47 protein-coding genes and 1 tRNA gene (2 of these 48 cut by a window edge) are annotated in these 57,671 nt (G+C 60.5%); 9 read left to right on the forward strand and 39 right to left on the reverse strand.

Features of this window, described 5'->3' with window-relative positions:
- Window positions 1-2,501, forward strand: partial view of an efflux RND transporter permease subunit gene (locus JOD50_RS10010; protein ID WP_204881409.1) — the 3' portion only. It extends 808 nt beyond the left edge of the window; the window shows 2,501 of its 3,309 coding nt (coding positions 809-3,309); its start codon lies off the left edge, out of view; the stop codon is at window positions 2,499-2,501.
- Between the two features lie 77 nt (window positions 2,502-2,578).
- On the opposite strand, the gene JOD50_RS10015 is transcribed toward JOD50_RS10010, so the two are convergent.
- The 5 genes from JOD50_RS10015 to JOD50_RS10035 form a co-directional block, all read right to left on the reverse strand.
- A complete protein-coding gene (locus JOD50_RS10015; protein ID WP_204881410.1) occupies window positions 2,579-3,982 on the reverse strand; it encodes an MFS transporter in 1,404 nt (467 codons plus the stop codon).
- A 300-nt stretch (window positions 3,983-4,282) separates the two neighbouring features.
- Window positions 4,283-5,233: a beta-ketoacyl-ACP synthase 3 gene (locus JOD50_RS10020; RefSeq protein WP_338052108.1), complete on the reverse strand. Its 951-nt coding sequence runs from the start codon at window positions 5,231-5,233 to the stop codon at window positions 4,283-4,285.
- 21 nt (window positions 5,234-5,254) lie between these two features.
- Entirely contained in the window at window positions 5,255-6,526 is a 1,272-nt protein-coding gene (locus JOD50_RS10025; RefSeq protein ID WP_204881411.1) for an MFS transporter, read from the reverse strand.
- 44 nt (window positions 6,527-6,570) lie between these two features.
- Window positions 6,571-9,795, reverse strand: coding sequence for an AAA family ATPase (locus JOD50_RS10030; RefSeq protein ID WP_204881412.1), 3,225 nt, complete (start codon window positions 9,793-9,795; stop codon window positions 6,571-6,573).
- Window positions 9,792-10,994: an exonuclease SbcCD subunit D gene (locus JOD50_RS10035; protein ID WP_204881413.1), complete on the reverse strand. Its 1,203-nt coding sequence runs from the start codon at window positions 10,992-10,994 to the stop codon at window positions 9,792-9,794. The genes JOD50_RS10030 and JOD50_RS10035 overlap by 4 nt, the downstream gene beginning before the upstream one ends.
- Window positions 10,995-11,105: 111 nt before the next feature.
- Here JOD50_RS10035 and JOD50_RS10040 point away from each other — a divergent pair, with 111 nt between their 5' ends.
- Window positions 11,106-12,068 (forward strand): hypothetical protein, encoded by a 963-nt coding sequence (locus JOD50_RS10040; protein WP_204881414.1) that lies wholly within the window; start codon window positions 11,106-11,108, stop codon window positions 12,066-12,068.
- A 56-nt stretch (window positions 12,069-12,124) separates the two neighbouring features.
- Here JOD50_RS10040 and JOD50_RS10045 read toward each other — a convergent pair whose 3' ends face one another.
- Complete coding sequence (locus tag JOD50_RS10045) at window positions 12,125-13,126, reverse strand: exonuclease domain-containing protein (RefSeq protein ID WP_101629495.1); 1,002 nt, start codon at window positions 13,124-13,126, stop codon at window positions 12,125-12,127.
- A gap of 114 nt (window positions 13,127-13,240) precedes the next feature.
- On the opposite strand from JOD50_RS10045, the gene JOD50_RS10050 reads away from it, so the two are divergent.
- On the forward strand, window positions 13,241-13,915 hold the full coding sequence (locus tag JOD50_RS10050; RefSeq protein ID WP_204881650.1) for a VTT domain-containing protein: 675 nt from the start codon (window positions 13,241-13,243) through the stop codon (window positions 13,913-13,915).
- Window positions 13,916-14,036: 121 nt separating this feature from the next.
- Here the strand turns inward: JOD50_RS10050 and rdgB are convergent, their stop codons facing one another.
- The 6 genes from rdgB to clpS all read right to left on the reverse strand — a co-directional run bounded on the left by rdgB (window position 14,037) and on the right by clpS (window position 18,494).
- Entirely contained in the window at window positions 14,037-14,702 is a 666-nt protein-coding gene (gene rdgB, locus JOD50_RS10055; protein ID WP_204881415.1) for an RdgB/HAM1 family non-canonical purine NTP pyrophosphatase, read from the reverse strand.
- On the reverse strand, window positions 14,699-15,442 hold the full coding sequence (gene rph, locus JOD50_RS10060) for a ribonuclease PH (RefSeq protein ID WP_204881416.1): 744 nt from the start codon (window positions 15,440-15,442) through the stop codon (window positions 14,699-14,701). The genes rdgB and rph overlap by 4 nt, the downstream gene beginning before the upstream one ends.
- Before the next feature lie 85 nt (window positions 15,443-15,527).
- Window positions 15,528-16,487: an MBL fold metallo-hydrolase gene (locus JOD50_RS10065; protein ID WP_204881417.1), complete on the reverse strand. Its 960-nt coding sequence runs from the start codon at window positions 16,485-16,487 to the stop codon at window positions 15,528-15,530.
- On the reverse strand, window positions 16,484-17,437 hold the full coding sequence (gene murI, locus JOD50_RS10070; protein WP_204881418.1) for a glutamate racemase: 954 nt from the start codon (window positions 17,435-17,437) through the stop codon (window positions 16,484-16,486). Before murI ends, JOD50_RS10065 begins: the two co-directional genes overlap by 4 nt.
- Window positions 17,438-17,484: 47 nt before the next feature.
- On the reverse strand, window positions 17,485-18,195 hold the full coding sequence (locus JOD50_RS10075; RefSeq protein WP_204881419.1) for a DUF2017 family protein: 711 nt from the start codon (window positions 18,193-18,195) through the stop codon (window positions 17,485-17,487).
- Entirely contained in the window at window positions 18,195-18,494 is a 300-nt protein-coding gene (gene clpS, locus JOD50_RS10080) for an ATP-dependent Clp protease adapter ClpS (RefSeq protein ID WP_420825536.1), read from the reverse strand. Before clpS ends, JOD50_RS10075 begins: the two co-directional genes overlap by 1 nt.
- 93 nt (window positions 18,495-18,587) lie before the next feature.
- On the opposite strand from clpS, the gene JOD50_RS10085 reads away from it, so the two are divergent.
- Window positions 18,588-19,895, forward strand: a complete 1,308-nt coding sequence (locus JOD50_RS10085; RefSeq protein WP_204881420.1) for a nicotinate phosphoribosyltransferase — start codon at window positions 18,588-18,590, stop codon at window positions 19,893-19,895.
- 84 nt (window positions 19,896-19,979) lie between these two features.
- Here JOD50_RS10085 and JOD50_RS10090 read toward each other — a convergent pair whose 3' ends face one another.
- The 6 genes from JOD50_RS10090 to JOD50_RS10115 form a co-directional block, all read right to left on the reverse strand.
- Entirely contained in the window at window positions 19,980-21,746 is a 1,767-nt protein-coding gene (locus tag JOD50_RS10090; protein WP_204881421.1) for a DEAD/DEAH box helicase, read from the reverse strand.
- Between the two features lie 141 nt (window positions 21,747-21,887).
- On the reverse strand, window positions 21,888-22,187 hold the full coding sequence (locus tag JOD50_RS10095) for a DUF3039 domain-containing protein (RefSeq protein WP_375231747.1): 300 nt from the start codon (window positions 22,185-22,187) through the stop codon (window positions 21,888-21,890).
- 73 nt (window positions 22,188-22,260) lie between these two features.
- Entirely contained in the window at window positions 22,261-23,742 is a 1,482-nt protein-coding gene (locus tag JOD50_RS10100) for a hypothetical protein (RefSeq protein WP_204881422.1), read from the reverse strand.
- Window positions 23,743-23,825: 83 nt separating this feature from the next.
- A complete protein-coding gene (locus JOD50_RS10105) occupies window positions 23,826-24,599 on the reverse strand; it encodes an ABC transporter ATP-binding protein (RefSeq protein WP_204881423.1) in 774 nt (257 codons plus the stop codon).
- A gap of 216 nt (window positions 24,600-24,815) precedes the next feature.
- Window positions 24,816-25,820 (reverse strand): tetratricopeptide repeat protein, encoded by a 1,005-nt coding sequence (locus tag JOD50_RS10110; RefSeq protein ID WP_204881424.1) that lies wholly within the window; start codon window positions 25,818-25,820, stop codon window positions 24,816-24,818.
- 70 nt (window positions 25,821-25,890) lie between these two features.
- Window positions 25,891-28,191 carry a DUF8094 domain-containing protein gene (locus JOD50_RS10115; RefSeq protein ID WP_204881425.1) on the reverse strand — a complete coding sequence of 767 codons (2,301 nt, stop codon included), beginning with the start codon at window positions 28,189-28,191 and terminating at the stop codon, window positions 25,891-25,893.
- A gap of 151 nt (window positions 28,192-28,342) precedes the next feature.
- Between JOD50_RS10115 and JOD50_RS10120 the strand changes: the two genes are divergently transcribed.
- Both JOD50_RS10120 and nucS read left to right on the forward strand, forming a co-directional pair.
- Window positions 28,343-29,785: an AI-2E family transporter gene (locus JOD50_RS10120; RefSeq protein ID WP_204881426.1), complete on the forward strand. Its 1,443-nt coding sequence runs from the start codon at window positions 28,343-28,345 to the stop codon at window positions 29,783-29,785.
- Between the two features lie 532 nt (window positions 29,786-30,317).
- A complete protein-coding gene (gene nucS, locus JOD50_RS10125) occupies window positions 30,318-31,013 on the forward strand; it encodes an endonuclease NucS (RefSeq protein WP_204881427.1) in 696 nt (231 codons plus the stop codon).
- An 81-nt stretch (window positions 31,014-31,094) separates the two neighbouring features.
- On the opposite strand, the gene JOD50_RS10130 is transcribed toward nucS, so the two are convergent.
- The 21 genes from JOD50_RS10130 to argS all read right to left on the reverse strand — a co-directional run bounded on the left by JOD50_RS10130 (window position 31,095) and on the right by argS (window position 52,650).
- Entirely contained in the window at window positions 31,095-31,538 is a 444-nt protein-coding gene (locus JOD50_RS10130; protein WP_204881428.1) for a DUF2550 family protein, read from the reverse strand.
- A gap of 6 nt (window positions 31,539-31,544) precedes the next feature.
- Entirely contained in the window at window positions 31,545-31,820 is a 276-nt protein-coding gene (locus tag JOD50_RS10135) for a F0F1 ATP synthase subunit epsilon (RefSeq protein ID WP_109303383.1), read from the reverse strand.
- Window positions 31,821-31,822: 2 nt separating this feature from the next.
- Entirely contained in the window at window positions 31,823-33,280 is a 1,458-nt protein-coding gene (atpD, locus tag JOD50_RS10140) for a F0F1 ATP synthase subunit beta (protein WP_101629512.1), read from the reverse strand.
- Window positions 33,281-33,328: 48 nt separating this feature from the next.
- Window positions 33,329-34,219 carry a F0F1 ATP synthase subunit gamma gene (locus JOD50_RS10145; RefSeq protein ID WP_204881429.1) on the reverse strand — a complete coding sequence of 297 codons (891 nt, stop codon included), beginning with the start codon at window positions 34,217-34,219 and terminating at the stop codon, window positions 33,329-33,331.
- Between the two features lie 84 nt (window positions 34,220-34,303).
- Complete coding sequence (atpA, locus tag JOD50_RS10150; RefSeq protein WP_204881430.1) at window positions 34,304-35,941, reverse strand: F0F1 ATP synthase subunit alpha; 1,638 nt, start codon at window positions 35,939-35,941, stop codon at window positions 34,304-34,306.
- Between the two features lie 91 nt (window positions 35,942-36,032).
- On the reverse strand, window positions 36,033-36,845 hold the full coding sequence (locus tag JOD50_RS10155) for a F0F1 ATP synthase subunit delta (protein WP_101629515.1): 813 nt from the start codon (window positions 36,843-36,845) through the stop codon (window positions 36,033-36,035).
- Window positions 36,845-37,390 (reverse strand): F0F1 ATP synthase subunit B, encoded by a 546-nt coding sequence (locus JOD50_RS10160; protein WP_204881431.1) that lies wholly within the window; start codon window positions 37,388-37,390, stop codon window positions 36,845-36,847. Before JOD50_RS10160 ends, JOD50_RS10155 begins: the two co-directional genes overlap by 1 nt.
- A gap of 81 nt (window positions 37,391-37,471) precedes the next feature.
- Complete coding sequence (atpE, locus tag JOD50_RS10165) at window positions 37,472-37,684, reverse strand: ATP synthase F0 subunit C (protein WP_204881432.1); 213 nt, start codon at window positions 37,682-37,684, stop codon at window positions 37,472-37,474.
- 111 nt (window positions 37,685-37,795) lie between these two features.
- Entirely contained in the window at window positions 37,796-38,605 is an 810-nt protein-coding gene (atpB, locus tag JOD50_RS10170) for a F0F1 ATP synthase subunit A (protein WP_101629517.1), read from the reverse strand.
- A gap of 94 nt (window positions 38,606-38,699) precedes the next feature.
- Entirely contained in the window at window positions 38,700-38,954 is a 255-nt protein-coding gene (locus JOD50_RS10175) for a hypothetical protein (protein ID WP_204881433.1), read from the reverse strand.
- A 12-nt stretch (window positions 38,955-38,966) separates the two neighbouring features.
- A complete protein-coding gene (locus JOD50_RS10180) occupies window positions 38,967-39,401 on the reverse strand; it encodes a Cg1360 family ATP-synthase-associated protein (protein ID WP_204881434.1) in 435 nt (144 codons plus the stop codon).
- Window positions 39,402-40,550 (reverse strand): MraY family glycosyltransferase, encoded by a 1,149-nt coding sequence (locus JOD50_RS10185; RefSeq protein ID WP_204881435.1) that lies wholly within the window; start codon window positions 40,548-40,550, stop codon window positions 39,402-39,404.
- Window positions 40,547-41,326 carry an L-threonylcarbamoyladenylate synthase gene (locus JOD50_RS10190; protein WP_204881436.1) on the reverse strand — a complete coding sequence of 260 codons (780 nt, stop codon included), beginning with the start codon at window positions 41,324-41,326 and terminating at the stop codon, window positions 40,547-40,549. Before JOD50_RS10190 ends, JOD50_RS10185 begins: the two co-directional genes overlap by 4 nt.
- 34 nt (window positions 41,327-41,360) lie before the next feature.
- Window positions 41,361-42,293, reverse strand: coding sequence for a peptide chain release factor N(5)-glutamine methyltransferase (prmC, locus tag JOD50_RS10195; RefSeq protein ID WP_204881437.1), 933 nt, complete (start codon window positions 42,291-42,293; stop codon window positions 41,361-41,363).
- Between the two features lie 68 nt (window positions 42,294-42,361).
- The gene (gene prfA / locus JOD50_RS10200) at window positions 42,362-43,450 is read right to left on the reverse strand and encodes a peptide chain release factor 1 (protein ID WP_204881438.1); all 1,089 of its coding nucleotides are present in this window, start codon (window positions 43,448-43,450) and stop codon (window positions 42,362-42,364) included.
- Window positions 43,451-43,579: 129 nt separating this feature from the next.
- A complete protein-coding gene (gene rho, locus JOD50_RS10205; RefSeq protein WP_204881439.1) occupies window positions 43,580-45,538 on the reverse strand; it encodes a transcription termination factor Rho in 1,959 nt (652 codons plus the stop codon).
- A 271-nt stretch (window positions 45,539-45,809) separates the two neighbouring features.
- Window positions 45,810-46,904 (reverse strand): homoserine kinase, encoded by a 1,095-nt coding sequence (thrB, locus tag JOD50_RS10210; RefSeq protein ID WP_204881440.1) that lies wholly within the window; start codon window positions 46,902-46,904, stop codon window positions 45,810-45,812.
- Window positions 46,905-46,906: 2 nt separating this feature from the next.
- The gene (thrC, locus tag JOD50_RS10215; RefSeq protein ID WP_204881441.1) at window positions 46,907-48,034 is read right to left on the reverse strand and encodes a threonine synthase; all 1,128 of its coding nucleotides are present in this window, start codon (window positions 48,032-48,034) and stop codon (window positions 46,907-46,909) included.
- Window positions 48,035-49,345 carry a homoserine dehydrogenase gene (locus JOD50_RS10220; RefSeq protein WP_204881651.1) on the reverse strand — a complete coding sequence of 437 codons (1,311 nt, stop codon included), beginning with the start codon at window positions 49,343-49,345 and terminating at the stop codon, window positions 48,035-48,037.
- 118 nt (window positions 49,346-49,463) lie between these two features.
- The gene (lysA, locus tag JOD50_RS10225) at window positions 49,464-50,915 is read right to left on the reverse strand and encodes a diaminopimelate decarboxylase (RefSeq protein ID WP_204881442.1); all 1,452 of its coding nucleotides are present in this window, start codon (window positions 50,913-50,915) and stop codon (window positions 49,464-49,466) included.
- 94 nt (window positions 50,916-51,009) lie between these two features.
- Window positions 51,010-52,650 (reverse strand): arginine--tRNA ligase, encoded by a 1,641-nt coding sequence (argS, locus tag JOD50_RS10230; protein WP_204881443.1) that lies wholly within the window; start codon window positions 52,648-52,650, stop codon window positions 51,010-51,012.
- A 156-nt stretch (window positions 52,651-52,806) separates the two neighbouring features.
- Between argS and JOD50_RS10235 the strand changes: the two genes are divergently transcribed.
- From JOD50_RS10235 to JOD50_RS10245, 3 genes are all read left to right on the forward strand, one after another.
- Window positions 52,807-52,879, forward strand: a tRNA-Arg gene (locus JOD50_RS10235).
- A gap of 25 nt (window positions 52,880-52,904) precedes the next feature.
- Window positions 52,905-53,720 carry an NAD(P)-binding domain-containing protein gene (locus tag JOD50_RS10240; RefSeq protein ID WP_204881444.1) on the forward strand — a complete coding sequence of 272 codons (816 nt, stop codon included), beginning with the start codon at window positions 52,905-52,907 and terminating at the stop codon, window positions 53,718-53,720.
- 75 nt (window positions 53,721-53,795) lie between these two features.
- Window positions 53,796-57,671 carry the 5' portion of a DUF3418 domain-containing protein gene (locus JOD50_RS10245; RefSeq protein ID WP_204881445.1) on the forward strand. The gene runs 231 nt beyond the window's last position, so 3,876 of the gene's 4,107 nt are visible here — the first part of the coding sequence; it begins with the start codon at window positions 53,796-53,798; its stop codon lies beyond the right edge, outside the window.

Below are 57,671 nucleotides of genomic sequence, written 5' to 3' on the forward strand. Positions count from 1 at the left end.
AACAGGCACCTGGGCAGACGCAGAGGCAGGTGCAGAAACCGAAGATCTCACTGCTAGGTGATGTCGCGAAGGTTGAGCTTGCTGATGAGGAAAGCTCCTCGATCACGCGAACCAACGGTGAACTGTCTCTTGCGCTCTCGATCACGAAAACCCCGGATGCGGATACGGTTCGGGTCGTCGAAGCCATCGAGGAAGCGTTGCCGCAACTACTCAAGGACGCGGATGCCGAGGGTGTTCTGATCTTCGACCAATCCGAGTCGATTACGTCAGCGGTTTCTGACCTCACCAAGGAAGGGCTGCTGGGTCTTGTCTTCGCTGTCCTGGTGATCCTGATCTTCTTGCTGTCTTTCAGAGCAACACTCGTCACCGCGATCTCGATTCCGCTGTCGCTGCTGGCCACGTTCATCGGTCTGTTCGGCTTCGGCTATTCCCTGAACATGCTGACGCTCGGCGCGCTCACGATTTCGATTGGTCGCGTGGTTGATGACGCAATCGTTGTGATCGAAAACATTCGCCGCCACCTCGCCAACGACACCGTCGGTGCCACTACTGGCGCCGACGGCGATGGAGTTGAGGGCGACGGAACGGTCGTATCCCGCCGCAACAGCATCGTCCACGCGGTAAAGGAAGTCGCCGGAGCAATTACCGCATCGACGTTGACGACCGTCGCTGTGTTCGCGCCGATCGCGTTCGTCTCGGGGCTTGCGGGTGAGTTGTTCCGTCCGTTCGCGCTCACGGTGACCATCGCGTTGCTAGCCTCGCTCGTGGTATCGCTGACGATCGTTCCGGTTCTCGCATACTGGTTCATCTCGGGTGAGAAGGGCGCCAAGAAGAGCACTAAGAAGAAGCGTGCTCGACGCAGCGCTGAGACGACAGAACAATTGCCGGCGCTTCAGCGCGCGTACCGCCCGGTTCTGCGATCCACGCAGAAGCACCCGGTGATCACGCTCGTGGCGTCCGTGGCATTGCTCGCCGGATCTATCGCACTAACTCCGTTCATCAAGACGAACATGTTCGGCGATATGGGCGAGACCTCCTTCGATGCCGAGCTTGCTTTGCCGACTGGTTCCTCGTTGGCCACAACTGAAAAGCAAGCACGCATGGTCTCGGATGAGATCGAAAAGGTCGACGGAGTCCGCGACGTACAGTACACCGTTGGCTCCGGCACGGATCAGTTGTCCGTGATGATGGGTGGGCAGGGATCTGATACCGCTCAGTTCATTGTGGTGGTCGATGACTCGTCCAAGGTCAATGAGGCGCGCGATGCGGTTGAAAAGCAGGTGGGCGCGCTCAAGGGCCTGGATGAGAAGGCCGAGTTTGAGGTGTCCGCGCCCGGAACTGGCGGTGGTTTCAACCAGGACATCACAATCGAGGTCCAAGGCACGAGCCTTGAGGTGCTCGCTAAAGCCACGAAGAAGGTCACTGACACGATGCGGGATATCCCTGAGGTGACCGCTATCAAGAACGACCTGACGACGACCCAACCGACAGTGCTCGTTGACGTCGACCGCAAGAAGGCCGCCGAGAAGCGGCTGAGCGCACAGCAGGTGGGAGCGTTGCTCAACGGCACCGTCGAGCCTCTCGAGGCCGGCCGCACAACGTTCGGTTTCCAGACCTACTCGATCAAGATCGGCGAAGGTAAAACGATCTCCTCGATCGAAGACCTTGAGAAGCTGACCATCCCTGCAGCTACTGGCGAGGTCAAGGTTTCGGACGTCGCTAAAGTGACTCAGCAGGATAAGGAAACCGTTGTGGTTTCGCGGAATACCGACCGCATCGCGCAGGTCACGATCTCCCCTACGGCCGCGGGTTTGGGTTCCGTGGCGGACGAGGTAGGTAAGCGGCTGGATCAGCTTGAACTGCCCGATGGCGCGCATGCCACAATCGGTGGCGCGGCGACTCAGCAGGCGGATGCTTTCATGCAGCTCGGTATCGCTGTGTTGCTCGCGATAGCGATCGTCTACATCATCATGGTCGCGACGTTCCGGTCGCTGATCCAGCCGTTCATTCTGCTGATCTCGATTCCGTTCGCGTTCATCGGCTCGCTCCTGGCGTTGCTCATCACGCAGATCCCCCTAGGCCTGCCGTCGCTGATCGGTATGTTGATGCTGGTCGGCATCGTTGTGACGAACGCGATCGTTCTGATCGACCTCATCAACCAGTACCGCGACGCAGCGGATCACCGTGACGCGGGCGAACGGGATGCGATGCCGCTGGATCAGGCGATCGAGCTGGGTGCGTTGCGTAGGCTGCGCCCGATCTTGATGACGGCCCTCGCCACGATCGGCGCGATGGTTCCGACCGCGTTCGGGTTGACCGGCGGCACGGGTGGGTTCATATCGCAACCGCTCGCGGTCGTCGTGATCGGCGGTTTGATTTCCTCGACCCTGCTGACGCTCATCCTCGTTCCGGTCCTCTACCGTCTCGTAGAGGGCCGCCGCGAACGCAAGCGTCTCAAGCGTGCCGATCAACACACGGAAGAAGATACCGTTCCCGCATAAGGAATCACCCTAAACGCAGTGGCGCCCCGGCTGTTCGTCAGCCAGGGCGCCACAGGTTTATTGAGTTACTGAGTTACTCAGTCACGGAAGCTGCGCGCCGTCGTGCGGCGGGTCTCTTCACGCATCGCCAGAGCATCCTGTACGTGGAGGTCACGGTCCGGACGGTCCTTGACCATCGTGACAGCGATGAAGGAGATGACCGAAACGATGATCATGTAGACACCGATCATGTTCGGTTCGCCCGTACGGTTGAGGATCATCTGCGAGATCATCGGTGCGAAAGCACCACCCAGGACGGTACCGAGTGCGTAACCGATCGAAACGCCGGAGTAGCGAACCGAGGACGGGAACATCTCTGCGTACAGAGCCGCCTGAGGGCCGTAGGACAAGCCGAGGCCGACCGTCATGATCAGAACCGCAACAACGTACATCCACAGATCATCAACGGTCTTGACCTGCTTGATCATCATCCACATCGGGATAGCCCACACAGCGAGCAGAGCATAGCCGAGCTGGAAGGTGCGGACACGGCCGATCTTGTCACCGAGCCAGCCGCCGAGGAAGGTGAACGTCAACCAGCCGAACGAGCCGATCACGGTTGCGCCGAGGACCGGGCCGAGTGGCAGTGGATCAACTTCGCGCTTAGCGAGGAAGCCGATGAAGAACGCGATGAGCAGGTAACCGATTGCGTTGTTAGCAATGAAGATGAACGCGGAGAGGAAGACCTCGCGCTTGTTGTGCTTCATGAGCTTGCCCAACGGAGCGGAGGACTCAGCGCGGCGCTCCTGGAGCTCTTCGAAGACTGGCGACTCGGAGACCGCCATGCGGATCAGGTAACCGACGATCACGAGAACGATCGAGATCAGGAAGGTGATGCGCCAGCCCCATGCGAGGAAGGCCTCCATGCCGAGGATCTGCTGGAGCATGAAGATCACACCGGTTGCAAGGATCATGCCGATCGGCACGCCGATCTGAGGGTATGCGCCGAAGAGCGAGCGGCGGCCCTTTGGTGCGTGCTCAACAGCCATGAGGGCTGCGCCACCCCACTCACCACCGGCGGAGAAACCCTGGAGGACGCGGAGAAGCATCAGCAAGAGTGGCGCTGCGACACCGATGGTTTCGTAGGTTGGCACCAGGCCGATCGCTGCGGTCGCGAAGCCCATCATCATGAGCGTCAGCACGAGCATCTTCTTACGGCCGAGCTTGTCACCGAGGTGACCGGCTACGATCGCGCCGAGTGGGCGGAAGAGGAAGGAAATACCGATCGTCGCGAGCGAGATGACCTGCGCGAGGCCCGGCGCATCCTTGGCGAGCGGGTTGAAGTAGAGGTTCGCGAAGACGAGCGATGCCGCCTGCGCGTAGATGAAGAAGTCGTACCACTCGATCGAGGTGCCGACGAGGGTACCGGCAAGGACGCGACGCTCTTCCTTGCGCTTTGTTTTGGCATCGAGATGTGCCGTAGGTGCGGTTGATGTGGTCATGATGCCCTTCTTTGGCCACAGCAGGCTCCGTGATGAAAGAGGGCCTGACTTTGTTGTTGCTAACCGAACGGTCATTCGGTTGTGACGGTCACCACATCATACACAAATTTAATGCGTTGTACGTCACATCGCCACGGTGATGTGCGAAACTTTCGCGTCATAAAGCTTTTGGGTTGTATCCATTCCGGATTAAAAACTGGGGCGCTCCCCTTTTGAGGAGGGAACGCCCCAGTTTGATGACCTAACTCTGCACTCAGGTGCGAGCGCGACTGCGGCCTCTATGTAGCCTCTGAGCAGCCTCTAGGCTGGCAACTTGATGACCTGACCGGCGAAGGTGAAGCCGCCGCCGAAACCGAAGAGCAGAGTGCGGCCGCCGCGTGGAAGTTCGCCCGCGTGCCATGCCTTGGAGAGGCCAAGCGGCACGGATGCCGCGGACGTGTTTCCGGACTCCACGACGTCCTTGATCACGATCTGATCGGTTGCGCCGAGCCCCTTTGCTAGCGGTTCGATGATGCGCAGGTTGGCCTGGTGGAAGGCAAGCACGTCGATGTCTTCGATCGTGAGTCCTGCTGTTTCGAGGACGCGTTGAGCTTCCTTGACGGCACCCGTGAGTGCCCAACGCATGACGTTGCGACCGTTCTGGCTGAAGTATTCCGGCTCGCCGCCGATCACAACAGCGTCGCCGAGCTCCGGAATTGACCCCCATGCAACTGGGCTGATTTCGGGTTCTTCGGTGCGTTCGACCACGAAGGCGCCCGCGCCGTCAGCGGTTAGGACGCATGTGGTGCGGTCGGTGTAGTCGGTGAAGTTGGTGAGCGCTTCGGAACCGATCACGAGGGCGCGTTCGGATACGCCGGAGGAGACGAACTGGTCGGCTACTGCGACGGCATATTCGAAGCCCGAGCACGCCGTGTTGATGTCGAGGACGCCTGGGCGTTCCATCCCGAGGGCTTCCGCGACCCAGGACGCGACGTTCGGGGTGCGGTTCTGGGAGGTCGTGGACGCAACAACGATGAGGTCTACCGATGAAACGTCGGCATCTTTGAGAGCCATGCGGGCGGCTTGGACGGCCATGGTCACGACGGTGTCGTTCTCCCCGACCATGCGGCGCTCTTTGATGCCGGTGCGGGCCTGGATCCATTCGTCGTTGGTGTCGACGAGTTTTTCGAGGTCGTGATTGGAGAGGACTTTCTCTGGCTGAAAGTGGCCGAGACCGATCACGCGGGATCCCAGATAGGTGCGGTTCATCATACGTGTCACTGTATCAATTCTTTATGGCTGCTTTTGCTTGTTGAGGAACGTGTAGAGGGTTGCGCATATCAAGACAACGGTGGAGGCGCTGAGGGTTGCGGCTAGCGCAAGGTGGTGTCCGCCCGCGTCTGTGAGGCGGCCTGCGATGGAGTTGCCCGCTGAGGTTCCGAGTGTGATCGCCGCGGAGAGCAGGGTCATCACGAATCCCATGCGGTGGGATGGCGTGATGCCTGACGCGAGGCTGAAGTTCGTGACGAGGATTGGCCCGATCGGAATACCGAGGAGCAGGATGGCGAGGCTCATCGATAGCGGGGTTTCCGGCAACCAGAGCACGACCACGATGGGTACGAGAGTTGCGGCTGCGGTCAATAGCCGTGCGGTGTGGGTGAAAGTTATAGGCCAGCGTGCCACGGAAAGGGCCGCGAGGCCTGAGGTGATGCCCATGACGGCATAAATCAGGCCACCGGTGCCCGGGTTGCCTGTGTAGTCGGCGAAGTAGGTGAGGATTGTGGCTAGGGACCCGAAGATAGTTCCGACTCCGAGCATTCCGATGACGGTGATAGCGATGAGTGTCGCGTTCCTGCTCGAGGTCGGTTTCGTTACCACGGTTTTGGTTTCCGCGACGTTGGTTCGTGGTCCGCTGATGCGTGAGTAGGCTTCGGTGTGGTGGAGTGCGAACGCTGGGATGATCACGATGCATAGCGCCATCGCAACGTATATGGGTACGGCGGGTCCGAAGGTTGCAGCGAGGATTCCGACGGATGCCGGCCCGAGGACGAAGGCGAGTTCGTCCATCGTTGATTCGTAGCTTTGCGCGGCTTCAAGGGTGCGGAGTTGGTTGGGGTCGCTCCCGTATCTGTTGATCCAACGCACCCGCGTCATGGGCCCTGCGGGTGGGATGGTTGCGCCGGCGAGGAACGCCACGATCATGAGTGCTGGGGTGAGGGTTACGGGCCCGTCGCTGCCTGAACCGAAGTGGAGGACTCCGATGAGGGCGAGGACGTGCATGAGGCATAGCCCGAGGAGTGTTGGTCTCTGCCCGAGTTTGTCGGAGAGTGCACCGGAGATAGGGGTTCCGATTGCGGCTCCTACCCCGCCGATCGCGGTGACGAGGCCGGGGGTTGTGAAGTCTTCAGCTGAGGCGACGATGTAGGTCAGGGAAGCCATGCCTAGCATCGACATGGGTAGACGCGCTAGCAGAGACATCGGAAAATACAGTGCGCCGGCGTCGTGTGCGAGGCGGCGGAAACTCGTAGCCCCTGGTTTTGGGGTTGTGCCTTGTGCTGGTGTCATATGGTTCTCATGCTAACGCTTGAGGCCTGGTTGGTTGTCCCCTTTCAGGTTGCAGGCTGGTCGGCTGTGATGACTTTCACGCTCGAACCGTTTCGGGTTTTCTTCACGTAGATCTGGTCAGGGATTTGGCTACGTAGCTCTTCGACGTGGGAGACGATGCCGATCATGCGGCCGTCTTGTCGGAGCCGGTCGATTCCGGACATCGCTTTGTCGAGGGTTTCTTTGTCGAGCGTTCCGAATCCTTCGTCGACGAACAGGGTCTCGATCGTGATGCCGCCGGTTTCTTCCTGGACGATGTCGGCGAGTCCTAGAGCTAGTGCGAGCGATACGAGGAAGGTCTCTCCCCCGGAAAGTGTTGCGGTTGGACGAACGGTGCTGTTCCAAGAGTCTTCGACTATAAGGTCGAGCCCTGCTTTTCTGTTTCGGCTTTTCGCATCATCGTGCAGGATTCTGTACCGGCCATCGGACAATACGTTGAGCCGGTGGGTTGCAGCTTCCGCTACGGCTTCGAGCCTCGCCGCGAGGACGTAAGCTCGGATACTCATGGATTTCAGGTTCTCGCCACCAGTTCCATTGAGTGCGGCGGCAATACTCTTGGCTCGTTGGGTTTCCGTCCCGAGTTCGCCCCGACGAGAGTCGGCTTCACACAGCTCCTGGAACATTTCCTGGATGTTTTCGTGGGCGTGTTCGGCGTCGTTATGGGCTTTGAGCGCGGCGTCTTTATGTTCTTCTAGAGATGCAAGTCGCGTGCGTTGTTCGGCGAGTTGTTCGTCACTCGGGGTGGCTTTGCCTTCGTCGATGCGTTGGCTTGCGCGTTGAACCGCGCCGAGCATGGCAAGAGCTTTGCACCGTGCTTCGAGTTCTTCGCGTTGCTTGACGTCGTGCTTGAGTAGCGTCGCTTGTTCCTCGTCGAGGAGGTGGCTGGTTACCTCGGCGCGCGTGATGCCGTGTTTGCTGAGGTAGGTCTCCGCTTCAGTACGAGCCTCGTTGAGCGCGGCTTGTGATTCCACGGTTCGGGTGTGCAGATCGATACAGCGCCGCATGTATTCGCTGAACGATTCGAGGGCCGCGCGGAGTGTCTCGATGCTGTCCCAGTCGCCGAGCAGGGAGTGTTGTTCTGTGCGGCGTTGTTCGTCTTCTTTCTGGGTTGCGTCGAGCTTCTCGCGGCTAGCTTTAGATTCTGTATCCGTGTATTCGAGCCGGTTTCGGCTATCGTCCACGGCCTTTTCTGCGGCGCTGACCGCATTTTCGGCACGGACGAGCGCGTCCTCCTGTTGACGAACGCGTTGAAGTTTTTGCGTCAGTTCGTCAATGGATGTTTGGGCCTGCTCGAGGCTCAGCCCGCCAGCGGTGGCGCGGGCTTCGCTGAGCTGCTCGTAGCTTTGACGCTCTTGGTTATGCGCCTCGTCGTTGGCTCGTTCGGCCTGTTGACGTTCGTGCTGTGCAGCTTCAATGTCGCGCTCACTTACCACTGTGCTGTGTTGACTAGCTACAGGTTTGCTAGCTGCAGACGATTCGGGGGCTGTCGAGGTTGCGGTGTCGTTGTAAGCAGCTGGGGCTGGGTGTTCTGTGGCGCCGCAGACGCTGCACGGCTGGCCCGGTGTGAGGTCTTGGGCAAGGCTTGCTACGAGGTGGGCTTCACGCTGCGTGTAGAGGTCGCTTTCGCGTTTCCGGGCTTCGTCGAGCGTACTTTGCGTGGTTTCACTGCGTTGATGCGCGGCCGTGTATGCGGCCTCCGCTTCTTCGACTTTTCGGGCTGCCGCGGCTTGTTCAGAGAGTTTTTTGAGGCGCTCTTGCAGCAGTTCGGATCCCTCGTCAGGGATCTCGCACGAGTTCTTCGTTTCGAGCGCGTTTTCGCGCTGTATTTGAGCCTCAGCCAAGTCCTTGCGCGCTAGCTCTGCTTGGGCTTGACGTTGTTCGTAATCGGTGTGTGCGCGGCGTAGAGCTAGAGCCGATGCTTTGCAGGCTTCTTGGCTCGTGATGAGTTTTCGGTGCAGGATATCGGCTTGTTTAATAGCCAATTCCCACGCGACGAAAGCTTCGACCGGCTGAGAGATTGCCTCAGTTTCCGCTTGAGCATCGACCTCACTAGCTTCAATACCGCTAGCTTCGCCCCCTCTCAAGGCGAGTTGCGCGTAAGGATAAGCATTTCTCGGTTGCTCAACCGGTAAGGCGCCTGGTAGTTCTGCGCGGGCATTCTGGAATGCGGCATTGAGCTTGTCGACTGCGTGCGAGGCTTTCTCTTCTGCGTTCAGGAAGCGTTGCGCTTCGCTGGCCAACTCGTGTTGTTTCAGGGCTTGGTGTTTCTGCTCCGCGCCGGCTTGGGTGTCTTCAAGTTCTGTGCGGATGAGCTTGTATTTCTCGTATTCCTTGGCATCGCTCACAACCGTTTCAAGCTGAGTGAGCTGTTGTCGCGCTTCCTCATAGCGGCCGAGGGCAACCTGATGCGCTTCCTTTCGCTGCTCAACGCGTTGCAACGCGGTTCTAGTCAGGCCGCGCCCCCACGCAACGTCGTGATCTGTGGCATCGTATTCGGGATTCTGGCCTTCTGCTACTTCGGACTCCGCAGACTCGAGTTCGTAACGCACCGCGAGCCCTTCAAGCTTGTCGAGGGAACGCGCAAAGGCTTGTTCGGTTTCACGGGTCTGGGCTTCGAGCTGCTTCGAGTGTTCGTTCGCTACTCGTTGCAGGTTCTCATACAAGGACACGTCGAAGAGTGTCGAAAGCAGTTGGTCACGCTCATTGGTGTTGCTCTTGAGAAACTGAGCGAATTCGCCTTGGGGGAGCATCGCGACACGCGTGAATTGATCGAGGCTCAACCCCAAGAGGCCCTGGTCACCGTCGAGGAAGGTGTTGACGTCAGCAGGCTTAGCGCCGCGGCTCACCCATTCCCCGTCTATCAGCTGCTCTACATAGGCTTTCGCATGTTCTAGAGTGGTTCCCTCACCACGCAATTTTGGCCGGTCCCATGACGGCGACCGTTTGACACGGTACCGGTGAACGCCGATCGAGAACTCGAGCTCAACAGATGCGCCAACAGAGTCAGGTGCGTAGCTACTCCTGACCGGCGGGTTGGCGCCGAGCTCACCTCTAGCGCCGGGCAGTTTGCCGTAGAGCGCGAAACACACGGCATCAAGAATTGTCGTCTTGCCGGCGCCGGTGTCCCCCTGTAGCAAGAACAGACCGGTGCCTGCGAGTTCGTCAAAGTTGATGGTTTGGGTATCGGCGAAAGGCCCGAATGCTGTGATCGTGAGGCTATGGAGTTTCATGCCCGGCCCTTCTGCATCTGCGCTTCTACGCGTGCTCGGTCAATCAAGTTTTCCAGGAGCTTCGATTCGTCATCATTCGGTGTCCGCTGACGCACGAATTCGAGGAAACCTTCCGCCACTTCTTGCGGATTCTCAGCCTTTTTGATGCGTTCCCTATACGTTTGCGGGTTCTGGGAGTTGCCGCTGTTTTCATGCTGAAGCACGAGGGCTTTAGGGAATCTCTCTCGTAAACGCTCCATAGGGCGTTCGGGGCGTTGCCCATCGGTCAGCGTGACTTGGCAATACGCTTGCTCCGCCCACGCGTGTTCATCGCCGCTCAGCAGCTCATCGAGCGTGCCTTTGAGGATTGCGAGCGGAACCGCCGGCGGCCACGAAACCCACGTGGTGGCCACGTCTTCGCCCGGGTTGATATTGACGATCCAGGCACCCTTTTCTTGCTTGGCTTCCGAAAAAGAATACGGGACCGGCGAACCACTGTATTTCACATTCGGTAATGGGCTTTGCGGACCGTGCAGATGCCCTAGAGCGGTGTAGTCGGCCCATTCGAACAGGTCCGCTGATACCCGGTCCAACTGACCCACGGACAACACGGCTTCGGACTCGCTAGGCGTGCCTCCTGCCGCGAAAAGGTGTGCCATGACCACCGTTCTGATGGGAACATCCCCTGCTTCTTTCGCACGCTGTTCAGCAACCTCGCGGATCCGTTCCACAGCGGCCGCAACCACATCCTGGTGTGTCAGCTTCTCAACACCCAGATCGGCAGCAACAACGCGCGGCTCCAAATACGGAAGCCCATACACGTCGACGTGTTGCACGGCCTTGCCACCGTCCTCGCCCTCCCACTCCGTGAAGCGAACCGGCTCAATGCTCTCTGCGACACTCGTCCGAAAATGCACGCCCGCTGCAGACATGAATCGGCTACCGAAAGACATCCTGCGCGCTGAGTCATGATTCCCGCTCGTGACCACAACGCTGATCCCCACACGCACCAGCTCTTCAAGCGTGTCCTCAAACATCGTCACCGCGCGCTCGGGAGGCACCGTGCGGTCATACACATCCCCTGCGATCAGCACAGCATCCACCGCGTGCTCGCGCGCAGCATCGACCACATCGCGCATCGCTTTCGCCTGAGTATCTTCAAGCGATTCGCCGTGAAAACTGCGCCCTAAATGCCAGTCCGATGTGTGCAGAAACTTCATAGCTTCACCCTACCCAGACCCCCTGACACTTTGATTCTCCGCGTGGCGGGTTGCATATGAGCGAGCCCCGGATGCATCGCATCTATGACTGCTCGCGGCTAGGCTACAGATATGAGCAACATCAACGGTGAGTCCTCGTCCACACCTATCCCCCGTGTAGCCGACAAAGCGGCCTACAGCAAGCTGATCTACGCTGTCCTGAGCGCCGCTGCCGAGGTTGAACGCACCAACGCAACCGACATCGAACAGCTCGGCCCCGAGTCGATGCTGATGCTCTCGATCGGCGATGGACTCACTGAAGCACTCGAATGGGCGCACGAAGGAGTCGCCTCCGACGAACCGGCATGCATGTGGCTCGGTTCCCTACGCTGGATCCGCGCGGTAGATCACGAGCTCCCCGCTGGCGCGCCTACCCCACCATCGCGGCCTTTCACAGACCACATGCTCGCACGCGGAGTCGATAAAGGCGGCGATCCACAGAACATCGCGGGCCTTCGATCGCCTGAAATGAGCCTCCCGCATCGACCTTTCAACCGCCCGGCAGCGAGCGTTCCTGACCTCGCAGCAACTGACGGCCCCGGCGTGCTGGCTCGCGCTATCGCGATCGGCGTGGTTCCCTGCCTGCCGGTCGAACAGACGCGCTCTTTCGCAACCGCAGCCGCCGCTCTCTCCCACGGTTCGCCCAAGGCCCATGCCGCCTGCGCCGATGCCTCCGAACTCATCGTGTGGGCCACGCACCAGATGCCTAACGACACCGATGACAGCGCGTTCATTCAGATGCTGGAAAAGCTCGCTGACGTTAGCGATAACGCTCCGCAGGCAACGGATAACGACGCCGGGCCGGCACGCATGAGCTTGTCACTTGCCGCTGGGGTCGCTTTGACTGCGCTCGGTACCGATGCGGCGCAGGCTAACGCCACGGATGTCGGAACCGCGCTGGCCGACGAAGGCTACGTCCAGGCCGGTATGTTTGCGGCCGCATTGATCGCCGCGGTTACGGGCAAGTCTGGGACGCGACACCACTTCCCGATCGTCGAGGAATACTCCCAAAAGCTCGCCAACCTCATGTTCTGACGCGCCCAGCTGTTCTAACGTGGGTTCTGACGCACCGGTTCATTTGGTGCGCCAGCTCACACGCCGTGTGGCCAATGGCCACCTACGGCCTGGAGGAATTCGGCTTCCGACATCACTGAAATCTCTTGGCCCATGTCGCGGCGTGCCAGCGCGTGCCGGGCCTTGCGCGTCATGCGCCCGGATGTGAGGTCTTCAGCGACGAAGCCGTCGCCGACCACCAAAACGCTCGTCTGAGTCGTCACGCGGTCCGCGGTGTGAGCACCAACGGCCGCCGCGCGCTCTTTCGCTTCGCTACGTGGAATGCCCAGCTCTCCCGTAAACACAACACGCTGTCCGTAAAGCGGATTGGCGGGGTCAGCGTCCATGTTCGGCTCTGGGTTCGGGCCTTCGAGCGGCCATGGCTCACTAAACTGCTGCGGCACTGTGTGACCAGCCGCTCGCCATCCACGGGCGTCACGCAATGCTTTACATTCAGGGTCGCCGGGTTTGAAGCTCGCCATCGTGGACACTTGCAAACCTGCCCGGGCCACCGCCTCCTGAATGCTCTGCGCGCCCAGACGGTGCGCCGCATCCACCCCGATGGCCGCACATGCGCGTGCATCGGCCAACGCATCGTGATGCTCTGTGAGATCAAAGCCTGCGGCATGAGCCGCAAACGGCAACGAATAGGACATGAGGTCATAAACCTTGCGAGCCAGCTGAACCGTGCACGCATAGGCCAGCTTGGAAGCCCCCACCTCGGAAGCCTGCAGACCCGCCCGGATCACACCGATATCGAAAGCGGCGTTATGCGCCAAAACAACGTCAGAACCGATGAACTCAGCAATGTCCGGATAGGCTGCGGCGAAACGCGGGGCCGCGGCAACGTCATCCGGGCGGATCCCGTGAATCGAAACGTTGCGGGGATCGAAATGGTCAAACCCTTGAGGCGGCTGAAGCAAGGAAGAATACGTGTCAACAACCGCACCATCGCGAACCTTCACGAGCCCCACCGCGCACGCGGAGCCTCGAAATCCGTTCGCGGTCTCAAAATCGATTGCAACAAAATCCACAGCCACGTGTCCTAAGTCTAGCCAGTCGTAACGCGGCTCCCCCCGGTGTCCCCACGTACAATTCTGTTCATGCTTAGCAACCTTCTCAATGGTTTAGCCGCCCCAGACGCGGTGACCCACATGACTCATGTCGGCGCCGCTTTCCTGCCTGACTGGCTGAACCCTGACGTCTTCTTGCGCGATTCCGGCCTGGGGCCATGGGTTATCGCCTTGGTCGTCGGAATTATTTTCGCTGAAACCGGCTTACTGCTCGGTTTCTTCCTGCCGGGCGACTCGATGCTATTCACGGCCGGTATGCTCATGGCAACTGGCGCGATCTCTACCCCGTTGTGGATTGCGATCCCGTCCATCATCATCGCGGCGATCGTGGGTAATCAGCTGGGCTACTACATCGGCGAGAAAACAGGGCCCACACTCTACAGCCGCGAGGATTCAAAGGTTTTCAAACGCGAACACGTCGTCAAGGCCCACGATTTCTTTGAGCGTCACGGCGGTAAAGCGCTGATTCTGGCGCGTTTCGTCCCGATTGTTCGCACGTTCGTTCCGGTCATCATCGGTGTCGCCGGAATGAATAAGGCCAAGTACTTCCTCTTCAACGTGATCGGCGCAGTCTTGTGGGGCGGCGGCGTAACGCTGTTGGGTGCGTGGCTCGGCCGTTTCGAGTGGGTTGGCAACAACATCGACATCATCTTCATCGCGATCGTCTTGATCTCGATCTTGCCGATCATCTTTGAGACGGTACGTCACCGCATCAACGCGAAGAAGAACAAGCCAGCGCCTGAAGAGGCTCAGTAATTTCTGACATGCTGAGGTTCTAGAGGCACCAATATCAGCACAAACATGACGATGGGCCGGTTGCGTTGGTACGCAACCGGCCCATCTACGTGTAGGAACAAAACTTTGCCGACGCGGGGCCTTAGCTATTCGTGCATGCCGCGACGATCGATGGCAACAGGGCCTCGATCGCTTTTTTGCGGTGGCTGATGTTGTTCTTCTGTTCGGGCGTGTGCTCGGCAAGAGACTTGCTCGAACCGAGTGGCTGCATGATCGGGTCGTACCCGAATCCGCCGTCACCTTGTGGTTCGGTCAGCAGGGTTCCTTCGAGCTCGCCGCGTTCTACCACTTCAAACCCGTCAGGTGTTGCGACTGCCGCGGCGCACACGAACGATGCGTGACGCTGCACCGGATCGGTGATGTCCGCCATTTGTGCGAGAAGCAAGCGGTTATTCGCTTCGTCGTCGCCGTGGACTCCTGCCCAGCGGGCGGAGAGGAACCCTGGCGAACCACCCATGACGTCAACAGCCAGGCCAGAATCATCGGCGATCGCGATCAGCCCGGTCTCACGCGCCACGGTACGTGCCTTGAGCAGTGCGTTGTCTTCGAACGTAACGCCGGTTTCCACGATGTCAGGTGCGCCTGCCGCTCCCGCATCGATGACCTGCGTGTCCACGTCAAGCCCGTCGACCTTGCCACGCAAGAGCTCACGCAGCTCAGCTAGTTTGCCCTGGTTATGGGAAGCCAGAACGATGCGCGGAGTCGCCTCGCCCGCTGAAGTTTCTGCGTTTGTAGGGTTTTCGTTCATCGCTGCCATCCCAAGGTTTCGCATTGCATTGCGGCGAGTTCCGCCGCGCCGGTCACTGCCAAGTCAAGCAGCGCATCGAGCTCTGAACGGTTGAACGGGGCGCCTTCTGCGGTGCCCTGTACCTCAACAAAGTCACCCGAACCGCGGACCACGACGTTCATGTCGGTCTCAGCCCGCACATCTTCAACGTACGGCAGGTCCAAAACGGGCGTTCCATCGATGATGCCCACGGAAACCGCGGCGACCGTGTCGGTCAGAACCTCGGCATCCTCAGCAACCAAACCTTCTTTACGAGCCCATGCGACCGCGTCGGCGAGCGCCACGAAAGCCCCCGTGATCGCCGCTGTGCGGGTTCCGCCGTCGGCCTGCAGGACGTCGCAGTCCAGCACGATGGTGTTTTCACCCAGCTGGTTCGTGTCAATCACAGAGCGCAGGGATCGGCCGATGAGTCGCGAAATCTCGTGGGTGCGTCCACCGATCTTTCCTTTGACGGATTCGCGCTGATTGCGGGTGTTGGTTGCGCGTGGGAGCATCGCGTATTCGGCGGTGACCCAGCCGCGGCCTTCGCCTTTGAGCCAGCGTGGCACGCCTTCGGTGAAGGACGCGGTGCACAGAACCCGGGTGTTCCCGAATTCGATAAGTGCTGAACCTTCAGCGTTCTTGGACCATGCTCGCGTGATGGTCACGGGGCGCAGTTGATCTGCGCGGCGACCGTCGGCTCGTGTTTGTGTTGTTCCCATGCGGTCATCGTATCCGTTCTCGCGTGTATTCGCGCGGTTGTGTGATGAGCTCGATATCCGTTGTAGCGGCGAGTAGCACCTTCGCTTATGGCGATGGGTCGTGTGGTCCTGGCTGGACGGGGTTCTCTGCGGTTCCGCGGTGGCCTGGGATAGGGCGGTGGCGTACGCCGGCTTCTTGAAGCGCGCGTGCGAGGGACTCTGGGACGCGCGCCATCGACGCGGTGCGTGGATCGCCGATGCGTTCACCTGAGCGCACGCCGTACGTCACTCCGGCTACAGCGACAGCGAGGTCGCCGTCGTATTCTGCTCTGGCTTCTTCCAAGAGGGTTGAGTGGTCGGTCCAGACGGGGATGTGCGTCAGCAGGAGGCGCTCGACTCCGGCTGCCTTTGCGGCTTCACCCGCGCGTTTTCCGGTGAGGTGTACTCCCTTGATGTGGTCGTCGCGTCCCTCCTGGAATGCGGCTTCGCACAAGAAGAGGTCGGCGTCACGAGCCGCTTCGATGAGTTCTGGGCATTCGTCGGTGTCACCCGAATACGTCAGGATGGAGTGGACCGGCCGGCCGTCGAGGATCTCATGGCCTTCGATGCGGAAAGCATAGGCTTCGTCGACCGGGTGGACCACAGGGTATGGGGTCACGGTGAGCGGCCCGATCGTGACGGGTTCGTTGGCTTTCCATGAGCGGAAGTCGAAGTCTTCCCGCATCCCCGGGTCGCGCGGCAGGCCGTAGGCGTCTGCCATGCGGTCCGCCGTATCTGCGGGGCCGTAAACGCGCACCCGGTCACGTCCCCACCCTTCAGGGTCCCAGTGCACGGCGACGTGCAGGCCGCACAAGTCCATGCAGTGGTCTGGGTGTAGGTGGGAAATCAGAACCGCATCGATATCTTTGAGGTCCATGTAGCGTTGCAGGACGCCGAGAGATCCTGAACCAAAGTCCAACAGCACGCGCCATGGGCGGGTCCCGTCGTGGGCTGTCAAAAGGTAGCACGATGCGGGTGAACCTGGGCCAGGGAACGAGCCCGTGCAGCCGATGATCGTCAGTTTCATGTCAGCCGCTCCGTTCGCGCACCATGAGGCTGATGCGTGGTGTCGTGTTCCCGGGGAATCATGTGGGTCACCCCGGTGACCTCAGGGCCCAAGAAACGTTGAGCCATCGCAGTGAAGTGTTCCGTATCGCCCGTAGCCATGAACGTGTGCCGCGCCGTGGCGTCCGGCGGCGCGATGAGCCCCGCTTCCGTGAGGGACCGGAATACGTCCTTGGCGGTCTCGTCCGCAGACGATACGAGGCTCACGTCCTCCCCCATCACATACGAGACGACACCTGTCAGCAACGGATAGTGGGTACATCCCAAAACGAGCGAGTCCACGTTCTGTTCTTTGAGAGGCTGCAAATATTCTTGCGCAAGGTTCAAAAGCTCCGGCCCGGAGGTCTCTCCCCGCTCAACGAACTCAACAAAACGTGGGCATGCTACAGCGCTCACGTCGATGTGCGGAGCCGCCGCGAATGCATCCTCATAGGCGCGCGAACGGATCGTCGCTTGTGTACCAATCACACCGATGCGACCAGTGTGCGTCGCGCGCACAGCGGCACGCACCGCCGGCTTAATGACCTCAACCACAGGAATACCGCGGCCCACTGTGTACCGTTCTCGCGCATCGTGCAGGACCGCCGCCGACGCCGTATTGCAAGCAATCACCAGCAACTTGACCCCGGCTTCAACCAGCTGGTCCATGATGTCCAGCGCGTTCGCGCGGACTTCAGCGAGCTGCAACGGACCATACGGCCCGCGCGCGGTATCCCCCACATAGAGGATCGATTCCTGCGGGAGCTGATCGATGATCGCACGGGCCACGGTCAAACCACCCACCCCGGAATCAAACACGCCGATGGGCGCCAACGTCGGATCGCTCGGTTGCGATTCCTCACGTAGCGCGGCTTGGATTCCTGACTGCCCAGCTTGATCAGTCGCGGCGGCAGAGGTAGGTACGGGTTTCATAGTCTCCTGTGAGGCACATACAAGACGAGTACTATTGCCTCTCTAGGCTAAGCCTTTCCGCGCAACAACGCATGCATGAGTGAGTCCTGCAGCCACGACGTGAAGCCGTACAGAACCGCCATCCCCTGATCTGGATCGTCAGTGACTCCGTGTTCCATGGCGTCTTGGACGCGGTCGGCGTCTTCTTGGTTCTCGATCCCGAGGCGGGCAGCCAGCACAAGCCGCATCACGTTGAGGGTCGAAGCCGCTTGCCCGGCCTTCTCAGCTGGGATCAGGAACGGGTCTTTCATCACGGCGCGGGCGAGCCACTGGAGGCCCTCACGCTTACTCCTGACGAGCCCTGGTTCGGTTCGCGCACGCATCGTGTCATCAGCGCCGTCGAGCGCGCCCACCGCATCGGAGCTGTGAATTGAACGCGGCAGAATCGCCAAAAGCGCCGGATCGTCTGGGTCGGCTAACGTATGTGCCTCGCCCAGTAGCGAGGAATGAGGATCCGCGATGTCGTTACTGAGCCCTAGCTCCTCCCACCACGCGTCGGCAACGCCGGCGTGGGTGACGCCGGATTCGCTAGTGCCGTTCGATGCGCCGGCAGGGTCCTGAGCGTTCGATGCGGGCTTGAGTCCCGCATCGATATGTTCCGCTTCGCGAGCGGCAAGCATCTGATCGATATCGCGGGCCAGCATCGCGAGCAGTTGCGCTTCCGCGTACTCAAGTTCAGCGGCATAGCCCTTACGGGTTGGCCTGAAAGGGCGCGCCATTAAACGCCACCCTCACGCATCGTGGCCTGCAAGCCGTAGCCGTGCATCGCCTCGACATCGGTTTCGATCTTTTCGCGCGGACCGCGGGCCACCACGGCCCGCCCCGAATGATGCACCTCAAGCATGAGTTTCTGCGCAACCTCGTCCGAATAACCGAAGTATGTTCGGAACACGTAGGACACATAGGACATCAGATTGACCGGATCGTCCCACACCACAAGCTCGAAAGGGCGCGCCGCAAGGGGTGCGAGCGCGCTCTCTTTCTCTACCTGATAACTCGTTGACGTTGCGGGAGCCATACTCGCCATTGTAGTACTACGCCACGTAGTCACTATGAACTCAAACACAAGAGGTGCCGTACCAGCAGAGCTCTCCGTAATAAGCTGGGAGTTATGTCAACGAGCACGTCACTGATGACCGACCGCTACGAGCTGACCATGATCGAGGCCGCACTGGCCTCCGGGACAGCCAACCGTAAGAGTGTTTTTGAAGTTTTCGCACGCCGTCTGCCCGAAGGCCGCCGCTACGGTCTAGTAGCCGGAACGGGACGATTCCTCGAGGGCCTCAAGAACTTCCGGTTCACGACCGAAGATCTCGATTACCTCGCCAACAACAATGTGGTCAGCGAAACGATGCTGCAGTGGCTCGCCGATTTCCGTTTCTCAGGAACCATCACCGGCTACGCAGAAGGCGAGATCTACTTCCCGAACTCCCCGATCATCCAGGTCGAATCCACGTTCGCTGAGGCCGTCATCCTGGAGACCTACCTGCTTTCCGTGCTCAACTACGACACCGCAGTAGCCTCTGCGGCATCCCGCATGATCGCTGTAGCTGGTGACCGCCCGTGCATCGAGATGGGTTCGCGCCGCACCAACGAAGAGTCCGCGGTCGCGGCCGCCCGCGCCGCCGCTATCGCCGGCTTCGCAAGCACCTCCAACCTTGAAGCCGGCCGACGCTATGGCCTCACCACTGCCGGGACCGCGGCGCACTCGTTCACGTTGCTCCACGATTCGGAACGGGAAGCGTTCGAAGCCCAAATCAAGTCGATGGGCGTAGATACGACGCTACTGGTAGACACCTACGACGTCGAAAAGGCCGTTCGTACCGCGGTTGAGATCGCTGGCCCACAGCTCGGCGGTGTCCGCCTGGACTCGGGTGACCTCGTGTCCCAGGCCGCGTGGGTGCGCGAGCTTCTCGATGACCTCGGCAACCCCAACACCAAGATCATCGTGACGTCCGACCTCGACGAATACGCGATCGCAGCGCTGCGCTCCGCTCCCGTTGACGGCTACGGCGTGGGCACTCAGCTCGTGACCGGCTCCGGCGCGCCGACTGCGTCAATGGTGTACAAGCTCGTTGCGCGCCAAGGCGACGACGGCGAATGGGTTCCCGTAGCGAAGTCCGCCTCCGGCAAGAAGTCTGTGGGCGGCAAGAAGTACGCGTACCGTCAGATCAACGAACGCGGACGCGCAACAGCTGAGCTCGTGGGCGTCAACCGGATCCCTGCCGAGGTCACCGCCAATGACCGCCCGCTTCAGGTCCCACTCGTGGTCGACGGCGAAATTCAGCCTGGTCTGACCGGCGCAGCTGGTGTCGAGGCAGCGATCGAACGCCGCAAAGCGTCGATCGAGGAAATGCCGGGCCGAGCACGTCAGCTGATGCGTGGCGAACCAGTGATCCCAACGCTCATCGAAGAGTAAATCTTCGCTACATACAGCACGCGGGTTCCCACTGTGAACAGTGGGCACCCGCGTGCTTTGCAGATCTGTATCGTCCTGGGTTGCCTATTTCTGGCCCACAAACCACTTCTGCAAAACCGAGATGCGGCTACGCAGTTGCTTTTCGGAGGCTTGTGCGACGGGCGGCCCGCCGCTGATCGCGCGTAGCTTGTTGTGGATCTGGCCGTGCGGGATCCCGGTCTTGTTCGCATACGCCGCAACCGATTTAGCGAGCTGCGTGCGCAGGTCCATGAGCTGCCGGTGATCCACCACTCCAGGCGCTTGTTGTTGCCCCGTTGACTTCCGCTTGCTCAGATGCTTCGCCTGCCGCTGACGCAGCAGCTCGCCCACCTGCTCGGCGTCCAGCAGCCCAGGGATGCCCAGGAAGTCGAGTTCTTCCTCCGAACCGACGCCTGCCCCCAAACCGAATTCGCCACCGTCATAAAGCACGCGGTCAAAGCTCGCATCCGACTCCAGAGCCTGGAACGCGCCGCGGTTCAGCTCGTTCGAGGCGCGCTCTTCACGGTTCGCGGCGGCAAGTTCCTCCTCGATTTCCTGCATCGTCTGCTCTTCGCCGCTCGTTGGGCGGTCGAGAGCGTGGTCTCGTTCGACCTCCATCTCGTTAGCGAGCAGCGTCAAAACAGGCACCGAGGGCAAGAAAACACTCGCGACTTCGCCGCGTTTACGCGAACGCACAAAACGGCCGATCGCCTGAGCAAAGAACAGCGGCGTCGAGGTGCTCGTCGCGTAGACCCCGACCGCCAACCGCGGAACGTCAACACCCTCGGACACCATCCGGACCGCGACCATCCAGCGCTTTGTGTTCTCTGTGAAGTCCTCAATCCGTTTCGAGGCGCCCGCATCATCGGAAAGCACAACCGTGGTCTTCTCGCCCGTGATCCGATCCAGGATCGCGGCGTACGCCCGCGCAGTATCTTGGTCTGTTGCAATCACCAAGCCACCCGCGTCTGGCACGCTACGGCGCACCTCCGTCAGGCGTTGGTCCGCGGCGCGAAGAACCTTCGGGATCCACTCCCCTTCAGGGTTCAGCGCAGTACGCCACGCGGACTGCGTGATGTCCTTCGTGGCGGCCTCACCCAGCTGGGCTTCCATCTCTTCACCCGTTGAGGTGCGCCACCGCATCGACCCCGAATAAGCCATGAACATCACGGGACGAACAACATGATCCTTGAGCGCTTCGCCGTAACCGTACGTGTAGTCGGCCTTCGAGCGGCGGATCCCCTCGTCGTCCTCGACATATTCAACGAACGGGATCTGGGCGGTATCGGAACGGAACGGCGTACCCGTGAGCGAAAGCCTACGCACCGCAGGCTCGAACGCCTCCCGAATGCCGTCGCCCCAGCTCAAGGCGTCACCCGCGTGGTGAACCTCGTCCAGGATCACGAGCGTCTTACCGGCCTCCGTCCGCGCACGATGCAGTAGCGGCTTATTCGCAACCTGCGCGTACGTCACCGCAACACCAATGAAACCCCGGCCGTGACGGCCATCGGAGTTTTTGAAGTTCGGGTCGATAGATAGCCCGATACGGCCCGCGGCGTCTGCCCACTGCGTCTTCAGATGCTCGGTTGGCGCGACCACAGTGATGCGGTTGATGGTGCCTCGCTCAACCAGCGTCTTAGCGACACGCAGCGCAAACGTCGTTTTACCAGCGCCAGGGGTCGCGACGGCCAGGAAATCCTTGTTCGGACTGTTGAAGAACGCTTCGAGAGCCTCAGCCTGCCACTGGCGCAGCTTCGGTGCCGTGCCCCACGCCGCCCGTTCCGGGTACGCAGGTGGCATGTCCTCGCCCACGGAGAATAGGGCATCGGACATAAAAGCATCCCTCCACAATCACTTTTCGATCAAACACTTGCTGTGGGCCATCAAACACGTGCACTTAACCGGTTAAACACTTGCTGGCACAACAGAGGCAACCGTGGCCCCAAGGCTCACGGTTGCCCGCGATGGGGTTGATTAGTCACCCATCATTGAATCGTAGACTTCCTTGCACTCTGGGCACACAGGGAACTTCTGCGGATCCCGGCCAGGAACCCAGACCTTGCCGCACAACGCGATCACAGGCTCGCCCGTCATCGCGGACTCCATGATCTTGTCCTTCTGAACATAGTGCGCGAAGCGCTCGTGATCGCCCGGCTCCGACAACTGCTCCTGCAGCTGCCGATCCATGACGGCGGTACCACCCGCTGACGGGGAACCACCCGTGGACGCAGGGTCGTTGGCAAAAGGATCGTTGATCGAACTCATGCCATCCATTCTAAGCCGAGCCGGCGGACTCGCTCATGAGCGACTCCGCCGGCTCGGATGATTCATGCCGCGTTCGGCGCCATCACGCGTTGCGGATCACGGTCTGCATGAGCTCCGGGGTTGAACGGTCAAACCACTTTCCGCCCAACCAGATACCCAGAACGCAGACCCCAATGCCCCAGACGAGGTTGAACAGTGCCGAGACCACGAACGGAACCACGGGCGTCCCATTCCACGAAGTGAGAAAGAACACCAACGTTGGCGCGAGCAAAACCAGAACCGCAACGAGGTACAGCGTCTGCGTGATGAAGATCCGCATACCTGCTCCCTGCGGGGTTTGGAACGGCGATTCCCCCGGCTGAGGGACGGCGTAAACCCAACGCGCCGAAACGATCGACGAAAGCCCCAAAGCCACACCCAGGGTTGCGATGCCCGCCAGCAACGTCTCCCCGATCATCTCTGGCCGCCCCATGATCGCCAGGGGCACAACCGCACCCACAACCACGGCGATCAACGACAACGGCGCAGCCGCAGCAACTCGCCCCAAACGATCCTGCCAACCACGCACACCCGTCAAAACGTGCGTGTGGAAGGCCGTCGAATCGTAGGAAATATCTGCAGAAATGCTGAAGCCCATGATCGCTCCGACGAAAATAGCGGTGAGGTGGCCGCCAATCCCCGTCTCGACCTTTGTCAAAGGCATGACAACACCAAAGATGACGATGATGATCGGCAAGAAAATGAGCGATGCAGAGTAGCGAGCGTCCCTCGTCCAATACACCAATGCACGGCCCGCGATGGCGCCCCACGGCGTCGCCGGCATCCGTCCGATCCAGCCAAGCCCCTTGGTCTCCTTGGCCGCCACGATCCGCGGTGGAGACACCGTAGCCTTCTCAACCACGCGAACATAGAGGACCCAGCACACCGCGAGGCTTGCAAGCCCGATCGCAGTCGAGATAACACCGTGCACAACGTTGCCCGATGCGAACGCCCACACGGACCCGAAGAAAGCCCCGAACGGCGTATACGAGCTGACCTCGGCCACGGTATGGAAAACACTGAGCAACCGCTCCGGATCTTCATCCGGATTCAGCGTCGCGAGAGCCGGACCAATGAACATCACCGGAACGAACAGCACCACAGTGCCCAGCTCACGCACACCACGCTTAACTCCCACCGAGCTGAACCACGCCATAAAGGTTCGGCCATACAGCTGAGCCGCGAGCGCCGTCAGAACGCCAGCGATGACCCCCACAAGAAGCCAGGCAACACTCACTTTGAACGCAAACGCAGCGATCAGCATGCACACAAGCGTGGCGAGACCCGGAACGCCAATAAACCCAGCCAACAGCAAGCCCACAGCGAGAGTTCGCGCTTTGATCGGAAACAACGCGAACCGTTGCGGATCCATCGAACCATCCATACCCGTGAAGAACGCGGGAACAACAGTCCACCCCAGAACCACGAGCGCGCCCAGCATCACCACGATCATCTGGGCGAGCGGAAGCGCCCTGGGTTCCATTGAGGCCAAAGCCAACGCACCTATGACCAGGAGGAAACCCATATAAAGGGAACCCAGGATCACGCCCACTAACTGCCACTTGTTGCGGGCCAGGCCATTGACGAACAGCCTCCACCGCAACTTAATCAGCTGTGCAACCAAGACAAACCCCCATGCTCACCTCGGCCACCCACCAGATCAACAAAACGATCCTCAAGCGACATGCCGCCACGCACATCGTCCACCGTGCCCGCAGCCTTCAACTCGCCCTGAGCAATCACCGCAACGTGCGAGCACATCCGCTGAACCAAATCCATAACGTGGCTCGAAATCAGAACCGTGCCGCCCTGCTCGACGTACGTGTTCAAAATGTCGCGAATGTTCGCACTCGAAACCGGATCCACCGCCTCGAACGGCTCATCCAGAACCAAAACCTGCGGCGCATGAACCATCGCGCACGCCAACGCAACTTTCTTATGCATACCGGCCGAATAATCAACGACCTGCTTATCAGCCGCACCCTGCAGATCCATGACCCGCAGAAGATCCTCGACCCGCTCATCGACCACCGCGGCATCCATGCCACGCAAACGACCCGTATACGTGATCAGCTGACGGCCCGAAAGACGGTCGAAAAGCCGCATGCCATCTGCGAGAACACCCAGCTTCTGCTTAGCTTCAAGTGGCCGCTCCCACACGTCAACACCGGTCACGTACGCATGACCCATATCCGGGCGCAACAAGCCCGTCAGCATCGAGAGCGTCGTCGTCTTACCTGCACCGTTCGGACCGACCAAACCGTAGAACGAGCCACGTGGGACATCAAACGCGAACGGGTACACAGCGACCTTGTCCCCGAACGTCTTGCCTAACCCACGGAAGCTCACCGCAACCGTAGAAGGATCGGCGAGCTGTTGCATGTGGTGGCTTTCAGGGCGGTTCTGATGTGCTGTGTTACGTGAAGCTGTGTTGTTCTGAAGGCTCTCAGGAGCTTGTTCGTTTCGTTCGTGGTTATGCGCGTGTTCGCTCGCGTTATGTGTCATAGAAAAATCCAAACACGCACGTTTAAACGATGCAAGCACCACGCCGTTGAGGGTGGTGCTTGCATCAAGTAGCCGGAGGATGCCGCGGTTCTGTTAGAACAAGCTCATCGCTAGCTTGCGGCGGCCAGCTGCAACACGCGGATCGCTCTGGCCCACCGCGCTAAACAACTCAACCAAATGCACACGCGCGGTCTCTCTGTCATCGCTGTGGTGAGCACCGATGAAGCGGATCAAACGCAAGAATGCATCATCCACGTGCCCACCCACAACATCGAGATCAGCAACATCGATCTGAGCCTGAACATCATCCGGGCGGGACGCAGCAGCATCGCGCACCGCCTGCGCATCAAACCCAGACACGCGCTTCAACAAATCCACCCGATGCACGCCAGCCTCGGCCTCCGCATCAGCGGGGTTATCCTCAACAGCGCGCTCGTACAGAGCCCGCGCCGCATCGTACTCCCCCTGCGAAACCAGCGCATCAGCCTCAGCGAATCGCCCACCTGTGGCTTCTGCGCCGGCCGTGTTGATCGGAGGAACAGTCGACGCCATGCCCTGCTGAACAGCGACCTGCTGCAACTCCTGAAGAGCCGCCGCCATCTGCTCAGCATCGATCGGTCCAGCGAACAACGGCATCGGTCGGCCGCCCAAGATCGCTAGCACCATCGGCACCTGCTGAATCTGTAGCGCCTGGGCAACCCGTGGCTGCTCATCGACATCCACAACACCCAGGATGAACTTACCGGCCTGAGCCTCAACTGCATCGTCGACGACGCGGACCACCGCATCAGCCGATTCAGAACGGGCCGAGTAAGCGACCATGAACGCCGGAACCCGCGCGCTTAGCTGCGCGAACTCCTGGAGCGATTGCTCACTGATGACCGTGGCCCACTGCCCCAACGTCGCTTCCATGCCCGATGTGGAGCCCCCTTGGCCTGCCTGCAGCTGCGCAGACTGGCCCTGTTGTGACGCTTGCTGCCCCAAAGCCGACAGATCCACTGCACCAGCCGAAGACGCCGGAACAGCCGGCTCAGCCTGACGCTCAGGTGCGCCCTCAGCCTGGCCCATGCCCTGCGGCTCAAACGATGAGGAATTCATAGACAAGACGGAATCACCCTCTCAACGACGCCCCGAATACACCCGTTCAAAGGCTACGGAGCCCAGAAAACTACTTAAGTTCAGCGCCAACCGGTACGTAGGACATACCAACGATCTCTGCCGGCTTACCGTTCTTCACATTGATGACAACAGGGATCGTCAACCGCGCCTCGATCGGCTTCTCAGTCTCCTTCTCCCCAATAAACTCACGGATAAATCCAGCCAACGTCGTCTTGCCGCCATCCTTTTCCGGAGTCATCGTCATGGTCTCCGTGATCGAACCGGAAACCATGACGCTACCGTCAGGAAGCTTCACTGCGTTCGCGGACTTGGCGTCAACCTTGTAGGAGGTCGTGAACTTACCCTTGCCGTCGTCCTCGTAGCTCTTCTTCGTATCCGCATTCGCCTTACGAAGCTGGTCGACCATCGACGACTTTGCAAACTTCTTCGCAGAATCCGACTTCTCATCAGCGAGGGCGTCAGTAAACTGCTTCAAAGTCTCGTCTGGCGACATCAGGCCGTCCTCCGAATCGCCAGGGGCGACCACACTCACTTGCGGATCTCCTACAGCAATGCCTGGGAAGGTCGCCTTTTCTACCATAGGAACGGCAGAAACAACCTTGTACTGCTCACGCGCGCTCGCCTGCTTGAGCGTCACTACGACTGGCAAATCCTTGCTGCTGTCCGTCGTCACCGCCATCACGGTACGAGGAAACTCACGATCAACCGGAACAGCGGCGGTCACAACCTTGCTGGAAATCGGCGGAACAAGGTTGTCATTCAGCTTGACCTTCTTCTTGAGCGCTGAGTACAAGTCCTTGCGCAAAGTCAATGCAGCGCCATCGAAACGAGCCTCAAGCTTCTTAGCGTCGCGGTCCTTGTCACCCTTGGCGCCAACCTCGCTCGCGTCCTTGATGATGCGCTCGAGTTGCGATGTCACCAAGACCGAGTAGGCCTCATCGTCAGAAGATGCCACTTCTGAAGGTGTCGACGGCGCGCCAGTGTCGGATGACGGATCCGCCCAAGCCAACTGGGCCGGAACTGCAACACCCAAAGCAGCGCCGGCAGCAACCAGACGCTTCCACAAACGTTGGCGAGGGGCCAGGCCCCGGCGGCGTGCAACTGGCGTTTGGTCACCGTTATCGGCTACGGACTGCATACGCTGATCATCTTCAGGGTTCACAGCGCCACCCTCCTGCGGGGCCTCATCATCGGCGACCTCAACCTCGATGACTTCCGTGTCACCACCGTACGGTTGCACGGCAGGCATTCCGCCGTCGAAATCGTCGTCGTTCGTCTCGTCACCGTTCGTTTCCTCGCGAGCATCGTCCTCAACGTCGCCCTCAGCCACGGGTTCCTCCAACTCAACAGGAACGGTCCCGTCCTGAGCCTCAGCCTCGCGGTCCTCTGCCTCAGTTTCGACGTCCTCAGCTTCAGCGGGAGCTACGACCCCATGCATCCGGTTCGAAACGATCGTGTCATCCGACTGCGGGACATATGGCTCGGTACCACCAAAATTAGGCAAACCAGCACGTCGCTTTTCTCCGCGGACGTCTTCTACCGCGTTCCCTTCCGATGCATCGACGTCATCAGCACGCGCATCATCTGCAGCAACCGCATCCGCAGTCACCACACCCGCAGCAGCGGCACCAGAACCCGCGGCGGCCTGGCGTCCTCCGCGCGGGCGACGCTCGCTTACAGAACTCTCACGCCGAGCCGCAGCGGCACGACGTGGAGACTCAGCTACGCGCCGCCCAGTGCGCTTCTTAGGACGCGACATCGCCAGAATCAGCGCAAGACCAAACAAGATGACGGCTGCAACGAACCACGGAGTCGCTTTCGACCACTTGACCGACGTCTCAGCCTCCGGGTTATCCCACGTCACCACAAGATCCTTAGGGGCAGGCTCAGAGCCGTCCTTCATGACCATCAAAGCAATCGGCCCACGGATCTCCTCAGGCCAGGTCACATCCCAACGACCATCCTGCTCCGACTCTGAAATCCACAAGTCAGAGCCTTTCGGGTTCGGCGCCTTCGCCTCGCCCTTTCTGTGATCAACCTTAAACGTACGCTCATCAGTATCCACAGATTTGATGACGTTCACCGCCGATGAGCCAGCCCACGCGTCGATATCCCACGGACGAGCAACAACAACAGTGAACTTGCTGCCCTCGTCCAACTTAACCTCAGGATTCGATTCAGGAGCCAGATGAAGATCCGAAGAGATCATCGTGATAGGCGCGTCCGGAGTGTCCTGTGGGACCTCCGCGCTGAGACGATCCTCAGGCGACCACCACGTCATAAGTCCAATACCGATGATGAGGCACACCACGCCTATCACCAGGGCTACCGTGCTGATAATTTTTCGCACTATAGGTCAATCATCCTCGCATCAGCCGCGGCGAAGCACGCCGCAGTTCGGTCAAGTCACATACGCAGACACAGCCGCGCATAGAAAGAGTCTAACGAGTCGATCTAGAGCCTGTCCGAAAATCACCTGAATCTTAGGTAATCTAGCCCACATGACGCCGCATCAAGACGAGACCCCATCCTCGGATTCGGAAACCGAAAACACGCGCCCACCGGGGATGCAACCCGAAGATCTTCCAGAAGAAGTGCGTCTAAGTTCAAACGACCGCGACACAGACACTGACGATGCGGACGAGGACTCAGCTGAAAGCGCAACGCCACACGCGGATAGTCGCGATGTATCCGGCGTCGCATCACCTGTACCGGAAGGACATGGGGCCGTTTCTGCGTCAACGCCTGCAGCAGCACGCTTCCGCAAGTTCGTGCCCGTCTGGCTTGGCCGCGCCCTCACCACAACGGGTGCCCCTGACCGCCACGTGCAAGAACCTACCCACGACGTCGCTGTCGATGCGGATGCAACGTCCCAACCTGGCCTTGACGATGCAGACGGGAAGCCAGCTGATTCCGCTGTGGCTAGTACCCCCGTCAAAACCGGTTTCGGCCTCGCGGTAGGCGTAGCTCTTGCCGTCATCGCGTGGCTCGTCCTCGCCGAACTGTCTCAACTTTTGACCTGGATCGCGTTGGCGATGTTCATCGCGCTCGGACTCAACCCCATCGTTCGCTTCTTCGAATCGCGCGGTTGGCGTAGGTGGGTCGGCGTGCTTGTGGTCGCCCTCGGCATGGTCGCGTTCATCGGCGGGTTCTTAAGCTTGCTGATCCCGGCGCTGATAACTCAGATCACCGAGCTGGCGCGCCGGGCCCCCACCATCCTCGACGGTGTCACCAACCATCCGCTGGTCGAAAAACTCGATGCACAGTTCCACGTCATCGACAAAGCTAATGAAGAGGTCAGGGCCTTCATCAATAGCCCCGACACGCTCGCGAATGTGATCAACGCCGGCAACTTTGTGGGCCAGTTCTTCTTCGGAGCACTCATCGTCTTCGTTCTCGCGACATATTTCCTGGCTTCGATGCCTCAGCTAAAACTGTTCGTGTACTCGTTCGCCCCTGCATCCAAGCGGGAGCGCGTTGCTGTCTTGTCAGAAAACATAACTCGCTCCGTCGGCAACTACGTCATGGGGCAAGCCACGGTCGCTCTCATCAACGCTTGTTTCTCATTCATTCTGATGACAATCTTCGGCGTCCCCTATTCGTTGCTGCTCGCGCTGTGTGTCGCGATGCTCGCATTCATCCCGCTCGTCGGTGGCGTAACAGCGGGTGCGCTCGTCGTGATCGTAGATCTGTTCTCGTTGTCGTGGCAGTCGACGCTGCTGTACGCAATTCTCTATGTCGTTTATCTGCAGGTCGAGGCATACTTCATCTCGCCAAAGATCATGTCGAGGGCAGTCAAGGTACCCGGTGCAGTGGTCGTGATTGCCGTGATCGCTGGTGGTGCGTTGTTCGGTGTCCTGGGCGCTCTGATGGCAATCCCGGTTGCGGCAGCGGCGATCACGCTGATCAAGGAAGTGTTCTTCCGCCGCCAAGATGCACGCTGATAACACAGATGCACGCTGATGGACGCAGCCGCACAGATAACACAGACGCACACTGATACGTAGCTTAACGGCGACGCGGTGCGTGGTTATCCCAGCATTTGTTGTGCCAGTGGCGGCGGTCAGCTTCCGCGTCTGCATCTGAACGGGAGCCGTCGGCCCTCCACGCAACGATGTGAGCTACCCCGGGCGGGATCAGCTGGTCACAGCCTGGACAGCGGTAGTGTTTCCCTGCACCGTAGCCAGGTACTGCTCGGACGTGCCATAGCCCGTCGCTGAACTCTTGGAGGGGTTCGTGGCCGTAGTGGAGCCATCCTGCACCCGCATCCAGATCCCATGCTCTCGTACGGACCGGGCGCGAACCCCGAGACGACGTCGACTGACGCGATCCCCCGCCACGACGACTTGGCCCGCGTTCTTGCGGGGCACGGCGGTTCTTACGTCCCAAGGTTCCCTCCCTTCACGAGGCCCATCAAACAGTTAACACCCTACCCAGCTCCACGCATGCGCACCGGCTACAGCTAAACTAGCCTGGATGCGACTTCTGATTGCTACATGCGCTGTTGATTACACTGGTCGGCTCAACGCCCACCTGCCGAAAGCCAAGCGGCTCATCATGGTCAAGGCTGATGGTTCGGTCTTGATCCACAACGATGGCGGCTCCTATAAGCCGCTCAACTGGATGAGCGCGCCGGTCACTACTCATGTGCAGGAACCCGATGACGTGGATGCTGCGGAAGGCGTCGAGTCGATGTGGATCGTCCGTAACGCTAAGACCGGAGATGCGCTGACTATCCGCATCTACGAGGTCTTTTCTGATGAGTCGCACGAGTTCGGTGTGGACCCCGGGCTCATCAAGGACGGCGTCGAGGCTGATCTGCAGCGCCTATTGGCTGAGCAGATCCACTTGATCGGCGAGGGTGCGGCTCTGGTACGGCGTGAGTACATGACCGCTATCGGGCCGGTGGATATCCTCGCTCGCGATGCGAATGGTGGCTACGTTGCAATTGAGCTCAAGCGTCGCGGTGAGATCGATGGCGTAGAACAGTTGACCCGCTATCTTGAGTTGATGAACCGCGACCCTCATTTGGCGCCTGTGCGGGGTATTTTCGCGGCGCAGTTGATCAAGCCGCAGGCTCGCACGCTCGCTGAGGATCGGGACATCGAATGCTTGGTTCTGGATTACGATGCGATGCGCGGCGTGGATGACGTCGAGTCCCGTCTGTTCTAGCTCTTAGGGCTAGGTCTTAGGGCTAAAAACTGCTGGGGCTCCTCACCGGATTCGGTGAGGAGCCCCAGCGGTTACGAGCACTTAGTTCGACGGCGATTGACGCCACGTCCCCATGCCTGCGACCGGCCCGGCTTCAACCCAGGAGGCGAGACCGGTGTAGTCTCCGTAGCTCATCGCGAGACGAAGTGATTCTTCCTGGTTTTTCAGGTCGACCACAACCCAGTCCGCCGGTATACGGCCCCCAACGTTCTCGGATGGTTCCCACCCCAGAACCTCAATGTTGGGCCGTTGCAGCTTCATCACAGGGATGGGGCTCACCGAGAACAGGCGCAGCACGTCGAGCCTGTGGTCGCCGTACCTGCAGATGACTTTCGTCCATCGGTTCTGGTGGTTTAGCAGTGCACTCTTAAACGTGCCGAGGGTACGCCGCAACTGGTTGCGGCGTACCCTCATAGCAACGAAGTAGGCGCCGATCACCACAAGAACAAGAACTCCCAACAGGAGTAGCCCCTGTGCTATCGACATGGTGAATCAGGCTACGGTCGAATCCACGAGCGACGCACGGTCAGCGACAATGGTGACTCGGTTCGAATCGACCGAGAAGAAGCCCCCAGCGGCCTGAATGTGGATGCGAGCGCCATCGACGGGCTCTACCTCCACGTCGCCGCTGGCAAGCAGAGCCATGAGTGGCGAGTGAGAAGGCATGACGCCGATCTCGCCTTCCACCGTGGTTGCTTTCACGAAACGTGCCTCACCAGACCACACGTGGCGGTCTGCTGCGACAACTTCCACATCCAACGTAGCCATAATTACTTGGTGGCCTTTTCGATCTCAGCTGCCTGGCGGTGTACGTCTTCCATGTCACCACAGTTGAAGAACGCCTGCTCTGGCAGGTGGTCAACGTCGCCGTCTGCGATCATCTTGAAGCCCTCGATGGTGTCCTTGATTGGAACCGTCGAGCCTTCAACACCGGTGAACTGCAGAGCGGTGTAGGTGTTCTGGGACAGGAACTGCTGGATGCGACGTGCACGCGAAACGACGATCTTGTCCTCTTCGGAAAGCTCGTCGACACCGAGGATCGCGATGATGTCCTGGAGCTCCTTGTTCTTCTGGAGGATCTGCTTGACACGGACTGCCGTGTCGTAGTGGTCCTGACCCACGTACTGTGGGTCCAGAATGCGGGAGGTCGAGGTCAGCGGATCCACTGCTGGGTACAGACCACGGGAAGCGATCTCACGGGAGAGCTCAGTGGTTGCATCCAAGTGCGCGAACGTGGTTGCTGGCGCAGGGTCGGTGTAGTCATCCGCAGGGACGTAAATTGCCTGCATCGACGTAATCGAGTGACCGCGGGTCGAGGTAATGCGTTCCTGCAGCAGGCCCATCTCGTCAGCGAGGTTCGGCTGGTAACCCACTGCGGAAGGCATACGACCGAGAAGCGTCGAAACCTCGGAACCTGCCTGGGTGAAGCGGAAGATGTTGTCGATGAAGAGCAGAACGTCCTGGTTCTGAACGTCACGGAAGTACTCCGCCATGGTCAGGCCGGTCAAGGCAACGCGCAGACGCGTGCCTGGTGGCTCGTCCATCTGGCCGAAAACGAGGGCGGTGTCCTTAAGAACGCCTGCTTCCTCCATTTCGACCCAGAGGTCGTTACCCTCACGAGTACGCTCACCAACACCGGCGAATACCGAGGTACCACCGAAGTTACGAGCAACACGGGTAATCATTTCCTGAATAAGAACGGTCTTACCAACACCAGCGCCACCGAACAGACCAATCTTTCCACCCTTGATGTAAGGGGTCAGAAGGTCAATAACCTTAATACCGGTTTCCAGCATCTCGGTTGCACCTTCAAGCTCTGCGAAGTGCGGAGGCTTGCGGTGGATTGGCCAGTGAGCGTCGGCCTTGATTTCGTCCTGTTCAACGTCGAGCGCTTCACCCAGAACGTTGAAGATGTGTCCCTTGACGCCGTCACCAACTGGGACGGAGATCGGAGCACCGGTGTCCTGAACGGTGGTGCCGCGAACCAGACCATCGGTGGTCTGCAGGGAGATTGCACGTACGAGGTTGTCGCCCAGGTGCTGGGAGGTCTCGAACGTGATCTTGCGGGTTTCGCCTGCGAGGGTGACCTCACAGGTCAGTGCGTTGTAGATCGCTGGGATCGCGTCGGCCGGGAACTCGACGTCCACGACCGGACCGATCACGCGAGCGATACGGCCGGTTGCGCCCGGCGTCGCGGTCGCTGCCGCTTCGGTAACTTGAGCAGTCATGTCTCTCACTTCGCTGTTATAGCTGGGGTGGTCTTCGGTTGAGGGGTCTTAGCCGCCGAGGGAATCGGCGCCTGCGACGATCTCCGTGAGCTCCTGCGTAATTTCTGCCTGGCGGGCGTTGTTACGCAGTCGCGTGTACTTCTCAATCAGTTCTTCTGCGTTGTCGCCTGCGTTCTTCATTGCACGCTGGCGAGCTGCAAGCTCGGACGCTGCAGCCTGCAACATGGCTGCGAAGATTCGAGAGTCGAGGTAGCGCGGGAGCAGTGCATCGAGCACCTGCTCTGGTTCCGGCTCGTAGTCGTAGAGCGGAAGCAGTTCGGACTCGTCCTGAACTTCTTCTTCGACAACTTCGAGTGGAAGCAAACGGGTCACGTTTGGTTCCTGCGTCACCATCGACTTGAACTGGGTGTACACGAGGTGGATCTCGTCTACCCCACCGTTTTCGTATTCACGCTCGAAGGCCTCGAGCACGGCGGCGCCAATTTCCTGAGCAGTATCGAATACGGGTGCGTCAGTGTTACCTGTCCACACACGCTTGTACTCGCGTCCGCGGAAGTCGTAGTACTGCTGGGCCTTGCGACCCACCAGGTACGTGTCCACTTCCTTGCCTTCTTCCTTGAGAGCCGTGATGAGCTCTTCCGCCTCCTTCATGATGGTTGCGGAGTAGGAACCAGCGAGACCGCGGTCGGAGGTGAAAACCACTACTGCAGAACGCTTAGCGGTTGCCTTCTCACGGGTCAGGACGTGGTCGATTTCGGACTGCGAGGATACGGCAGATACAGCGCGAGTGATCGCGTTGGCATAAGGCAGGGCTGCGGTAACGGCGTTACGCGCCTTGGTAATGCGCGAGGTCGCGATCAGCTCCATCGCCTTGAAGATCTTCTTCATCGAAGATGTCGATGCGATCTTCTGGCGGTAAACCCGGATTTGGGCTCCCATGGATGTCCTTTCATGCCCCGCTGGTGGCGGGCGGCGAACCTTCGATGTCTCGGTGGTCCGCCGCCACCTTCAGCGGATGTGCGATCAGCGCTTCTGCTTGACGATCTGCTCCTGGTTGACGTCCTCGGCCGCGAGAGCATCGTGCTCTTCGTGCCCGGCAGTCACCAGGGTGTCGTGGCCTTCACCGAAGAAGCCACGCTTGAACTCACCGATAGCAGATTCGAGCTCTGCAACGGTCGAGTCCTCGAGCTTGCCAGTCTCAGCGATCGTGGTCAGGATCGAGGTGCGGTGGCGCAGGCTCTCCAGGAACTCAGACTCGAAGCGGTTGACGTCTTCGACTGGAACGTCGTCGAGGTAACCGTTGGTACCAGCCCAGATGGAAGCAACCTGCTCTGGCACGGAGTACGGCTTGTACTGGCCCTGCTTGAGCAGCTCCATGAGGCGTGCACCACGGGTCAGCTGCTGGCGGGATGCGGCATCGAGGTCCGATGCGAACATCGCGAACGCCTGCATGTCGCGGTACTGAGCCAGGTCGAGCTTCAAGGTACCGGAAACCTTCTTCATTGCCTTCACCTGTGCGGCACCACCAACGCGGGAAACGGAAACACCCACGTCGACAGCTGGACGCTGGTTAGCGTTGAAGAGGTCGGACTGCAAGAAGATCTGACCGTCGGTAATCGAAATAACGTTCGTAGGAATGAACGCGGAAACGTCGTTTGCCTTGGTCTCAATGATTGGCAGACCGGTCATCGAGCCGGCACCCATCTCGTCCGAGAGCTTCGCGCAGCGCTCGAGGAGGCGGGAGTGCAGGTAGAAGACGTCACCTGGGTATGCTTCACGGCCCGGTGGGCGGCGCAGCAAGAGGGAAACCGAGCGGTATGCCTCAGCCTGCTTCGACAGGTCGTCGAAGATGATGAGGACGTGCTTGCCGCCGTACATCCAGTGCTGACCGATTGCGGAGCCAGCGTATGGTGCGAGGTACTTGAAGCCTGCGGCGTCGGATGCTGGCGAAGCAACGATGGTGGTGTATTCCATCGCGCCGTGCTCTTCCAAGGTCGACTTCACTGCTGCAATCGTGGATGCCTTCTGGCCGACTGCGACGTAGATGCAGCGAACCTGCTTGGTGACGTCACCCGAAGCCCAGTTTTCCTTCTGGTTCAGGATGGTGTCGATCGCGATAGCGGTCTTACCGGTCTGGCGGTCACCAATGATCAGCTGACGCTGGCCACGGCCGACAGGGATCATTGCGTCGATCGCCTTGAGGCCGGTCTGCAGCGGCTCGTTAACCGACTGACGCTGGGTCACAGTTGGGGCCTGCAACTCGAGTGCGCGGCGGCCTTCAGCCTTGATCTCGCCCTGATCGTCAATTGGCTGACCCAGCGGGTCAACTACGCGGCCGAGGAATTCGTCACCGACTGGTACGGAGAGAATCTCTCCGGTGCGGTGAACCTCCTGGCCCTCTTCAATACCTTCAAAGTCACCCAGGACAACAACACCGATTTCGCGGCGGTCCAGGTTCTGGGCCAGGCCCAGGGTTCCGTCTTCAAAACGAACCAGTTCGTTCGCCATCACGGAGGGAAGACCCTCTACGTGGGCAATGCCGTCAGCTGCCGAGACAACGTGTCCGACCTCTACACGCTCTGCGGAATCCGGGGTGTAGGACTCTGCGAAGGTGTTGAGTGCGTTACGGACTTCCTCGGCATTGATGGTCAGCTCGGCCATCTGCCTCTCCCTGCTCTCTAGATTGGTGGTCCCTACCGGTTTCCTGCCGGTCGAAGGGACGTCATGCTTTTAAAACTACTCGGTTGCGAACTTAGCTTGCGAGCTTGCGGCGTAAATCTGCCAGGCGGCTAGCAGCGGTTGCGTCAACCACTTCATCGCCTACGACAATGCGAACGCCACCTACAACGGCTGGGTCGATCACTTCGTTGAGGCGAAGTTCGCGACCGTACATTGAGTTCAGCCCTGCCTGTAGTCGTTCGCGCTGCGAATCGGTCAGCGGACGGGTCACACTCACCGTAGCGATGAAACGCTGCTGCCGGTGTGCCGCGATTTCGGCGAAGCGCTCTACCAATGCGGTAGGTCGCAAACCGCGAGGGTGAGATACCGCCTGCGCCAACAGTGTGCGGGTCACATCAGATGCCTGTGGAACAAGCTTCTGTGCGAGCTCAACCTTCGCGTCGACTGGTGCCTGCGGATCAGTGAGAGCCCACTGGAGCTCGTGATCGGAAGCGACCAGATCAACGAAACCGAGCAGCTCGGTCTGGAGTTTGTCCAGTCCAGCGGCGCCGTCTGCCTTTTCGGCAACGGTCGTCGCGGTGATGGCGGCGACGAGTTCGAGGGTGTCGCCTAGGTCCCGCTCGGTGGAGAAGCGCGAGCGCGCCAGCCCCTCGAGGACCTCACGAGCCTTATCACCGATACGCTCTCCGAAGAGGGTACGCACCAGGCCAGCTCGGGCTTCCGGTTCCCGCGATGGGTCCGTCAGCGCACGGCGCAAAGCTGCATTCTCGTCGATGACGTTCAGGGCGCCGAAAAGATCGGTCGCCCAGGAAAGCTCGGCGGTAGCGGCCGAAGACTCGAGTGCTGCCAGCGCGTTTGCCAGCGCCTCGTTCGTCGCAGTTGCCATTAGTTCGACGCCCCCTGCTGCTGTGCTTCGAGGTCAGCGAGGAAGCGGTCAACAACGCGCTGCGAACGTGCGTCGTCTTCGAGTGCTTCACCGACGATCTTCGAAGCGAGGTCGGTTGCCAACGTGCCCACCTCAGTGCGGAGGGAGGCCTGAGCAGCAACGCGCTCTGCCTGGATGCTGGCGTGTGCCTGCTCGGTGATGCGTGCTGCATCATCGGCGGCCTTAGCCTTCATCTCAGCAAGGATCTGTGCACCCTCAGCGCGCGCTTCCTCACGGATGCGGTTTGCTTCGGTGCGGGCTTCCTGCAGCTGCTGCTGGTATTCAGCTTTCGCAGCCTCGGCTTCAGCCTGTGCAGCTTCTGCCTTCTGGATGCCACCTTCGATAGCTGCGGTGCGCTCTTCGAAGGTCTTCTCGAACATCGGGGTGGCTACCTTGCCGACGATGATCAGCAGAACCAGGAAGCCGACGAGGGTGACGAGCACCTCCCACCAGTTCGGCAGCAGCGGATTAGCGGCGCCAGCCGCGAGGATCACTGCGTTATCCATGTTTCACCCGTCTTTCTTGCGTAATGGTGCATCAGCGTGGTTTTCCCTTGTGCCTTGATAGCCCAAGGAGAAGTCACGCGATTACTTCCAGACGAACGCGAAGACGAGACCCAGAATTGCAAGTGCCTCGGTAAATGCCAGGCCCATGAAGGCGAGTGGCTGCAGCTTGTTCTGGAGTTCCGGCTGGCGTGCGACACCCTGGATGAAGGCAGCGAACACGAGGCCCACGCCAATACCACCACCGATGGCGGAGAGACCGTAGCCGATGGCGTTGAGGTTTCCGGAGATCTGCATGATTTTCCTTTCACGGTGTCCGCGGTTTGTGAACTGGTTTTAGGGATCCGCGGACAAGGGCGGATGGTCTTCCTTATAACTTTTCGCTATAAGGCAGTTTGTTGGTTGATGCTAGTGGGCTTCCGCGATCGAGCTCTGGATATACACCGCGGTCAGCAGGGCAAAGACGTATGCCTGCAGAACCATGATGAAGATCTCGAAGAGGAACATACCTACTGCACCGATGAAGACGAGCACACCGAGTGGATATCCGTACCACTCACCCATCTTCAGGAACATGAAGTTCATCGCTGAGCCAGCAAGCGCAACGATCATGTGACCCGAAAGCATGGTCGCGAACAGACGCAGCGAGTGCGTCATTGGACGAACCAAGAACGTCGAAACGATCTCGATCGGGATCACAAGGAAATAGAAAGGCCACGGCACACCCGATGGCATGAGTGCGACCTTGAAGTAGCCAATCCCGTGGGTCTTGAAGCCCAGGTAAATCCAGTAGAGGTACACGATGCCGGCTAGCGCGTACGCTGTGCCGACGTGTGACGTGGTGGGCAGTTGGATGAAGGGCACAGCGCCCATCAGGTTGCTGACAAGGACAAACGCAAACAACGCCACGAGGAGTGGTGTGTACTTGCGGAATTCCTTTTCGCCGAGCATGTCACGGCCCACTGAGTTCCGGACGAAGGAGTAGAAGCCTTCACCGAAGAACTGGAAGCGGCCTGGAATCATCTGCCGCTTGCGTGCTGCAGCGACAAAGAACCACGAGAGGAGCAAAACAGTTAGCAGAACAACAAGCATCTGCTTACCAAAACCGGTGCCGTATTCGGCGCCCCACGGGATAATCTCCGGAAGGTGGAGGTCATCGATGGTTGGTGGGGTGAAACCGTCGGAACCGGCGGCTGTGGAAAGCGCAAGCGCGATCAACGCGTTTCCTCTCTAGAAGCTGTACGGCTGTCTCCGCACGAAACTCATCAGTGATGATCATCGTGATGCGCGGAGACTCGTGCTGGGGTTTGGTCTATTTCAGGCGTCCGGCTTCCCGGCGACGGTCCACGTGGTGACGCCATGCGATATAGAGCCCGGCCACGGCACCGAACCCGGCTCCTGCGAACAGTAGCCACGATCGGTCCAGGGCCATACCCGCGAACCATCCTATCAAACCAAAGGCGATGATCCCGCCCAAGAGGTAGGTGATGTATTCGCGTACTGGATGTTCCGCGGCATCTTGCGGCCCGTAGCCGCGTTGTGTCGAATTGAGTTTCTTTTTTGCCATGTTTTCCACTCGCTAGTTGTAGACCCTTTGGCGGACTTTCATAAGCGTGACCATCTCTGCGGCCTGCCACGCGACGAACGCCCCTATAGCGCCTGCGACGGCCCATCCGCGTGAGAACCAGCTTTCATCCGGTTGGATGAGCAACAGGAACCCGAATGCGATGACTTTGACGACGTACGTGATCATGAAGGCTGCAAGAACGGCGTCTGGTTTGGTTTTGCTGACAACGTGCGCCACTAGCAGTGAGATCGCGAAAAACACCATGACGACGACTGCCGCAGCGAACGCTGAAAAGGCACCCGGAAGGCCAGCGAAGATGGCGCCGAGAATCACGATGAGGACTGCTACCCCTCCCCCGGCGGCCGCGGAATAACCCAGGACTTTGAGCCATGGGAACGAGGTCGAGTCCGAAGCTTCGGTAATGAGGTTCGGCTGAGGCTTCGTCATTTAGACGCGTCCCTTCCGTCGAATATGTAGCTTCTTGTGTTCGGCTTCGGTCCGATGTGCGAGGCGGCGTCTAATCCACGGATGGACCGTCAAAATTCCTGCTCCAAGCAACAAAACAGCCCATATCGGCAAAATAATGCCAGCAGGAAGACGGTTGATCAGGATCGCCCCGAATGCGACGATCGCGCTCCACAAATACAAAAGCAAGACTGCGCCGCGGTGCGTGTAGCCGCCGTCGATGAGACGGTGATGCAGGTGCCCGCGGTCGGCTGTAAACGGTGAACGGCCTCGTGCAGCACGCCGCAAAACTGAGAGGAACAAGTCAACCAGCGGCAACGCGATCACCGCGATCGGCAACACAATCGGCATGTAGGCCGGGATGTTGCGGAACCGTTCACCGTCGAGGGCGCGCAGGTCGGCGGTGACCACGATGGTCGCGACCGACATGACAAGGCCGATCATCATCGCGCCCGATTCTCCCATGAAGATCTTGGCGGGGTTGAAGTTATGGATCAAGAACCCTAGCGATGATCCGAGCAGGATCGCCATCAAGAGGGCACCAAGGTTCGCATGGTCATACTGGTTGACCTGCCGGGCAAGCGTGTAGCAATACACGAAGAAAGCAGACGCGCCGATCGCCGCGGTTCCGGCGGCAAGACCGTCGAGGCCGTCAACAAAGTTGATGGCGTTCATCGTCATGATCATCAAGAACATTGCGGCACCGATCTGCCACACGACCGAGTCGATCTGAACCCACCCGACAGGCAGGACCTCAAGCCGAACACCGGAAACCGCCATGATGAGCGAGGCCGCGAGCTGACCGATCAGCTTGTAGTACCAGCGCAGTTCATAGAGGTCGTCGGCAACACCCACGATCAAGATCACGATGAAGGCTAAGGCCAACCCGGCGACCACATCGGGCCGGATGAAGACGCCAGTCAGAAACGGTGCCTGAGTCGAAGCTGCCAGCGCAACGAGGAACGCGAGGATCATCGAAACACCACCGAGTTTAGGGATTTTCTCGGAATGGACGTCGCGGGCACGCACCGGGATATCCGCCATGGTGCGTTTACCTATCGCGCGTAAGACTGGTGTGAGCGTCGCGGATGTCACGAACGCTAGCGCGGCGAGCAGAAGGTAGACCCTCATTGTTCGAGCGTCTCCCCTGGATCTTGTGTGTCCTGCTGGGTTTGCGGAGCAGGGTTGGTTGCCGGAGCAGCGTTGCCCTCGATGTCGAGGATGGTCTGGTCGGCTTCTCGTAGCTTCTCGACGCTGATGGCGCCGGCACGGACGACGCGCGGCGGCGTCACGGTGTAGTCAACAATGGTCGACGGCGGCGCCGGGTCTCTAGGTTCAGTCTCGCTAGGTGCCTGCTCGGTAGGTGCCTGCTCGCTTTCGGAACGCGCAACACCTTCGAGATACACGGCCACCGAGTCGCCCAGCATGTCCTGGGCTTGGTGCGCGCTCATCGCGGCGGGCATTCCCGAGCGGTTGGCGCTCGAAACAGCGAGCGGGCCCGTCTGTGACAAAAGTTCAAGGGCATCTGGATGGTCCGGCATGCGCAACGCGACGGTTCCCCGGGTTTCACCTAGGTCCCACGTCAGCGAGGGTTGCGCCATCAAAATCAAAGTCAACGCTCCGGGCCAGAACTTCTCCGCGAGGGCCACGGCGCCTTCGGGGACGTCCGTCGCGAGCCCCTGGAGTGTTTCTGGACGCGGGATGAGAACAGGCGGCGGCATGTGCCGGCCTCGGCCTTTTGCTGCCAGAAGGGTCGCGACCGCCTGCGGGCTGAACGCGTCTGCCGCGACACCGTAGACCGTGTCAGTGGGCATGACGACCAGACCCCTAGCACCGAGCGTTTCGGTTGCTCGCGCGATACCGTCGGCGCGCTCTTGAGGGTCAGTCAGATCGTATGTAGTGCTCACGCTTCCTATTCTTTCATTCCCGCGGCTGATTCGTTCAGATGATGGCTTCAGCTTCGGTGCGCCACATGATGGTGATGCGGTCCCGGCCCGTGAGGTCAGCTAGCGTTTGCGTGCGGTTGAAGGCTCCGCTTGCGGCAGCGGCAGACCTCAGTTGGGCGCCTTGCTCTTCAGCGTGTTCCATGAGCACCACACCTCCACCGCGTACAGTGCGGGCCGCCAGCTGGAGCACTGCGAATGGGAGGCTCAATCCGTCTCCCCCTCCCCCATATAACGCGGTGTGGGGGTCGAAATGTTGTGTTTCGATGTCGCTGATCGGTGAAGCATCAGGAACATATGGCGGATTGACGCACACCATATCCAGAGACGCCGGTTTGTTTTGGTAATGGGCGAATATGTCAGCTTCGATGAGATCAACACCCGTGCCCGTAAGGTTCCTGCGGGCGTAGGGCGCGGCTTCCGCGCTCGCTTCTACCGCTTCAATGCTGACGAGCGTTTCGGAACCCACTGACGAGGCGCTCACCACACCGGTTGCATTGACCGTATCGGCTGCGTGAGCAGCCAACGCCGCAGCGATCGCGCCCGATCCTGTGCACCAGTCGGCAATCCGAACCCGTTGCGAAGCGCACGTAGCGGCCACCGCCGGCAACAGCTTCAACGCGTGTTCGACCAACACTTCGGTCTCCGGGCGAGGAACGAAAACACCAGGGCCCACTTCTAGCTCGAGCCCATAAAAGCCTGCAGAACCCACAATGTGTTGGAGCGGCTCGCGGCTACAACGCCGCTCAACCAACTGCTCAAATCCTGCCGGTGTGGGTGCCCCGCGAAGCGAAGCGGCCATCAGCTCGCCGCGCGAAACACCCATCGCGTGCGCGGCAAGCCACTGCGCATCGACAGCTGGCGACGAGACCCCAGCCTCAGCGAGCCGGGCACTCGCCCACCCGAGCGCGGCCCCCAGATCCAAAGGCATGGCTCCCGCGTCGGGAGGAGTTGCCCCCGTATCGGAAGGAACAGGCATATCCGCAGGCTCCGGGCGTTTTATTTACCTTCGCCCACGTGGGCTAGGCGTTCGGCTTCATCCATTTCGATGGAGGAATCGATGACGGCCTGCAGGTCACCATCGAGCACAGCGTCGAGGTTGTAGGCCTTGTATCCCGTGCGGTGATCCGCGATGCGGTTCTCCGGGAAGTTGTAGGTGCGGATGCGCTCGGAACGGTCCATCGTGCGGACCTGGGAACGGCGCTGATCGGCTTGTTCGGCTTCGATCTGCTCCTGCTGGTGCGCAAGCAGACGCGAACGCAGAACACGCATAGCGGCTGCGCGGTTCTGGATCTGCGATTTCTCGTTCTGCATCGCAACCACGATGCCGGTTGGCAAGTGGGTAATGCGCACGGCCGAGTCGGTCGTGTTGACGGACTGACCGCCCGGGCCAGAGGAACGGTAGACGTCGATCTTGAGATCGTTATCGTGAATCTCGATCTCTTCAGGTTCATCAACTTCCGGGAACACCAGAACGCCCGCCGCCGAGGTGTGAACACGGCCCTGAGATTCCGTCACCGGAACACGCTGAACGCGGTGCACGCCACCTTCGAACTTGAGCGCGGCGTAGACGCCTTCGGCTGGCTCACTGCCGGTGCCCTTGATCGCAACCTGCGCGTCTTTATAGCCGCCCAGATCAGATTCGGTAGCTGAGAGCATTTCGGTCTTCCAGCCGCGGTTTTCCGCATAACGGATGTACATTCGCAGCAAGTCGCCAGCGAACAGAGCGGCTTCCTCGCCGCCTTCGCCGCCCTTGACTTCGAGGATCGCGTCGCGGCCATCGTTAGGGTCACGCGGGATCAACAAACGACGCAGTTTCTCTTCGAGCTCCGGGATCTGTGCCTCGAGCTCTTTCGCTTCCGCCGCGAACTCTTCGTCAAGTTCAGCCATCTCGGCAGCGGCCTCGTGGTCTTCGCGGGCCTGCTCAAGCTTGTTGTGCGTCTCGACGATGGGGCGCAGTTCAGCCGAACGGCGGCCTAGCTTACGCGCCATCCCCTGATCCGAGTACACGTCCGGGTCAGAAAGCCGCTTCTGCAACTGCTCATATTCGTCCAGGATCGCTTGGATCGGGTCGTTCGTTTCACTCATCGTGTTTCCTACGTTCATTGGCTCGCGGTGGTCTGCTATAAAGCACCAGGTCTTAGTACACCAGGGTAGAACAAACGCTCCTTGTGGGAGGCACGTCGTGTGCCTCCCACCAGGAGCGTTGTTACGCGGCTACTTGCCGTCCAGAGTGGTGCGGTTGACCACCATCAAGAATTCCGCGTTCGATGCGGTTTCCTTGATCTTGGTCGTCAGAAGTTCAAGTGCCTGCTGCGGTTCGAGGCTCGAAAGCACGCGGCGCAGACGCCACATGATCTTGAGTTCCTCAGGCGAAAGCAGGTTCTCTTCGCGGCGGGTCGAGGACGCGTTGACGTCCACGGCCGGGAAGATGCGCTTCTCGGCGAGGCTGCGCGAGAGACGCAGCTCCATGTTGCCGGTGCCCTTGAACTCTTCGAAAATGACCTCGTCCATCTTGGATCCGGTTTCGACCAGGGCGGTCGCGAGGATCGTGAGCGATCCACCGTTTTCGATGTTGCGTGCGGCACCGAAGAAACGCTTCGGAGGGTACAGCGCTGCCGCGTCGACACCACCGGAGAGGATACGGCCCGATGCTGGTGCGGCCTGGTTGTAGGCGCGGCCCAGGCGGGTCATCGAGTCCAGGAGAACCACGACGTCGCGACCCTGCTCAACGAGACGCTTAGCGCGTTCGATCGCGAGTTCAGCAACGGTCGTGTGGTCTTCGGCAGGGCGGTCGAACGTCGAAGCGATCACTTCGCCGTCCACGGTGCGCTGCATGTCGGTCACTTCTTCAGGACGCTCATCAACAAGAACCATCATGAGGTGAACCTCAGGGTTATTCTTCTTGATCGAGTCAGCGATCGACTGAAGGATCATCGTCTTACCAGCCTTCGGCGGGGAAACGATGAGGCCACGCTGGCCCTTACCGATCGGTGCAACGAGGTCGATGATGCGCGGACCAACCGACTTGGCGCCGGATTCGAGGCGCAGGCGCTCCTCCGGGTAGAGAGGAACGAGCTTGTTGAAGTTCACGCGCTCTTTGTTCTCATCAGCCGGAACACCGTTGACGGTCGCGAGCTTGATGAGCGGCGTGTAGCGGTTACGCCTGTTGTTGCCGTTGTAGCCCTCGTTGTTGTTTTCACCGTCACGTGGGGCACGGATAGCGCCGACGACGGCGTCACCCTTGCGCAGGTTGTACTGGCGAACCTGCTTCATGGTTACGTACACATCGTTCGGGCCAGGCAGATAGCCGGAGGTCCGGATGAACGCGTAGTTATCCATGACGTCGAGGATGCCGGCGACTGGTGCGAGCACGTCGTCCTCGGTGAGCTCGGTGTCCTCAACCTCGATCTGGTTGCGGCCGCGGTTGCGACGATTGTTGCGCTGGCGGTCACGGCGGTTGTTGCGCTGATCGTCGTTGTTGTTATCGCGGTCACGTCCACGACGGTTGCGACGGTTACGCTGATTGCGGGTTTCTCGACGGTTACGGCCGCCCTCGTTATTCGAGTCCTCGGAGGAGTCCTCACCCGATTCACTCTCGTTCTGGCGCTTCTCGGAGTGGTTCTTCTCGGCGTGGTTCTTCTCGTCATGCGACTTGTCACCGTCGCGGGACGAAGAGTCCTCGCCAGCTTGCTTCTCCCCCTTCAAAGGGGCACCAGCAGGAGCCGCGGACGAGCGGCGACGACGGCCGCGAACAGAACGTGCGGACTCATCAGCAGAGTCAGCGTCCTTAGCCGAAGCATCAGACTTCTTTGCGGAAGTAGACTCACCCTCAGAGGTTTCAGCCTTAGCGGCTTGACCCTTCTTAGAGTCCTTCTTCTGAGTTTCGTTCTTAGCTTCCTGCTCGGCTTTTTGAGCCTTCTGAGCTTCTTCCTTCTTCTTAGCGGCCTCACGGTCAGCCACGGCACCGCCACGCTGATGATCCTGAATCTTGGCCACCAGGTCAGCCTTACGGAGGCGACGGGCACCAGTGATACCCAGCTGCGAAGCCAATTCTTGAAGCTGAGCCAACTTCAAGGAAGACAGACCTCCAGAAGCCTTCTTCGCTGGAGCCTTAGCTTTCGTTTCAGTCTGTTCAACAGATGCGCCGGTGTTCTCGGCGGTGGTTTGGGACACGAAGGTTCCTTCCCCTCGTCACATGCACACTTCACGCAAATCGCTTGTCGAAGCTGTGCTTATTGGGAAAATTTGGTCATACTGGACCCCAGAAATGAAGGTCACAGCAAAGGGAATCACACAAGACACATCACCGGTAGCTAAGCCTTACCCGTAGCTACGCCGGGACGGAGGAGGATCCCCATCCACCCGATGAATGTTCCTTTCACACGTCAGCGCGCGCACGCTTATGACGCCGGAACTTCGGTGGAACATGTATCTCATACGCTCATCAAGCGTTCCGATACACCTCAACCATAACACCTCGCTCGTCGAGACCAGGCATAAACACGTCCCAGCCACCTCCCGAGGTGTTCTCTTTCAAAACCTTTAACGCTGCGTCTGCATGGATTTCACCATGTGCCAGCACCAAGACCGTTGGCCCGGCCCCTGAAATCACGGCTGCGCACCCTGCCGCTCGCGCGGCGCGCACCAGTTGCGCCGATTCTGGCATCGCTTCCTCGCGATAACGCTGATGCAACCAATCCCGGGTAGCCCTCATCAGACAACGCGGATCCTGCGTGATCGCATATGTCAAAAGCGAGGCACGGCCAGCGTCAGCAGCCGCATCGGCATGATCCACAACCGCCGGCAACAAACTGCGTGCAGCATCCGTGGACAACGTCGTCTCCGGAACCGCGACCACAGGCGTCAACTGCGCGTGAACCCGCGCCGCAACCGTGGAAAACTCGCCTCCCGCAACGGGACTCAACGTCGCCCCGCACCCTACAGCCGCATCGGATTCCTCACCAGCCGCGCTGGCTTCGTCAACAGTGCGCGGCTCAGACAGATCGACCGCGTCCTCAGCGAACGACATCGTATAGCCGCCGTATACCGCCGGCGCGACGTTATCCGGATGTCCTTCATAATGCGCCGCGAGTTGGAACAAAACGTCACGTTCCCGGTCAACATCAAAACCGGCCAAACCCGCCGCCGCGAAAACAGCGCTCACGATCGCCGCAGCGGAAGACCCTTGGCCGCGGCCATGCGGAATCCGGTTCTCAGCAACCAGCTCAAGACCAACCGCATCCACCACATCGGCGGCAACGCCAAGATCAGCCCACGTGCGGCGCATCGTCTTCACAACAAGGTGAGACTCATCCCGCGGCAACGTTTCGGCGCCCTCGCCGGTCATCTCAACCGAAACACCCGGCTCCTGACGCGTGCGCACCATCAAGCGATCGCCGTAACCGAGCGCAAGCCCCAGGCTGTCATATCCAGGCCCCAGGTTAGCGCTGGTAGCGGGGACGCGTACCGTCACGGCGCGGCCCGCCACCAGCATCAAACGACCGTGCTCATCACGAACCGGCTCAACGTCACACATCATGGCTACGCGTCGCCGCCAGCCTCGCCTGCAGAAACCAAGCCCAAAGCCTCAGCAACCGTATGCACATCGAACGGCAACTGACGCGGGGCCGCTTCCTCAGCCGGCGCAGACTTCACGGCCCACTCCGGATCCTTGAGGCCATGGCCCGTCACGGTGATCACAATCGTCTTACCCTGCGGCGCCTTGCCCGCGCGGTGCATCTTCAAAAGGCCAGCAGCGCCCGATGCGGAAGCCGGCTCAACAAAGACCCCCTCACGCGAAGAAAGCCAGCGGTGAGCCTCAAGAATCTGCTCATCGGTCACGGAATCGATCAGGCCGCCGGACTCATCGCGGGCCGATTCAGCCTGCTTCCACGACGCCGGGTTACCGATGCGGATCGCGGTCGCCACGGTCTCTGGCTCAAGCACAGGGTGGCCCTTGACGATCGGCGCCGCACCCTCAGCCTGGAAACCCCACATGATCGGGGTCTTGGTCGCCACCGGCTCGAGCACCTCACCGTGATGGTTCTCGGTCTTGTTCGCGTACTCCTTGTAGCCCTTCCAGTACGCGGTGATATTGCCCGCGTTACCGACCGGCAAGAGGTGATAATCAGGGGCGTCACCCAAGAAGTCCACGACCTCGAACGCACCCGTCTTCTGACCCTCAATGCGGTTCGGGTTGACCGAGTTCACCAGGAACACCGGATACGACTCCGAAAGCTTCCGCGCAACGTCGAGGCAGTTATCGAAGTTGCCGTCAATCTGGATGATCTGCGCGCCGTGAGCGATCGCCTGCGAGAGCTTACCCATCGAGATCTTGCCGTCCGGAACCAAAACCGCACACGTCAGCCCAGCCTGCTTCGCGTAAGCCGCCGCGGAAGCCGAGGTGTTACCCGTCGAGGCGCACACAACGGCCTTGGCGCCGTCGTTCACGGCGGCCGTGATCGCCATCGTCATGCCGCGGTCCTTGAAGGAACCGGTCGGGTTCATTCCCTCGACCTTGAGGTAGACCTCGTTACCGGTCTCTTCCGACAAAGCCGGCGCATACACCAGCGGTGTTCCGCCTTCGCCGAGCGTAACGATGCGATCGTCCTTGCTGATCGGTAGGCGGTCTGCGTATTCGCGGATCACGCCGCGCCACTGGTGAGCCATTTAGGCTTCTCCTCCTTCAACGCGCAGAACCGAGGAGATGCCCCGGACCACGTCCAATTTCTTAAGGTCTTCAACGGTCGCCGCGAAACCGAATTCCTGGGCGGCGTGAGTAATGAGGCGCAGCAGAGCGCGAGGCTCACCGGCTTGTTCCGCGTCCTCAACCGCGAGCGAGTCCTGCTTCATCGATTCGATCGAAACGCCGTGCTGAGCGAACGTCTGGGCGATCTGAGCGAGAACACCCGTGGTGTCGTCAGCCTCGATGCCGATCGCGTAGCGGGTCACGGTGTCGTCAATCGTGAGGGCTGGTAGGCCTTCCGGAAGGGTGAACGGCTGGACGGCGGTTCCGCTGATGCGTTGACGCACGGCGGTCACGACGTCGCCCATGACGGCCGATGCGGTAGGGGCCCCGCCTGCACCGGCACCGTAGAACATGAGCTGGCCAGCGTTTTCAGCTTCGACGAACACCGCGTTAAACGCGCCATGTACGGCAGCGAGCGGGTGTTCGCGTGAAATGAGCGCTGGGTGGACGCGCATGCTCACGCCGGTCTCGGTCTTGTTGACGATCGCGAGTAGCTTGATGACCTGGTTGTTCTCCTGGGCGGCCTTGACGTCGCCCGCCGTGACGGAGCGGATGCCTTCCGTGTACACCTGGTCGATCGTGTATGGCGTTCCGAATGCGTAGGTCGCAAGGATCGCGGCCTTGGCGGCGGCGTCGTGGCCGTCGACGTCGGCCGAAGGGTCCGCTTCGAGGTAACCCAGAGCGGAGGCTTCCTCCATCACGGCATCCAGCGACGCACCTTCGCGGTCCATCTTGTCGAGGATGTAGTTGGTTGAGCCGTTGACGATCCCCATGACTGAGGTGATGTTGTCGCCGGCGAGGGATTCGTAGATCGGGCGCAGGATCGGGATCGCGCCGGCCACGGCGGCCTCATAGAACAGTTGCGCCCCCTTTTCGCGTGCGAGCGCGTTGAGCTCCGCGCCGGATTCCGCGATGAGCGCCTTGTTCCCCGTGACCACATCCTTGCCCGCGGAGAGCGCCTCAACGATGTAGCTCTTAGCCGGTTCGATGCCGCCCATGAGTTCGATGACGACATCCGCATCGGCGATGGCTGCTGAAGCATCCGCGGAGATGATGCCGCGGTCAATCCAGGGGCCGCGGTCGGCTTCAGTATTGCGAACCACCACGTGGCTCAACTCAAGCGAAGCCCCGGTCTTTTCCCGCAGAACGTCCTGATCTTGACGCAGAATTCGGGCAACCTCGGCCCCAACAGTTCCGGCGCCCAGCAAGGCTACTTTCAATGTGGTGGTCATAGGTTGTTGGTTCCTCAATTCTTCGTCTGCTAACTCATCTGCTGAGTTTTCGGTCTGCTCGATGCGGTGGCGGGCCGATGGTGGGCGTGGCTCGGTGATCGTGGCTTTGGAGGCCTGGCTAGTTCTGAAGCCCCAGGTCGCGCGCGTAGAGGTCATCGACTGTTTCGCCACGCACGATGAGCCGGTGCTTACCGCCCTTAACAGCAACAATGCCAGGACGAGTGAGCATGTTGTAGTTCGATGACAAAACGAAGCAATATGCGCCGGTCGCAGGGACGGCCAGGATGTCGCCCCGCATGACGTCGTTAGGTAGATACACGTCGCGGACCACGATGTCGCCGGATTCGCAGTGTTTCCCAACAACCCGCGAAAGAACCCCAGGCGCGTGAGATGTGCGTGAGGCGAGAATCGCTGAGTAGTCGGCGTCGTACAGCACTGGCCGTGCGTTATCTGACATGCCGCCGTCCACGGAGACGTAGCGGCGGGCGGCCGACTCCCCTGCCTCGGTTTCGACGGTAACGTCCTTGATGGTCCCGACACTGTAGAGGGTTACGCCGGCGGGGCCTGCGATGGAGCGGCCCGGCTCGATCGAGATGCGCGGGCACGTGATGCTGAGGCGCTCGGTTTCCTCGCGGATCACCGCGGCTATTCCGGCGGCGATCTCGTGTGGTTCGCGTGGGCTGTCGGCTTCCGTGTAGGCAATGCCGTAGCCCCCGCCGAGGTCGAGTTCAGCGAGTTCAACGCCGTGAGTTTCCTTGACCCACGCGATGAAACCGAGCAGACGGCGGGCGGCTTCCTCGAAGCCTGCGGATTCGAAGATCTGCGAACCGATGTGGCAGTGAAGCCCGATGAGCTCGATGTTCTCGGCCTCGAGAGCTTGTGCAACTGCCTGCGCAGCCGTCGAGAGCTCGGCACCTGGTCGCGGCGTCATCGAGAGACCGAATTTTTGGTCTTCGTGCGCGGTCGCGATGAACTCGTGGGTCGAGGCGTGAACCCCCGGGGTCAACCGCAACATGACAGGAGCGGTCGCTCCCCGACTTCCAGCTATCTGATTGATGCGCTCGATCTCCTCGAGCGAGTCAGCGATGATACGACCCACACCAGCGTCGATAGCGCGCCGCAATTCCGCATCGGACTTGTTGTTGCCGTGCAGACCGATGTGCGTCGGATCAGCTCCAGCCGCCAGCGCGAGCCCCATCTCGCCCCCGGACGCGGTGTCGATGCGCAAGCCTTCTTCGGTGACCCAGCGGACCACGTCGCTCGTCAGCAGAACTTTGCCCGCATAGTAGACGTCCGCGCCACCGCACAGATCACTGAAGGCCGCATCGTACGCTTCTTTGAAAGCGCGGGCACGGGTGCGCAGTTCGTCCTCGTCGATCACATAGATCGGCGTCCCGTACGTCCGCGCAAGAGTCTCCACGGAAACCCCGCCCAGCACGAGCTGCCCCGAGGGGTCACGACGAGCTGACCGCGGGAACAGCCGCGGCGCGTTAGGGCGTTCGAGGTCGCTGAAGTTCTCTGGGACCGTCAACCATTCAGGCGCCAACGGCGATGCATGTGTTGTGCTCATCAGGGTCCTTCACATGGGGTCTTTCGCAGTGATGCTAGTTGGCCCGTGTCGATTCGTACCGCCTTGTTACGGGAGGTGTCGCATCTTTTCTGGGTCACATCTTTTCTGGGGCGCTTACGCCGAGCAGTTCGAGCCCGTTGGCGATGACCGTGGTGGTCGCGTCGTTGAGCCACAAGCGGGTGCGGTGCACATCTTCGACCGCTTCGTCACCGACTGGGGTGATGCGGCATGCGGCGTACCACGTGTGGTACGCGGCGGCCACGGATTCGATGTGGCGAGCAACGCGGTGTGGTTCGCGGCGCTGAGCTGCGGCCACGACAGCCGATGGGTAGGCGGTGAGTGCCGCGAGCAGGTCGTTTTCTGCTGGGTGGTTCAGCAGGCTCGCATCGAATACGGAGCGGTCGACGCCGCGGTCGGCAGCCGCGCGGGCCGCCTGCCGGGAGCGTGCGTGGGCGTACTGGATGTAGAAAACAGGGTTTTCGTTGGTTGCGGTACGCAGGACCTCTGGGTCGAGGTCGATCGGCGAGTCCGCTGGGACGCGTTCAAGCGAATAGCGCAGCGCGTCGGTTCCGAGCCATTCGATGAGGTCTTTGAGTTCGATGATGTTGCCGGCGCGCTTGGAGAGGCGCGCGCCGTTGACGCTCATGAGCTGGCCGATCAGGATTTCGATGTTGGCTGCGGCATCGTCGCCCGCTGCGGCTGCGATGGCTCTGAGGCGGCCGATGTAGCCGTGGTGGTCTGCACCGAGCAGGTAGATCTTCTCGGCGAAGCCGCGGTCTCGCTTGTTGAGGTAGTACGCGGCGTCTGCCGCGAAGTAGGTTGGTGCGCCGTTGGCGCGGATCAGGACGCGGTCCTTGTCATCACCGAATTCGGAGGTGCGTAGCCAGGTGGCCCCGTCCTCTTCGTAGACGTGGCCTTGTTCTTTGAGGCGGGCGACGGCTTCTTCGATTTTGCCCTGGTTGTGCAGGTCGGATTCGGAGAAGTAGACGTCGAAGTGCACACCGAAGTCGGCGAGGGTGTCTTTGATGTCTTTCATCTGCAGGGCGTAGCCACGTTCGCGCAGAACCGGCAGGGCTTCGGCTTCGCTAAGGTCCTTGACGCTCGGGTCTTCGGCGAGGATCTGCTCGGCCATGTCGCCAATGTACTGGCCCGGGTAGCCGCCTTCTTGGACTTCGAGGCCGTGCATGCGTCGATAGATCGACGTTGCGAAAACGTCCATCTGGGAGCCAGCGTCGTTGATGTAGTACTCGGCGGTGACGTCGGCGCCGGATGCGCGCAACATGCGCACGATTGAATCGCCAAGGGCGGCCCACCGGGTGTGGCCGATGTGGAGCGGACCGGTTGGGTTCGCGGACACGAACTCCATGTTGATGTTGTGGCCGGCGAGCGCGTCGTTGTTGCCGTAGTTTGCACCGGCTTCGACGATGGTGCGCGCGATCTCGGCGGCGGCCGCGGTGTCGAGGGTCACGTTGATGAACCCTGGGCCTGCGATGTCGACCGAGGCGACGCCCGGGGTTGCGGAGAGCTTGTCGGCGATCATCTGCGCGAGCTCGCGTGGCGCGAGCCCGGCTCGCTTACCGAGTTGGAGGGCGATGTTGGTCGCCCAGTCCCCGTGGTCACGGTTCTTTGGTCGCTCTACCTTGACGGTTTCTGGCAGGTCGACGTTCAGCTGCCCTTCGTTGCTGAGGGCGGTGAGGATCTCGGTAAGGTGCGCGGAAAGCTGTTCTGGAGTCACAAGGCTTCATCCTACCGAGGCTGAGCCTGTGTTGCATCGCGGGGTTTGCAGATGTGTCACAGCGCGGCAGATGTGACGGTTCCGGGTGGGGCGCATTCGCTCGCGTGCGTGCTGGGGTGCTATTGTCTAGGACGGCCGTACACTTTGTGTGGCTGTGCCCCCGTAGCTCAGTGGATAGAGCGTCCGCCTCCGGAGCGGAAGGTCGAAGGTTCGAATCCTTTCGGGGGCGCTTTTTCGTTTAAGCAGGTGGTTTCGTGACGACGGTTGCATTGTTAGGTTCTGGGTTCGCAGCTCAGGAGTTGGCTCCGTTGTGTGCACGGGCTTTGGCGGGGCGTGGCCGCTTGGTGATGTGGTCGCGTAACTCTGAGACGCTGGGCTGGGTCATCGATGACGCCCGCGCTGCGGTTGCGGACGGTGTGGTGGCAGAGGATGTGGTGGTTGCGGCCCCCGACGCCGCGTCAGCTGTTGCCGGTTTCACCCGTGATGGCTTGAGTCAGTATGGCGCTTCGGTCCCGCCGGCTGACGTTGTGATTCTTGCGTTGCCGTTCGGTGCGGCGATCAACGAAGTTGTTGCCGGCTTGGGTGACGCATTGGCCGGCACAGCGGTCGTGGACATTTCGAATCCGGTCGAGATGACGGCGTTGGGCCCTAAGCAGGCGATGTATGTTCCGGCTGGCTCCGCCGGACAGGAACTTGCTCAGCGTTTGCCTGCCGGCTGTGTACATATTCACGGTTTGACGCATCTTGACGCGTCGGTGTGGGCCGAGGCCGCCGCCCTCGGCGCTCAAAGCAAACCGCTCGGCGTTCAAGGTTCGGACTCTGGTGTTGGCGGCTCGGCTCCGGCCGCGTTGCCTCTCGTGGCTTCCGCGCCAGCGAGTGATCCCCGGGTTCACACAGTCTTGGACCTGTTCACCCGCATGGGCTTCGAACCACGAATCATCGGCGGGATCGAAGACTCCCCGTTGATCGAGGTGGGTGGGCCCTGGGCGCTCGCGTATGCCCGCCGCTCCCCTATCTCGTCTGATTTCTCGTGGAAGGCCGCGGCAGAGGCGTCGCTGCCAGGTGCCTAGCCGCCGGCCTTGCGTATCGCACGAAACACCCTCGCACACCGTACGAAACACCGCAGACCTTAGAATGGGCTCACCATGTCGATGACCGTTTCTTATCCTCCAGAGCTTCCGGTTTCAGCCGCGCGTGACGAGATCGTTGACGCGCTGAACCGTCACCAGGTGATCGTGGTTGCCGGTGAAACAGGCTCGGGTAAGACGACCCAGCTCCCTAAGATGCTGGCCGAAGTCTTGGGTGTTGCGGACGCCGCGCCTGGTGAGCGCGGCATGATCGCGCACACTCAGCCGCGTCGTATCGCTGCGCGTTCGGTGGCTGAACGTTTGGCTGAAGAGCTGGGTACCACCATCGGCGATGACGTGGGTTATCAGGTCCGCTTCACGGATGAGTCCTCGAAGAAGACCCGCATCAAGCTCATGACGGACGGCATTCTGCTCGCGGAAATCGCGGGCGATCCGCAGCTGTCCCGCTACTCCGGCATCATCATTGACGAGGCGCATGAGCGCTCCCTCAACATCGATGTGCTCTTGGGGCACGTCGCGCGGCTTCTCCCCCAGCGGCCAGACCTGAAGGTTGTCATTACGTCGGCGACGATCGATCCGGAGTCTTTCGCGCGCCACTTCGCGACCAAGAACGCCGAGGGCGCGCTCGCGCCTGCCCCGATCATCGAGGTTTCGGGCCGCACGTACCCGGTGGAGATCCGCTACCGCCCCGTGAGTGAGGACCCGAACGATGGGGCGGATGAGCTGGATCCAGCGTCGATTCCCGCTGATGTCGATATGACCTCGGCGGTGGTCGATGCGGTCAAAGAGTTGGCCTCGGAAGGTCCCGGAGATATTTTGGTGTTCTTCTCCGGCGAGCGCGAGATCCGGGACGCGCAGCAAGCGCTCAACGGGGTCATTGGTTCGACGCCGCGGTTGCGTAACAGCGAGGTCTTGCCGCTGTTTGGCAGGTTGTCGATGGCGGAGCAGCATCGTATTTTCGCGCCGGGGTCGAAGCGGCGGATCGTGTTGGCAACCAACGTCGCCGAGACGTCGCTGACGGTTCCGGGGATCCGGTACGTGGTGGATACGGGGCTTGCTCGTATTTCGCGGTATTCGACCCGGACTAAGGTTCAGCGGTTGCCGATCGAACGGATTTCACAGGCTTCCGCCCGGCAGCGTTCGGGCCGTTCTGGCCGTGTCGCTGACGGTATTGCTATCCGTTTGTATTCGGAAGAGGACTTCGAGTCGCGCCCGGAGTTCACTGATCCGGAGATTCTACGCACCAACCTCGCGTCCGTGATTCTGCAGATGGCCGCGATGAAGGTCATCCAGACCCCGGACGATATCGCTGACTTCCCGTTCGTCCAAGCACCGCCGGCGCGTGCTGTACGCGACGGTGTGACGCTACTGCGTGAGCTTGGGGCGCTAACCGAGCCAGCTCAGCACAACACAGGCCAGCAGCAACAGCGTAAGCAACGTGGCCAGCAGAACCAGCGTGGCCGCCGCGGACGCCGTGGACGCGGGAGCCAACAACCACGCGGACCGTTGACCCGCATCGGGCGGGATCTTGCACGACTGCCGGTGGATGTGCGTTTGGGACGCATGATCCTCGAAGCCGCGAAGCATTCGGCGGCGACCGAGGTTTTGGTGATCGCGGCGGCGCTGTCGATTCAAGACCCGCGGGAGCGCCCATCGGAGGAATCCGGAAACCGAGCCAAGGCCGCGGAGCTGCATTCACGCTTTGCTGATAAGAAATCCGACTTCACGGGTCTGCTGACCCTGTGGCGTTACGTGCAGGAACAGCAACGGGAGCTCTCGTCTTCGGCCTTCCGGCGTTTGTGCCGCTCGGAGTTCATCAACTATCTGCGTGTGCGCGAATGGCAGGACCTGTTCGAGCAGTTGCGCAAGCTCGTCAAGCCGCTACGCATCGCGGTACCGAACCGTGACGTCGATCCGGTCGGCAAGCACGACGCGATCCACATGGCGCTGCTGAGCGGCCTGCTTTCGCACATCGGTTCGTGGGACGAACGCAAGCGTGAGTATGCGGGCGCGCGAGGCACACGCTTCTCGATCTTCCCGGGCTCGGCGCTGGCTCAGCGCAAGCCTGAGTTCGCGATGGCCGCCGAGCTCGTGGAGACGTCGCGGCTGTGGGCGCGCACGGTCGCTGAGTTCAATCCGGACTGGGTTGAAAAGGTCGCCCCGCACCTGATCAAGGTTTCGCATTCGGAGCCGCACTGGTCGCGCAAGCAGGGGGCGGCGTTGATCTATGAGAAGGTCACGCTGTTCGGTGTCACGGTGGTTCCGCGGCGCCGCGCCCAGTTGTCGCGCCTGGACCGGGCGCTGGCCCGCGAGCTGTTCATCCGTCACGCGCTGGTTGAAGGCGATTGGGACACGCACCACGCGTTCTTCCGCCGCAATCTCAAGCGTTTGCGTGAGGTTGAGGAGATACAGACACGCATGCGCCGGCACGACCTGCTCGCCGACGACCACGCCCTCTTCGATTTCTATGATCAGCGCATCCCCGAGCACGTGACCGATCAGCGTGCTTTGGACCGCTGGTGGAAGGGCGCCCGCGGCGAGAACCCCCACCTGCTGGACTTCGACCCGGAGAAGCTCCTTCAGGCCGACGGCGAAGAGCTCGATCACGACGCCTACCCACAGCAGTGGCGCGTGGACGATGACCTCTCGCTTGAGCTGCGTTACGCGTTCGACCCCACGGGTGCCGGCCGCGACGGCGTGTACGTTCGCGTTCCGATCGTGTTCCTCAACCAGCTCAGCCCCGAGCCGTTCCAGTGGCATGTTCCGGGGTTCCGCGTCGAGTTGATCACTGCGTTGATCCGTTCGTTGCCTAAGCAGGTGCGCAAGGCTTTCGTCCCAGCGCCCGATGTGGCCCAGGCCGCCGCTGATGCGCTGGCTGAAGACTTTGATCCGGCAACCGATGCGTTGCTTCCGAGCCTCGAGCTTGCGTTGCGTAGGCTACGCGGCGAGGTGATCCCGCCTCGGTCTTGGGATCTGGAACGCGTTCCTGACTACCTCAAACCGACGTTCCAGGTGATTGGTGCGCGCGGCAAGATCCTCGGTGATTCGAAGGACCTGCGCGCCTTGCAGGCGCAGCTTGCGAGCCAAAACCGTGCGGCGATCGCGTCCGAGCTCGGGGTATCCGCCGAGCAGCTTGGCGAAGCCAAGCGGCGCGCGGGCGGCGGCAAGCAGGCGGCCACGAACTCCGGGAAGCCGGGCGGAACATCAGCACCTAAGCCAGCACCTATGCCGGGCCCTAAAGCGAATGCGGCTACCGCATCGGGCGCTGATACAGCATCCAGCGTGTGGGAGCAGCGCGGGCTCACCGAGTGGCCGGCCGATCTCCCGGAGCAACGCTTCCCGCACGAGGTTTCAGCAACCGTGCGTGGCCGTGACATTACCGGCTACCCGGGGCTGACCGACCTCAAAAACACGGCGGGCATCACGATCTACCGGTCGGTTGCGGAACGCACCGTGGGCCACCGCCGCGGAACCATCCGCTTGCTTGCGCTCACGGTCCCGTCCCCTCAGCGCTACGTCATGGATCACCTGACCAGCCGCGAGAAGATCGCGTTCGCGCGCACACCGCACGGGAACGTGGACACGTTCGTCAAAGACGCGGTCTATGCCGCGATCGACCAGCTGACCCCGCCTCAAACGCCGCTGGATGAGGCGGGGTTCAAGGCCTTGTTCAATCACGTCCGCGGCGAGCTCATCGAAACCACGTTGGGACTCATCAAGAGCCTCGAGAAGACGCTTGCAAGCTCGAATCGGATCCAGGCGCGGCTCGATGCGATCACCTCGAACGCGCTCGCCGATACGGTCTCCGACATCCGTTCCCAGCTGCGCGGCCTGTTATATCCGGGCTTCGTGGCCGCGGCAGGCGGGCACAACGTCATGCACTTGCCGCGCTACATGGAAGCGATCGAGAAGCGTCTCGACAAGGTTGAAGCC

Origin of the sequence: Pseudoglutamicibacter cumminsii (assembly GCF_016907775.1) — a bacterium.
Lineage (GTDB): Bacteria > Actinomycetota > Actinomycetes > Actinomycetales > Micrococcaceae > Pseudoglutamicibacter > Pseudoglutamicibacter cumminsii.

Coding starts and splice junctions, on each gene's coding strand:
- JOD50_RS10015 (WP_204881410.1), bottom strand. CDS start 3,982: ATGACCACATCAACCGCACCTACGGCACATCTCGATGCCAAAACAAAG.
- JOD50_RS10020 (WP_338052108.1), bottom strand. CDS start 5,233: ATGATGAACCGCACCTATCTGGGATCCCGCGTGATCGGTCTCGGCCAC.
- JOD50_RS10025 (WP_204881411.1), bottom strand. CDS start 6,526: ATGACACCAGCACAAGGCACAACCCCAAAACCAGGGGCTACGAGTTTC.
- JOD50_RS10030 (WP_204881412.1), bottom strand. CDS start 9,795: ATGAAACTCCATAGCCTCACGATCACAGCATTCGGGCCTTTCGCCGAT.
- JOD50_RS10035 (WP_204881413.1), bottom strand. CDS start 10,994: ATGAAGTTTCTGCACACATCGGACTGGCATTTAGGGCGCAGTTTTCAC.
- JOD50_RS10040 (WP_204881414.1), top strand. CDS start 11,106: ATGAGCAACATCAACGGTGAGTCCTCGTCCACACCTATCCCCCGTGTA.
- JOD50_RS10050 (WP_204881650.1), top strand. CDS start 13,241: ATGACTCATGTCGGCGCCGCTTTCCTGCCTGACTGGCTGAACCCTGAC.
- rdgB (WP_204881415.1), bottom strand. CDS start 14,702: ATGAACGAAAACCCTACAAACGCAGAAACTTCAGCGGGCGAGGCGACT.
- rph (WP_204881416.1), bottom strand. CDS start 15,442: ATGGGAACAACACAAACACGAGCCGACGGTCGCCGCGCAGATCAACTG.
- JOD50_RS10065 (WP_204881417.1), bottom strand. CDS start 16,487: ATGAAACTGACGATCATCGGCTGCACGGGCTCGTTCCCTGGCCCAGGT.
- murI (WP_204881418.1), bottom strand. CDS start 17,437: ATGAAACCCGTACCTACCTCTGCCGCCGCGACTGATCAAGCTGGGCAG.
- JOD50_RS10075 (WP_204881419.1), bottom strand. CDS start 18,195: ATGGCGCGCCCTTTCAGGCCAACCCGTAAGGGCTATGCCGCTGAACTT.
- clpS (WP_420825536.1), bottom strand. CDS start 18,494: ATGGCTCCCGCAACGTCAACGAGTTATCAGGTAGAGAAAGAGAGCGCG.
- JOD50_RS10085 (WP_204881420.1), top strand. CDS start 18,588: ATGTCAACGAGCACGTCACTGATGACCGACCGCTACGAGCTGACCATG.
- JOD50_RS10090 (WP_204881421.1), bottom strand. CDS start 21,746: ATGTCCGATGCCCTATTCTCCGTGGGCGAGGACATGCCACCTGCGTAC.
- JOD50_RS10095 (WP_375231747.1), bottom strand. CDS start 22,187: ATGGATGGCATGAGTTCGATCAACGATCCTTTTGCCAACGACCCTGCG.
- JOD50_RS10100 (WP_204881422.1), bottom strand. CDS start 23,742: ATGGGTTTCCTCCTGGTCATAGGTGCGTTGGCTTTGGCCTCAATGGAA.
- JOD50_RS10105 (WP_204881423.1), bottom strand. CDS start 24,599: ATGCAACAGCTCGCCGATCCTTCTACGGTTGCGGTGAGCTTCCGTGGG.
- JOD50_RS10110 (WP_204881424.1), bottom strand. CDS start 25,820: ATGAATTCCTCATCGTTTGAGCCGCAGGGCATGGGCCAGGCTGAGGGC.
- JOD50_RS10120 (WP_204881426.1), top strand. CDS start 28,343: ATGACGCCGCATCAAGACGAGACCCCATCCTCGGATTCGGAAACCGAA.
- nucS (WP_204881427.1), top strand. CDS start 30,318: ATGCGACTTCTGATTGCTACATGCGCTGTTGATTACACTGGTCGGCTC.
- JOD50_RS10130 (WP_204881428.1), bottom strand. CDS start 31,538: ATGTCGATAGCACAGGGGCTACTCCTGTTGGGAGTTCTTGTTCTTGTG.
- JOD50_RS10135 (WP_109303383.1), bottom strand. CDS start 31,820: ATGGCTACGTTGGATGTGGAAGTTGTCGCAGCAGACCGCCACGTGTGG.
- atpD (WP_101629512.1), bottom strand. CDS start 33,280: ATGACTGCTCAAGTTACCGAAGCGGCAGCGACCGCGACGCCGGGCGCA.
- JOD50_RS10145 (WP_204881429.1), bottom strand. CDS start 34,219: ATGGGAGCCCAAATCCGGGTTTACCGCCAGAAGATCGCATCGACATCT.
- atpA (WP_204881430.1), bottom strand. CDS start 35,941: ATGGCCGAGCTGACCATCAATGCCGAGGAAGTCCGTAACGCACTCAAC.
- JOD50_RS10155 (WP_101629515.1), bottom strand. CDS start 36,845: ATGGCAACTGCGACGAACGAGGCGCTGGCAAACGCGCTGGCAGCACTC.
- JOD50_RS10160 (WP_204881431.1), bottom strand. CDS start 37,390: ATGGATAACGCAGTGATCCTCGCGGCTGGCGCCGCTAATCCGCTGCTG.
- atpE (WP_204881432.1), bottom strand. CDS start 37,684: ATGCAGATCTCCGGAAACCTCAACGCCATCGGCTACGGTCTCTCCGCC.
- JOD50_RS10175 (WP_204881433.1), bottom strand. CDS start 38,954: ATGGCAAAAAAGAAACTCAATTCGACACAACGCGGCTACGGGCCGCAA.
- JOD50_RS10180 (WP_204881434.1), bottom strand. CDS start 39,401: ATGACGAAGCCTCAGCCGAACCTCATTACCGAAGCTTCGGACTCGACC.
- JOD50_RS10185 (WP_204881435.1), bottom strand. CDS start 40,550: ATGAGGGTCTACCTTCTGCTCGCCGCGCTAGCGTTCGTGACATCCGCG.
- prmC (WP_204881437.1), bottom strand. CDS start 42,293: ATGCCTTTGGATCTGGGGGCCGCGCTCGGGTGGGCGAGTGCCCGGCTC.
- prfA (WP_204881438.1), bottom strand. CDS start 43,450: ATGAGTGAAACGAACGACCCGATCCAAGCGATCCTGGACGAATATGAG.
- thrB (WP_204881440.1), bottom strand. CDS start 46,904: ATGATGTGTGACGTTGAGCCGGTTCGTGATGAGCACGGTCGTTTGATG.
- thrC (WP_204881441.1), bottom strand. CDS start 48,034: ATGGCTCACCAGTGGCGCGGCGTGATCCGCGAATACGCAGACCGCCTA.
- JOD50_RS10220 (WP_204881651.1), bottom strand. CDS start 49,345: ATGACCACCACATTGAAAGTAGCCTTGCTGGGCGCCGGAACTGTTGGG.
- lysA (WP_204881442.1), bottom strand. CDS start 50,915: ATGAGCACAACACATGCATCGCCGTTGGCGCCTGAATGGTTGACGGTC.